This window comes from Streptacidiphilus sp. PAMC 29251 (genome assembly GCF_054208735.2).
Genome location: NZ_CM135725.2, coordinates 561,989 through 619,659 on the forward strand (window position 1 = coordinate 561,989; position 57,671 = coordinate 619,659).

Below are 57,671 nucleotides of genomic sequence, written 5' to 3' on the forward strand. Positions count from 1 at the left end.
GGACTACGACTCCAACGGCAACCTGTACGGCGAGCACCTGCCCGGCGGCATCAGCCTGTTCGTCGCCCGCGACTCAGCCGGGCAGGTCACCGGACGCAGGTACACCCGCGACAGTGACGGCACCGAAGTCGCCTCCGACCAGGCAGACTTCAACATCGCCAACCGGGAGCACGACCACGACGGCAATGCCGGGACCAGCTCCCACCAGGTCTTCGGCTATGACGCCGCAGGCCGGCTGACCAGCGTCGCCGACACTCAGGGCGGCACCACCAACCGCCGTGGCTACGCCTTCGACGCCAACACGAACCGCACCGGCCTGACCACCAGCACCGACAACCCGGACGGCACGGCCGGTACCCCGGCCACCACCGTCAACACCTACGACAGCGCGGACCGCATCCAGACCGTCGCGGGCGCCACCGGCACCACGTACGACGCCTTCGGCCGCACCACCGCCCAGGCCGACGGCACCACCCTGGCCTACAACGCCAACGACCTCGCCAACCAGGAGACCAGCGGCGCCCAACGCCAGACCTGGACCCGCGACCCCGAGGGTCGGGTCAGCGGCATCCAGACGAGCAACTACGCCAACAGCGTCTGGACTGCCACCGGCACCGTCACCGACCACTACGCGAACGGCGCCGACGCCCCCGGCTGGAGCACCGACAGCGCCACCGGCGCGGTCACGCGCAGCGTTCAGGGCATCGACGGCGACCTCGCCGCGACCACCACCGCCTCCGGCGGCGTCGTGCTCCAACTCGGAAACATGCACGGCGATGTGACGGTCCAGTACCCGGTGGACGCGGGCCAGGCGCCGACCGTCCAGAACTACGACGAGTACGGTAGGCCCATCAGCACCGCGGGCACCACCTACGGCTGGCTCGGCAACCTGCACAAGAGCAGCGACTCCCCGAGCGGCCTCACCCTGATGGGAGCCCGCCTCTACAACCCCGTCACCGGGCGGTTCCTCCAGGTCGACCCCGTCCCCGGCGGCAGTGCGAACGCCTACGACTACGCCTTCGGCGAGCCGGTCAACCGGCTCGACCTGGACGGTCGGTCAAGCAAGACGATCGCCGAGGCCCGGGCGTGCTGGAGCGTGGGATACTCGGGCTGTGTCCTGGTCATGGCTCTCTCCGCCATCCTGTCCTGGAACATCGTCGGGAACCACGGCCGGAACAACGCCCTGCGGCACTTCATCTGGCAGGCGACCCTCACCTATGTCCTCGGCGCCGCCGCGGCCAAGCGGCTCGGAGACGCCCACGAGGTCGGCGAGCACTGCCGCGGTGCTCGGAACCGGAGCTGCGACACCGTGAGGGACCAGCACAACAACTCGGTGGCGCGGACCTTCGTGCACAGCTCGTGGAACCGCAGCCAGATGTACAAGTACCGGAACAACCTCTGGTGGTACCTCGCCACCGTGGGCAACTACCTGTTCAACGTGGGCGTCCTGTGGTGAGCGGAATGCGGGCCCCGACCCGGGTGCTGATCCCGGCGGTCCTCGCCCTCGCACTGTGCGCTGCCGGGCTCACCGGCTGCTCGGTGCTGCCGGGGGGCGGGGGCTGCGAAGGGACGGCGCCGCGGCTGGAACAACTGGCCGCGCTGCCGGTGCTCACGGCACGGCCGCCGACAGCCCTGCCGCATGACGGGGCCGCCGCGAACAGCTGGTGCGACCCGGCGGACTCCTCGAGCGGGGTCCGGGACGGCGCCTGGCTCAACGCGAGCCGGACCTACGACTTCCCGGGGAACAATGCCGCACTGCTCGACTTCTACCGCGCCGCGGCCATCCGCGAAGGCTGGATCCTCCAGGCAGATCTGCCACGGGGCCTGTGCTACTTCGGCGGCTCGGAAAACGACGGCCTGGTTCTGACGGTGGAGCCGTGGGCAACGGGAGCGACACCGCACACCGGCGGCGAGTACGCGGTCACCGTCGCCACGTCAGCGGACGGAGGTGCGCCGACCTGCTGAACGAAGTGCCTTGTCCGACTCCGCGGTGAGGCCCTGACACGCCACCTGCCGGCCGACTCGACAACACCGACAGAGGCGGCGCCCACGTGCCGGGCGGACTGCTCATCGCAGTCCGCCCGGCGGGGGTGTCAGTAGCCGTAGACCAGGTCGTAGGCCAGCTGCGGGTCGAAGGCGCCGGCGGGGTCGGTACTGGTGCCGCAGTCGCCGTCGGACTCGCCGGGGGTCTTGATCCAGAGCAGCGCCTCGGCGCCGCCGCCCAGCTGGTCGGTGGCGCCGAGCTTGCGGCCCTGGGGGTTGCACCAGTTCCCGTTGGAGCCGTTGGCGTCGCGGCTGGTGTCCACGACGTAGGGCTTGGTGTAGCCGTAGGAGGCTTTGAGGTCGGCGTTGATCTGGTTCCCGTAGGCGGTGTTCTGGGCCACGGTGTAGAAGCTGGAGACGTTGATGGAGAAGCCGTGGGCGTGGCTCAGTCCGGCGGCGTTGAGCTCGGCGGCCATGGTGGCCGCGGATATCCAGCCGGGGTTGCCCGCGTCCAGGTAGACGTAGGTGTTCGGGGACTGGTTGGTGAACTGGGTGATGGCGTTGTTCAGCAGGCCGTCCCGGTCGGAGATCTGGGACGCCGTCATGCAGCTCTCGTCGGCCAGCGCGTCGGGCTCCAGGATCACCAGCGCGGGGCGGGAGGCGATGCCGCCGGCGAAGCCGCCGATCCAGGTGTTGTAGGCAGCATCGGAGGACGCCCCGCCGCTGGACTGCCCCGCGCACACGTCACGCCCGGGGATGTCGTAGGCGACCAGCACCGGAAGCTTGTCGGAGTAGGCCGCGGCGCCCACGTACGCGCCGGTCGAGGTGCCGATGGCGCTCTCGCCTCCGGTGAACCAGACGGCGTCCGGCTTGGTGGCGATGGCGGACTGGATCGCCGGCTCCCGTCCGTCGGTGGGATGGGCGGCAGCCCAGAGGGCGGCACTGTTGTTGGGGTTGACGTAGAAGCCGTTGGTCGAGGTGAGCGGGTTGCCGGCGGCGTGGGCGGCCGGGGCGGCGAGCAGGGTGACGGCGGCGGCCAGGGCGGCGGAACCGATCAGGGCGGGGGTACGCAGGCGACGACGCATGCGGGATCACTTCCTTCGGCACGGGTGGGTGCACTGGTGCACTGACAGAACAGGGATGGGAGCGCTCCCAAATGGAAGCGCTTCCAGTTCTTTTCGACATCGCAGATGCTGATCTCACCGCGATCGTGTGTCAAGGGGATACACAGAACCCGTGATGAGACTGGAAGCGCTTCCAGAGGCAGGTCCGCGGGCCCCGGGCGCCTCGACCGCCTCGGGGAGTTCCCGAGGCGGCGCGCGTGGTCAGGCTTGGCGCAGGCAGAGGGTGCCCCAGTGGAAAGCCGGCGCCGATGGCGGACATGACGAAGGTGTCTCCTGGCCGCAGTCGGCCGGTGGAGACGGTCTGGTGCAGGGCGGTGAAGACGCCGGCGGCGCCGGTGTTGCCGAGTCGGTCCAGGGTGACGGGGACGCGGTCGGCGGCGATGCCGAGCCGCTCGCGTGCTGCGTCCAGGATGTTGATGTTGGCCTGGTGCAGGAAGTAGTGGTCGATGTCTCCGGGTGTGAGGCCCGCGTGGCGGGTGGCGTTGGTGATGCTTTCCGGCAGGCGGGTGGTGGCGGTGTCCCAGACGGCTGGGCCGTCCATGCTGACGTAGTGGGTTCCGCTGGCGAGCGTCTCGGGACTGGTGGGCAGCCGGGAGCCGCCCGCCGGGATCTGCACGGCGTAGGAGAGCTGCGAGCCGATGTCGTAGGAGAGCAGTCCCGCCCCCTGGGTCCGGGTACGGCTCAGGACCACGGCGGCGGCCGCGTCGCCGAAGAAGACTCCGGCGGTGCGGTCACCGGGCCGGGTGACACGGGAGGCGCAGTCGGCACCGATGACCAGGATGGTGCTGATGGAGGGGTTCTGCAGCAGGTGGGCGGCCAGGAGTACGGCGTGGACCCCGGAGGCGCAGGCGGCCTGGGTCACGTCGAGGGCCATGGCCCGGCGCATTCCCAGCGCGTCCTTGACGATCAGTGAGGTCGAGGGCATGGGCTGGTCCTGGGTGTAACTGGCCACGATGACGGCGTCCAGGTCCGACGCGGTGACCTGGGCCGCTTCCATGGCGGGACGGGCGGCGGCCACGCACATGTCGGAGGTGGCCAGGTCGGGTGCCAGTCGGCGGCGTTCATGGATGCCGGTGCGTGCGGTGATCCAGTCGCCGCTCCTGTGGGTGGTGCGGGTCAGGTCCTCGTTCGTGACGACCTCGGCCGGGATGTGGATGCCGGTGCCGGTGATCGTGAAGGGCACCGCCAGGCCGTCTCCGGTGTGGGAGGCAGCAGTCCGTTCGTGGGCGGCCACGGTCATGCCAGGGTGCTCCGGTCCGCGGAGGTGAGGGATTCGAGATCGGCGTAGAAGCGGCCCGAGGGGCGGGGCAGCCCCAGGAGAATGCGGCGGGCAGCCTCGGCGGTGAGCGCGCCGCCCAGGGCGACCCCGGAGGCCAGCTGCGGCCAACTGCTCAAGGTGGTACCGATTCTGGGAATCGCGGCAGCCATATCGGCACTGATCGTGTCCCGGCCGACCATGGCCAGAATGGCGTCCACCATCTCCTCGTGCGTCAGGACCGCGAGGTCGCGCGCGGTGGTCTCACCCAGGAGCCCGTGCAGCAGCGGCCGGTCCGGTTCGAGGTCGAACCGCTCGACGTCCAGCAGGCCCCGGTCGTTGGCGTCCATGACGACCGGGATGCGCAGCGCGCGGGCACGCTCACGGGCGGCGAACTTCACGTACGGGGTGTCGCACTCCTCGACCAGCAGGTCGATCGGTCCGGCGCCGCCGGTGAAGAACTCTTCCATCTCGTCATCGGTCAGGCCGCGGGGGTAGATCTCGATGTCCAGCCAGGGGTCGATCTCCGCCATCTGCCGGGCGGCGATCACGCACTTGTTCAGCCCGAGGTGATGGACACCGGCCCGCAGCCGGTTCAGGTTGGACAGGCTGAGGGTGTCGAAGTCGGCCAGTTTGAACGCCCCGGCGATGCCTTCCATCGCGAACGTCAGGGCGGCGCTGCTGCCGACCGACAGGCCGATGATGCCGACCCGGCGTTCCAGCAGCCGACGCTGCTGCGGGCGTTCGATCCGGCCCCGGTTCCGGTCGGTGCGCACCAGGCGGAACTCCTGCCGGGGCAGCAGGTGCACCACCCGGCCCGACCACGGGTACCAGACCCAGGTCCCGTACTCCCGCAGCCCGCAGCCCGCCAACTGCTCCGCGACAGCGTGCTCGACGGCCTCGGCGGAACGCCGCAGCCCGGGGTCGCGGCTGGTGACCAGCTCCCTCAGCTGCTCCTCGATCGTGTCCAGCACCTCGCGGACCTGCCCCGATCCGAGCAACACCTCAAAGGCCAGCGCGTCCTGCTCGTCCCCGAGATCGAAGAGCACCGGCTGCCAGCAATCGACACCTTCTGGGCGCGCACTGCCGGTCGCGGCCGCGGGACGCGGCAAGGCGACCCGCATCGGCTCCGCAGCGGCCACGAAGGCGGGGAACTCCTCCTCCAGGTGCTCGACCAGGCCGCTGTACTCCCCGGCCGGCTCCGCTGTCCGGTAGAGCATCGCCACCACGTCCTCGGTGTACCGCTCGACGTACCGGCGTGTTCCCGGCACCGGACGAAACCCGAAGCGTTCATGGAACAGGTCCTGGCCGTCGGCCGTGCCCGAGGTCCCGATCATCGCCTTGGCACCCAAATGCCGCGCGGCCGCGACGGCGACCGCGTTCAGGTGGACCCCCAGACCCAGCTTGCGGGCATGGTGCTCGACGACCAGACGGCTGTGCTCAAACGTTTCCGCAGCGCCCAGGCCGTGCTCGCGCAACGCCTCCTCGAAGCGGTCGGACCCCAGGTACACCCTGCTCTGGAACAGCTCGCTCGTTTCCGGCGTCGAGAGCCGCACATACCCCAGGGGGCGGTCTCCTTCCCGGCGCCTGGCGAAGAAATGCCAGGCCCCGAAATCCAGCTCCTGATCATCCGTGTACGCGCCGGAAGACGTACGGAAGTCGGGCCGACGCCCACGGTCGAACAGAATGCGTGCCCTCAACTCCCGCGTCTCCCGCACCCGCGCGTCGTCCGCCGGGGTGTCCTGCGCGATGTGGAACGCGGAAATCTGCCACGTGCCCTCAGGCGACGCGTATTCAGCCAGCACGGCCGTTCCTTTCTTTGACATCAGCACGTGCCGTCCGGCCGTGCCACCAGGTGCGTTCCCGTCACTTCGCCGCCACCGCCGCCGCACGCCTGGCCGTGAGCACCGCGGTGAGCTCGCCCACGGTGGTGTCCCCGGCCGTCTCGTGCTCCTCGACCGGGACGTCGAGATCGTCCTGCAGGATCAGCGCGAGCTCGGCCAGCGAGAGCGAGTCCAGGCCCAAACTCTCCAGGCTGGCCCCGGGGACGATCGCGGACTCCGGAACCTCGAATTTGGCGGTCAGAGCGGAATGGAGGGAGGTCTGGACAGGAGACATGGCTGTGCCCTTTCAGTGGTGGACGACCGCTCAGAGCGAGCGGGCCGTGGGAGAACCGGTGTCGTGCACCGGCGCGATACGGGAAAGCCCGGGCCACAGCACCGCGGCCGAGCCCCAGGTCAGTCCGGCGCCGAAGGCGGTGAGCAGCACCTTCTGCCCGGTATGCAGGTCCTCGCGGGCGGCGGCGTCGGCCAGCGCCAGCGGGATCGAGGCGGCGCCGGTGTTGCCGACCTTCTCGATATGGCGGATGCACCGGTCCGCGGGGATGTCCAGGCGTTCGCCCACCGCGCTCAGGATGCGGGCGTTGGCCTGGTGCGCGACCAGCCGGTCGACGTCCGCCGCGGTCCAGCCGACGTTCTTCAGCAGCAGTCGCGAGGACTCGGTCATCCGGGTCACGGCGTGCTGGAAGACCTCGCGACCCTCCATCCGGAAGTAGCGGTCGGACGGTCGGTAGGCCTCCGGCGTGGCCCGCTCCAGTGCCCCGCCGCCGGGTACCTCGATCAGGCGGTGGCCGGACCCGTCGCTGCCCAGGTCGAAGCCCAGCACGCTGCCGGGCTCCCCGACCGCGCCGCGGCGCAGCACCACGGCCCCGGCGCCGTCCGCGAACACCACTCCGGCGCCGCGGTCGTCCGGGGCGATCAGTGTGGAGTAGACGTCTGCGGCCACCAGCAGGACTCGTTCGGCGATGCCGGCGCAGATCACGCCCGCCGCGGCGGCCAGCCCGTAGACGAACCCGCTGCACGCCGCCGAGACGTCCCAGGCCGCGGCACCGTCCAGCCCCAGCCGGGCCGCGAGTTGCGGCGCCATGGCGGGCATCGGGCGGTCCGGGGTGGAGGTGGCCACGATGACCGCGTCCACCCGGGGCGTACCGACGGTCGCCATCGCCCGTCGGGCGGCGTGCTCGGCCGCGTCCCCGGTGGAGATGCCGGCGCCCACCCAGTGCCGGGTGGCGATGCCGGTACGCCGCCGCACCCAGGCATCGTCGACACCCCAGGAGGCGGGCAACTCCGCATTGGCCACCGACCGCGGCGGCACCCACCCGCCCAGCCCCTCCAACACCGCTGCCGCGGAGCCGAGTTCGTTCGACACTCGTAACCTCACCAAGATCAAGCCCCAGGGAACGGGCTCGACTGTAGGCAAGGAAAGATCTTGAATCATCTCGCGCTGATACCCAGCAGCCGGGCAGCATCAGGCAACTGGAAAGGTTTGCGCAGATCAGAGCGGTGGCGGCCAGGAAACATAGTGGACGTTATGCAATGCGACAATCACTCCGACGGGTGAACAGCGGGCTGCACCGCTGCTCACCCGGCTTCAGCGAGGCTCGCTCAGTCGAGATTGTCCTCCAGGCGGGTGCCCTTGGTCTCCTTCACGAGCTTGAGCACGAAGGGGATCGAAAGCGCGGCGAAGACGGTGTAGATGACATAGGTCATGGTGAGGTTCCAGTCGGCCAGGCTGGGGAAGCTCGCCGTGATGGCCCAGTTGGCGATCCAGTTGGCGGCGGCGCCGACACCGAGCGCCGCGGCGCGCAGGCGGTTGGGGAACATCTCGCCGAGCATGACCCAGACCACGACGCCCCAGGACATGGCGAAGAAGAAGACGAAGATGTGGGCGGCGACCAGGGCGACCATGCCCTGCGCGTGCGGAAGGGTCGCGCCTGCCTTGGAGGCGAAGGCCCATGCCTCGGCAGCCAGGGCCACCGTCATGCCGCAGGAGCCGATCAGGACCAGGGCCCGACGGCCGATGCGGTCCACCAGGACCATCGCGACCACGGTGCCGATGATGTTCACGATGGAGGTGGTGAACGAGTAGAGGAAGGACGAGCTGGGATCGATGCCGACCGACTGCCACAGGGTGTTGGAGTAGTAGAAGGCGACGTTGATGCCGACCAGCTGCTGGAACACGGCGAGGCCGATGCCGACCCAGATGATGGGCTTGAAGCCGAAGCGGGCGCCGAGCAGGTCCTTGAAGGTGGACTTGTGCTCCGAGTTCATGCCGGCCTGGATCTCGGAGACCCTGGCGTCCAGGTCGGGAGTGGAGGGCTCGACCTCGGCGATGACGGCCTTGGCGCGATCGATCCGCCCCACCGAGATCAGGAATCGCGGGGACTCCGGGATCACGAAGGAGAGCAGCCCGTAGATCACGGCCGGGATGACCATGACGCCCAGCATGACCTGCCAGGCCTCCAGGCCGAGCAGGTGGCCTCGGTCCTTGCCGCCCGCGGCGTTGAGGATGCCCCAGTTGACGAGCTGGGACAGCGCGATGCCGATCACGATCGCGGCCTGCTGGAAGGAGGCGAGCCGGCCCCGATAGGCGGGCGGTGCCACCTCGGCGATGTAGGCGGGGCCGATGACCGAGGCCATGCCGATGCCGAAGCCGCCGAGGACGCGCCACAGCGCGAGGTCCCAGACCGCGAAGGAGAGGGCCGAGCCGACCGCGCTGACGGTGAAGAGGACGGCGGCGATCTGCATCACCCGGATGCGGCCGATCCGGTCGGCTATGCGTCCGGCGACGGCGGCGCCGAAGGCGCAGCCGATCAGCGCGACGGCGACGACCTGGGCCAGCTCGGCCGAGCCGATGCCGTACTTGCTCTGGATCGCTCCGGTCGCTCCGTTGATCACGGAGCTGTCGTAGCCGAAGAGGAAGCCGCCCATGGCGGCGGCGGCTGTGATGAAGACGACGTGTGCGAGGCCGTCGCCCGAGCTCGGGGACCGGGACGACGAGGTGGACACGGAGTGGGTTGTGCTGGTCACGACGACTCTCCTGGCATCCGGCATCCTTACCGGACTTGAACTGTAGAGGTAGCTTTCGAAGGTTATGCCTTCAACTTACTAGACCAAAACACCTAGATTTGGCCTTTGTCGCGTACATTTAACATCATTACTTGAACACATTCCCCGTCGAGTCGGGCTACTCGATCCCGTCTCTCCTGCCTGAGCCAGGTCAAACCGCGCAAGCTCGGGACCCCGCCATCGGCCGGGTCCCGAGCTGCCGAGCGGCTGGCATCAGCCGCCTGTGACGGTCCAGCCGAAGGAGGTGCTGCCGGTGGCCTTGGTGTCGTCGGTCGCGGTGACCGTGACTGCAGACTGGCCGCCGCACCGACCGACCCGGTCTGGTTGCCGGGTGCGGTCACCGGTGTCGTGGTCACGGTCTGGTCGACGGCGGTGACGGTGACGCAGGTGGTGCCGGAGGGCGCGCCGTTCTTGCACACCTTCTCCCCGACGGTGGCCGTGCCGACCCGCGTGAACGTGGTGGTCTCGGGCGGGAGCGCACTGGTGACCGGGCTGGCATCGGTGCCGATGGGGCCGACCTTGACGGTGGTGCCGATGAACTGGCCGTCCGGGGTCTGCCAGCCGTTGGCGGCCTTGCAGTGCCCGGCGGCGTCCCGGCGTGACGGGCCGTCACCGCGAAACGTCGCGGTGCGGCCCACCGGGCGCATGACGGACGAGGGCACGGGCGCTCGAAGGCTGTCGGTCGACGTCCACGCCCCGACAGTAGGGCGCACCCCGCGCACCGGACAAAGCAGCCGCGGGGGCATGGGCGAGGGGAACCTCTGATGCTCGGCTCCGGCATCAGCACGTGCCGACCCTGGTGGTCGGCTGGGTGAGTGCGGTGTAGAGCTCGGGGCGCCGGGTGTCGAGCAGGCCGAACTGGGCCCAGTCATGGCACTGGTTGAGGTCCAGGTCGGCGACCAGGACGGCTTCGCGGTCGCGGGGTGCGCGGAGCATGATCCGGCCATAGGGGTCGGAGATGAACGAGGAGCCGTAGAAGTGGCCGGCGCCCTCGGCTCCGACGCGGTTGGGGACCACCATGAACATGGCGTTGGCCAGGCCGTTGGCGCTGATCGCGTGCTCCCACATGGGACGGGTGTCGAAGTCGGGAAGATCCGTCTCGGAGCCGATGGCGGTGGGGTGCACCAGCACCTGTGTGCCCTGCAGGCCGTAGGCGCGGGCCAGTTCGGGGAACCACTCGTCCCAACAGGTCGGGAAGCCGAACCGGGCGCCGGCCACCTCCGCGACCGGGAAGCCGGTATCGCCGGGACGGAAGCAGAGGTCCTCGTGGTAGCCGGGGAACTGCGGGATGTGCAGCTTGCGGGTGCGCGCGAGCAGTGCGCCGTCGGGGGCCACGCAGATCGCGGTGTTGTAGCCCAACCCGCCGTCGGGAGCCCGCTCGTAGAGCGAGGCGTGGACCAGGACGCCCAGCTCGGCGGCGAGTTCGGCGGCCAGCGCGGTGGTGCGGCCCTGGGGCAGGTCCTCCTGGTGGCGCTTGGCATCGCCGGCCAGTTCCCTGTCGGCGGCGAAGTAGCGGCTGAGGGTGAGTTCGGGCAGGCAGACGATCTGTGCGCCCTGCCCGGCGGCCAGTCGCACCCCTTCGCGCAGGGCCCGCTCGTGCGCGGTCGGGTCGGGGTGCCAGCGCATCTGCACCAGACCCACCCGCAGCAGGTCCACGGCGGACTGGTCCACCCGGCCCGGGGAGCCCAGCGGCGAGCCCAGCGAGGTGAGCAGGACGTGACTCATCCGCGGACCTCCGTCACCGCGGCCGGAATCTGCTGGGTGATGCAGTGGATGCCGCCACCGCCGTAGGCGACCGCGGGGGTGGGGACGCCGACGACCTTGCGGTCGGGGAAGGCGCGGGTGAGCACCTCCAGGGCTGCGGCGTCCTCGGCGGTGCCGGCCACCGGGACGACGACGCCGCCGTTGACGAGGTAGAAGTTGAGGTAGGACACCTCGGTCTCCTCGCCGTCGACCAGGGTGAACGTGGTCTGCGGCAGTTCGACCAGTTCCAGGCTGCGGCCCAGGGCGTCGGTGGCCGCCGCCAGCACGTCGCGGTTCTCCCGCATCCGGTGGTAGTCGGGGTGCGCATGGTCGTCGGGCACCGAGATCAGCACCCTGGCCGGGCCCACGAACGCGCACACACCGTCGACATGGCCGTCGGTCTCGGTGTCATCGAGCCCCCCGTATGGCAGCCAGATCACCTTGGTGACACCCAGCCGTGCCTTCAGTTCGGCCTCGATCTGGGCCTTGGTCAGGGTGGGGTTGCGGTTGGGGTGCAGCAGGCACTGCTCGGTGGTGATCAACGTGCCCTCCCCGTCGACGGTGATCGCCCCACCCTCCAGGATCATCTGCGAGGCGATCCGTTCCACGCCCAGCCGCTCCAGCAGCAGGGCGCTGATCCGGTCGTCCGCGTCGAAGGGGTGGTGCTTCCGGCCCCAGGAGTTGAAGCGGAAGTCCACCGCCGCCCGCTCCCCGGCGGGCCCGGTCACAAAGATCGGACCCGAGTCGCGGAACCAGGAGTCGTCGATCGGCAGCTCCACCACCTCCACCCCGGCCCCGCACAACTCGCGTGCCCCCGCGCCCTGCCCGGGCACCGCGACCATGGTCACCGGCTCGAACTCCGCGATCGCGTTCGCCACCGCCGCGTACTCGGCACGCACCTGCTGCAGCACGTTCCCCCACAACTGCGCCCGGGTCGGCCACGCCATCAGCGTGCCCTCGTGCTCGACCCACTCGGCGGGCATCCGGAAATTCGTCATGGCGCGCTCCTTGCGTTCTGTGCCGTCTTCGGTCGGCATGACTCTGGCACTAACTGAAATTTCAGTCAATCCTTTGGGCAGACGGATCCGACTGACAGGTCGGGTCCGTCCGGTCAGCCGGCCAACGCGGCCAGCTCGATCTCGATCGCCCGGGCCAGGTACTCGCGTGCCTTCGCCAGCGGCAGGCAGCCGCTGAGCCAGCGCATGCTCAGCCCCTCGGTCAGCGCGGTCAGCCGCTCCGCGGCTCCGGCCTGGGCCGCCGCGCCGCCCCCGGGTTCGATCCGTACCAGCAGGTCGACGATCTCCTGGACCCACTCCGCGGTCGCCTTGGCAAGGTCCTCGCGCAGGTCGGGCTCGAAGACGGCGCTGGCCCGCAGTTCGCCCCAGGCGATGCTGTTCTCCCGGACCGCCGGCGTGTCCTGCAGTTCGAGCAGCAGTGACTGCCGCAGCTCCTCCCGCGGCTCCAGCGGCTCCGTCTGCGAGCCACGCTCATGGGTGTAGCGCTCGGCGCGCTCATTGATGTGCTCCAGCGTCCTGCGCAGAATCCCCGCGCGATCGGTGAAGTGGTAGTAGAGCAACGAGGTCGAGACCCCTGCTTCGGCCGCCACCTCCTCGACCCGTAGGCCACGCACACCACGGCGCGCGATAACCCGCGTCGCCGCTTGAAGGATGGTTGTTCGACGGTCTGCCACAGCGGAACCATACCGTTTCGGTCCGCCCGGCAACGGCCGGCACTACTCTTGACTGAAAGTTCAGTTAGGAGCAGGATGCGGGAACCGCCCGCCACCCACTCTCTTCAACACCAGTGCGTTAAGCCTGTGACCTGCGGCGCAACCCCGGCGTGAACGTCGAACGGGACTCCTGATAGATCATCTTGCTGCCAAGCTCGGATGATCATCGGGAGTCCCGTTGCGCGATCAGTCTGCCACCACGCCCGCCATGCAGGTGATCCCGGGGGTCTACGCGCCGGGCCACTTGGGCGAGTTGACCCAGATCGTGGATTTTGCCCTGGTGGACGCCGTGCTGGAGGAGACCGGGGCGCGGGAGAAGCGGCTGCGGCTGCTGCCCGCCCGCGTGATGGTGTACTTCGTCCTGGCTCTCGCGCTGTTCGAGCACGCCTCGTACCGGGCGGTGTGGGGAAAGCTGACCGCGCACCTGCCCGCGGCCGTGATCGTCCGGCCAGCCGTCTCCTCGCTCGCCCGGGCGAGGCGCCGCCTGGGTGCCCGCCCCCTCAAGGTGCTGTTCGAGACGCTGGCGGGTCCTGTCGGCGAGCGCCACCGCCCCGGCTCCTTCTACCGGGGGCTGCGCACAGTGGCCGTCGACGGCACCAGTCTGCACGTGCCCGAAGACGCGCAGGTCACCTGGCTCTATCCCAAACGGGTCGGCGAGAAGAGGGAGTTCGGCTACCCGCTGCTACGCCTGCTGGTGATCGTCGAGTGCGGCACCCGGGCTCTGCTGGGCGCGGCCTTCGGCCCCGAGGCAACCGGTGAACTACCCTACGCCACACGCCTGTTGCACGTGCTAGACGCGTCGATGCTGCTGCTGGCCGACGCGGGCTTCGACGCCGTGCACTTCCTGGCCGACACCGCCGCGACCGGCGCCCACTTCCTGGTGCGCTCGGGCGCCAGCCGCTGCCCCACCGCCCTTCAACACCTCGCAGACGGCTCCTACCTGGCCCGCCTGCGCGCCCCCTACCGGGCCGGCCTGGGCTACTCGCCCCTGCCGGTGCGCGTGATCGAGGCCGAGGTCACCGTGACTCTGTCCGACGGCACCGTACGCACCGAGCAGTGGCGCCTGCTCACCAGCCTCCTCGACCACACCACCCACCCCGCAAGCGAACTCCTGCACCTCTACCACGAGCGATGGCAGGCGGAGACCGCCTATTTTTCGATCAAGGCCAGCATCCTGGACGGCCGCGTCCTACGCTCGCGCAGCATCGACGGCCTCGACCAGGAGGTCTGGGCACTGCTGACCGCCTACCAGGTGCTGATTCGCGCCGCTGCCGACGCGATCACCGACCAGCCCGCCCTGGATATGGACCGCCTCAGCTTCACCGTGCTGCTGCAGGCCGCCGCAGACACCGTCCTGACCGCCGCCGGCACCACGATCCAGGACAAGGCCGACCTGGTGGGAAGGATCGGCGCAGCGATCCTCGCCGACCTGTGGCCCGCGCACCGCCGACAGCGCGTCAAGGCCCGCAGCAAGAAGAACACCACCAGCAAATACGCCCCGAACGCGGGCAAGCACCCCCAGAGCGCACCCACCTACACCTTCAGCGCCAAGATCGGAATGCTGGAGAACGGACTCACTGCCCGCCCACGACGCTGACAGCCACGCAGGCCACGGTTGCACCGCAGGTCAACGCCCTAACGCACTGGTGTTGCCACTCTCTTCCAGGGAGAATCATGGACAGGCTCCACACGTCCCGCAGAAGGCTCCTCCAGGGCACTGCCGCCCTGCTTCCCGCACTGGCCCTGGGCGCACTGACGCCGGGCCGGGCCGGGGCAGCCACTGCCACAACCGCGACCGCAACCGCGCTGACCCTCCCGGCTGAGACCGGGGCGCACACCCGCACCTTCATGGCCTGGCCGGCGCTGTCCTCGATCTGGGGCAGGCAACTGGCCGGGGTGCGCAACGATGTGGCGACCATCGCCCGGGCGATCGCCGAGCACGAGCCGGTGGTCCTGCTCGCGCGTCCGGCCCAGGTCGCGGCGGCGCAGGCCGCCTGCGGCTCCGGCGTCCAGGTGATCCCGGTCCCGGTCGACGACCTGTGGGCACGGGATTTCGGCCCCACCTTCGTGGTCGGACCCGGCGCCCTCGCCGCGGTCGACACCAACTTCAACGGCTGGGGCGACAAGCAGAACCCCCACGACGAGGACGCCGCCGCCACCGCCGCGCTGTGCTCCCGCTACGGATTCACCCGCGTCGACGCACCCCTGGTGACCGAGGGCGGCGCGCTGGAGTGCGACGGGCAGGGCACCCTGATGGCGACGGTCAGCTCGATCGTCAACGCCAACCGCAACCCGGGCAGGACCCAGGCCCAGATCGAGCAGTCGCTGAAGAGCACCTTCGGGCTGCAGAAGGTGATCTGGTTCGCCGGGGTGGCAGGCCAGGACATCACCGACGACCATGTCGACGCCACCGCGCGGTTCAGCTCGCCGGGCCACGTCATCCTCGACAACCCCGGCCCCAGCACCCCGACCAGCAGTGTCTGGTACCAGGCCTACGCCCAGGCCAAGCAGGTCCTGGCCAGTGCGACCGACGCCCGCGGCCGCCGGCTGACGGTGGTGGAGCTCCCCGAGCCGGACTACTCCAAGATCCGGGGCAAGGGCGCCGACTTCCTGGCCAGCTACACCAACTTCTACACCGCGGGCGACGCCGTCTTCGTCCCCAGTTCGGGGACGCCCACGCGGACGCCGCAGCCGTCGCGATCCTGGCGGGCCAGTTCCCCGGCCGCCAGGTGGTCGCGCTGAACATCGACACGCTGGCCGGCGGCGGCGGCGGGATCCACTGCGCCACCCAGTCCCAGCCGGTCGTCCCACCCGTGAGCTGAGCTCCGCTCCCGCCGCCACCACCGCCCGACCCCGTAGCCACCGCCCGCACCCCCAGAGTGGAACAGGGAGACCCCCCGCCATGCCGCACCAACACACAGCACACCCCCGCAGATTCACCGGCGCCGCAGCGTCCCTCGCCGCCCTCGCCCTGGTGGCCGCCTGTGCCGGCCCTCCGCGCGCCTCCTCCGTCCACGCGGCTGCCTACACGCTCTCGCCCAGTACCCCGACGGCCGCCGGGGCCCTCGACTCCTTCACCTGGGCCCTGTACGCCGAACCGCCGACCCTGGACTACATCTCGGCCTTCGACTACGAGCAGAACATGGTGCTCTCCAACGTCTGCGAGAGCCTGATGCGCTGGACCCCCCAGCTCACCGAGGAGCCGGGGCTGGCGGAGAAGGTGGAGCAGCCGAACGCCACGACCTTCGTCTACGACCTGCGTTCCGGGGTGAAGTTCCAGGACGGCGGGGTGATGACCGCCGCCGACGCCGTCTACAGCCTGAACCGGCAACTCGATCCCAGCCTGGGCTCCTCCTGGGCCCAGGTGTTCGACAACGTCAGCTCCATCAAGGCCACCGGGCCGCTCCAGGTCACCGTCAAGCTGAAGCAGCCGGACTCGCAGTTCCCCCAGTACATGGCGACCGCGGCCGGGGTGGTGGCGAGCGAGAAGGGCATCAAGGCAGCGGGCAAGGACTACGGGACCAGCGGCAGCCTGGACTGCACCGGCCCCTTCACCCTCGGTCACTGGACCAAGGGGCAGTCGCTGGAACTGGACCGCTTCGCGGGCTACTGGGGCGACCCGGCCAAGTCGGCCAAGGCTGTCTTCGAGTTCATCACCGACCCCTCGGCCCTGACCAACGCCCTGCTCACCGGGCAGGCCGACGGCAGCTACCTGGTCCCCACCCCAGCTACGGCCAACTGCGGTCCAGCGGCATGGGCACCCTGTACTTCGGCAAGAGTCTGACCACGGTCAACGTCAACGTCACCAATCTGAAGGGGCCGCTGGGCGACGTCCGGGTCCGCCGCGCCCTGTCGATGGCACTGGACCGCAGCGGCTTCGTCGCCACCGGCCTGAGCGGCGTGGGCAGCCCCAGCACCTCGCTGTCACCGCGCGACGCCTGGTCCGCCGCCGCCCCCGGTGTGGCCGCCGCCGCCTTCAACGGGCTGCCGCCGACCTCGAAGGACCTGGCCGCGAACATCGCCACGGCCAGGGAGCTGGTCAAGCAGGCCGGGGCGGTGGGCAGGACCGTCACCATCGCCACCAGCTCCATCGGACAGGACGTCTCGCTGCTCGCCACCGCCGTCCAGGCGGCCGGCACCCAGATCGGCCTCAAGGTCAAGCTCAAGACGGTCTCGCCCGACGCCTACACCGCGCTGTTCACCGACCCGCAGGCCAGGGCCGGGCTGGACATGTTCCCCGAGACCTACTACCTGTCCATCACCGACCCGATGGACGTGCTGACCAACTTCCAGACCGGCGGCTACGAGAACTACGGGAACTTCAGCGACCCCGCCTACGACAAGCTGCTCGCGCAGGCCACCTCGGTCTACAAATCGGCCGACCGGCTGAGGATCGAAGCACAGATCCAGCGGACCGCGGCCGACCAGGTGCTGTGGATCCCGGTTGCGGAATGGCCCACCTCGGTCTTCCTCAACAAGCGCATCACCGGTGCGCCGACGTCCATCGCCTACATGTACTACCCGTGGGCCGCCGACGTGGGGGCCACCCGGTGAACTACCTGAGATTCATCCTCCGCCGCCTGGCGGAACTGGCCGCCACCCTGCTCGCCGCCTCGTTCGTGATCTTCGGCGCCATGTACCTGGCGCCGGGGAACCCGGCCGCCTTCCTGCTGTCAGGACGCGCGGCCACCCCGCAGGCCCTCCAGGCCATCGACGCGCAGTACCACCTGGACGACCCCTTCGTCGAGCAGTACCTGCGCTGGCTCGGCCAGGTGCTGCGAGGGGACTTCGGGCGCTCCATCGAGTACCGCACCCCGGTCTCGCACCTGCTCGCGGCCCGGCTGCCCAGCACCCTGCTGCTGGTGGCGATGGCACTGGTCCTCGTGGTGGTCTTCGGCCTGGTCCTCGGCTGGATCGCGGCGGTGCGCGGAGGTGCGGTGGACTCCACCATCCTGATCGGCACCACCTTCGCGGTCGGGACACCCTCCTTCGTCGCCGCGATCCTGCTCCAGGGGCTGTTCTCGGTCAGACTCCACTGGTTCCCCAGCGGGGGCAGCGGATCGGGTCTTCCCCAGGAGCTTTGGCACCTGACCCTGCCCGCCGTGGCACTGGCGCTGTACCTGATCGGGCTGCTGGCCCGGGTCACCCGCAGCAGCATGCTCGAAGTCCTGCAGGAGGAGCACGTCGCCGCGGCCCGCAGCCGCGGCGTCCCCGAACTCAAGGTGGTGTGGCGCCATGTGTTCCGCAACTCGCTGGGCACCCTGCTCACCATGGGCGGACTCATCGTCTCCACGCTGGTGATCTGCACCGTCCTGGTGGAGTCGGCGTTCAGCGTCAACGGCGTGGGCCAACTGCTCGACCTGTCCACCACCACCAAGGACTTCCCCGTGGTCCAGGCGATCTCCCTGGTCATCGTCGGACTGTTCATGGCCGTGAACCTCGTCGTCGACCTGCTCCACCCGCTGGTCGACCCCAGGGTCACCTTCGGCACCAGGAGTTCCAGCGCATGACCCCATCGAGCCCCACCACCACGCACCCGGCCGACGAGGCCACCGCCCTACCGGGCGCCGCTCCCCCACTGCTGCGCCGTCCCGGCCTGGCCCGTCTCCGCACCGGCAGCTCGCCGCTGCACGCGTTGTGCCTGGCCTTCGTCGCCCTGATCACCCTGCTGGCCCTGCTCGCCCCCTGGCTGGCCCCGCACGACCCCAACAGCGTCGACCTGAGCAGCGCCCTGGCCGGCCCCTCCGGGGCACACCCGCTCGGGGTCGACGCCTCCGGCCGGGACACCCTGTCCCGGCTGCTGCTCGGCGCCCGCACCTCGCTGCTCGGCCCGCTGGGCGTGGTCCTGCTCTCCACCGTCACCGGCATCGCCGTCGGCGCGGCCGCCGCCTGGCGCGGTGGCTGGCTGGACTCGGTGCTGTCCCGCAGCACCGAAGTCGTCTTCGCCTTCCCCGGCCTGCTGCTCGCCCTGCTGATCGTCTCCATCTACGGCGAGGGCCTGGTCGCCCCGGTCATCGCCCTGGGGATCGCCTACCTGCCCTACGTCAGCCGGCTGACCCGCTCCCTGGTCCTGGCCGAACGCCGGCGCCCCTACGTCGAGGCCTACCAGGTGCAGGGACACTCCGGGCTGCAGATCTGCCTGCGCCATGTCATCCCCAACATCGCCCCGGTGGTCCTGGCCCAGTCCACCATCAACTTCGGCTACGCCCTGATCGACCTGGCCGGCCTGTCCTTCCTGGGCCTGGGCGTCCCCGGGCTGACCCCGGACTGGGGACGCATGGTCTTCGACGGCGAAACCGCCATCCAGCAGGGCTATCCGCTGTCCGCCGTGCTGCCCTGCGCCGCCATCGTGCTGACCGTGGTCGCCTTCAATGTCGTCGGCGAGCGCTGGGCCGACCGAGTCGCCAAGAGGGAATGACAAGGATGAGAACACTCGACATCCAGGGGCTCCGGCTCACCCTGCCGCACACCGCCAGGCCGGTCCTGGACGGTGTCGACCTGACCGTCGACGCCCGCGAGACGGTCGCCCTGGTCGGCGAATCCGGCTCGGGCAAGAGCATCACCGCCCGCTCGGTCCTCGGCCTGCTGCCGAGTGGTTCGGTGACCGCGGGAGAGGTCCTGGTCGACGACCAGAACGTGCTCGCGATGACCTCGCAGCAGCTCCGCCGGCTGCGCTCGGGCACCGCGGCCATGATCTTCCAGGACCCCCGGGCAGCCATCAACCCGCTGCGCCGCGTCGGCGACTTCCTGACCGAGGGCGTGGTCCTCGGCGCGGGCACCGGCAAGGAGGAGGCCAGGGCACGCGCGAGCGAACTCCTGGCCGCGGTGGGGCTGACCGACGCGGTGCTGCGCAGCCATCCCGGACAGCTGTCCGGCGGCATGCTGCAACGTGTCATGATCGCAGGGGCGTTGATGGGCGGCCCCAGACTGCTGCTGGCGGACGAGCCCACCACCGCGCTCGACGTCACCACCCAGGCCGAGGTGATCGCCCTGCTGCAGGAGGTGCGCGACCGCTTCGCCACCGGCCTGCTGTTCGTCACCCACGACCTGGGCCTGGCCGCGGCCATCAGCGACCGGGTCTATGTGATGTACGCGGGACGCATCGTGGAGACCGGCACCGCCGACGAGATCTTCGCCCGGCCCAGCCACCCCTACACCGCCGCCCTGCTCGCCGCCACCCCGGGGCTGGAGGCAGACAGCGTCCGGCTTGCCGCGATCGAGGGCCAACCACCGGACCTGCGAACGACATTGACCGGTTGTGCGTTCGCCCCCCGCTGCCGCTACGCGACCGAGGTGTGCCGGACCACCACGCCGGCCGGACTCCCGGTGTCCGGTGCCATGCCCCGCGCCACCGAGCACCTCGCCGCCTGCCACCACAGCGGCCACCTGGAAGCGGGTACCGTCCATGCCTGAACTCCTGCCCCCCGTAACGCCCGAGTCAATGGCCCCGGTGCCGGCGGCCCTTGAGGTGGAGGGTCTCAGCAAAGTGTTCCGCGGCGTCCCGGCCGTGGACGACGTGTCCTTCCGGCTCCCGATCGGCGGCTCGCTGGGCATCGTCGGCGAGTCCGGCTCCGGCAAGACCACCACCGCGCGGATCGTGGTGGGCCTGCAACGACCTGACCACGGCCGGGTGCGGGTCCAGGGCCAGGACCGGAGCGATCGCGTCCACCGCGGCCGGGCGCACCGGCTCAGCCGGGCCCGCCAGGTCCAGATGGTCTTTCAGGACCCCTTCCTCTCCCTGGATCCGCGGATCTCCGTCTTCGACGCGCTGGCGGAGGCCCTGCGGCTGCACTTCCCGGACCGTGACCACGACCAGCGGGTGGCCCAACTGCTCGACCAGGTCGGACTGGGCTCCCGACTGGCCCACGCCAGGCCGCGGCAGCTCTCCGGCGGCCAGCGCCAGCGGGTCGCCATCGCCCGTGCGCTCGCGGTCGAACCGTCCGTCCTGGTGCTGGACGAGGCGGTCGCGGCCCTGGACGTGTCAGTCCAGGCGCAGATCCTCAACCTCCTCGCCGACATCCGCGAACAGACCGCTGTCAGCTACCTCTTCATCACCCACGACCTCGGTGTCGTGCGCTGCGTGACCGACGAGGTGGTCGTCATGCGACGGGGCCGCATCGTCGAATCAGGCCCCACCCGACAGATCCTGACCAGTCCCCAGCACCCCTACACCCGCCTGCTGCTGGAATCCGTCCCGCGCCCCGGATGGAACCCCTCCCGCATCGCCGCGGCCAGAGCCGCCGCAGACTGAGGATCCGTTGGGGCCGGTGCGTGACCGGGCGGCGTCAGTGGTCCAGTGAGTCCGCTCCGCGGTATCCCTGCGGGACTCCGTTGACCAGGACGACGTCGCCATCGATGTGGTCGGTGCGCAGCTTCGCGATCGCCCGGTAGGCCGGGGAGGAGTACCACCCGTGCGCGTGGTCCCGGTCGGGAAACTCAATGACGATCACGGCGGGCCCCCAACTGCCCTCGAGGACCTCGAAGTCGTCGCCGTGGGCGCGGAACCGGCCCTGGAACGGGTCGAGGGTGGCGTCGATGCGCTGCAGGTACTCGGCGATCTGCGGGCTGGGACGGACCGAGCGGACATGCATGATGGCGTAGGCGGTCATCGGAACTCTCCCGGTGCAGGGGCGAACATGCTGACGAGACAAACCTAGGCACCACGACCCGACAGCGAATCCGTCACGCATAGGTAGGACGATGACCGGATCCCCGCCGGGCTTCGGCTGGTGCACGGCTCCGCGCAACTGCTGGGCGGCGGTGTGGTGGGGTGCCCGATGGTGCTGCCCAGGCAGCGTGCCCGTCCGGGTGCCCCAGGGCACCCGGAGCGGGCACTGGCCGAGTCGGCGGTCACCTCGGCCAGGGTGCGTCCGCAGTCGAACGCGGGAGCACGCGGCAGCGCCTTGTCACTCCACGTTGACCCTCGGGGTGCTCGATCGATTCCTCAGGGCGCCCATGGCCCGAGCATGTCCTTCATCGCATCCGTCAGCGCGAGCTGCAGCAGCGGGCCGTAGGTGATCCGGCCGACGCCGAGGCGGCGGAAGCGCTCAAGATCGTGCTTGACGGGATGGGCTGTGGAGTTCACGGGAATGGTGACAGCGGCGACCACCGCAGCGAGCAGGTCGTCGTCGTCCTGGATGCGCACCGGGTAGACACTGTCGGCGCCGGCCTGCTCCAGGGCCCGCAGTCGGCCGATCGCTTCGTCGAGGACGCTGGAGGCGTCCTCCGTGTGCAGGAAGAGGTCGGTGCGCCCGTTGACCCAGACCGGGATCCCCGCGTCGTCGGCCGCCGCGCGCAGGCTGGCGATGTAGCTCGCGTGCTCCTGCGTGCTGCGCACGCGTCCGCCGTCCGAATGGACGGTGTCCTCGAGGTTGAGACCGACGCCGCCGATTTCGGTGAGCCCGGCGATCAGATCCGCGGGCTCCTGTCCGTATCCGGCCTCCAGGTCCACGGACACCGGGATGTCGACCGCGGCGATGATCGGCCTGACGGCGGCGAGCACCTCCTCGAAGGTCTGCCCCTCGTGGTCCTCGGCCCCCCGGGAGGTGGCGAGCGGATGGCTGCCGACCGTCAGCGCCAGGAACCCGGCGTCGGCTGCCGTCCGCGCGGACCAGACGTCCCAGACGGTCGGCAGCACGAGCGGCTGGTACTCGGCGTGCAGCTGCTTGAGGCGTTGAGCACGCTGAACAGTGGTACGAAAGTCCATGGGGAGGACGCTACCCCCTGATCCCCGCGAACAACGTGCCGACGGGGCGACGGGGCGACGATCAGCGATGAGGGAGGACCTGGTCGGGGTAGCGGAAGGCACAGACCCCGATCGAACTCCCTTGGCCCCGCTGCACGTTCGCCGGCCTGGGGGTCCCTGCCGCGGTCGTTTCAGGTAACCGTTCGGCAACACTCGTCACATTGTATTCACAACTCTGGAACGCTGAGCAACCCAGCGACCACCCAGGGAGATCAGCGCCATGCCAAGACCAGCCCGACCAACACCCTGGCAGCCACCACCGCCGAGGCAGGTGTCCGGCCGGCGGAAACTGAAGATCGCCGGGATCGGTTGCGGCGGGCTGTTCCTGCTGTTCGTCGTGATCGGCATCATCGGCGCGATCGTCAGCCCCGCGAAGACGCCCGCGACCCAATCCGCCGCCGCGACGAGCCCCAGTCCGAGGCCGACGGCAACGTCCGCCAGCGCCAGCCCGACGCCCACACCGACGCCCACCGCGACGCCGAAGGTGGTCCCGGATCTGACCGGCGTCACCCTCGACATCGCCTCCGTGACCGCGACCCAGCAGGGCTATACGACCCACGTCACTCTGCGCAGCGGTGCCGAACTGCCCGCAGCGAGCCCATCGGCCTTCCTCGTGTGCACCCAGTCGCCGGACAGCGGCACCGCCGAGGACGGCGGGACGATTGCCTTGACCGTCGCCGAAACCGCCAAGGGCCAGGCGTGCACCGGCCCAACAAGCACGCCGACGCACACGGCAAAGCCCACACCCAAGCCGCAGCCGAAGCCCACCCGCACGCACTCCAGTACCACCGGCGGGTCGAGCGGCGGGTCGTCAGGCGGCTCCAGTGGCGGCAGCCCTGGTAACGGCGCCACCGCCCTGTGCAACGACGGCACCTATTCCTACGCCGCCCACCACCAAGGAGCCTGCTCCCACCACGGCGGCGTAGCTGTCTTCTACCACTAGGAGCTGTTCGAGGTTCGGATCACCGGGTTGAGGTGAGGGGCACCCCGGGCCCCTGATCTTCTCCGGCAGGGCCTGGAACTGCGGGCAGTCGCCCGCCTGACCGGGGGTCAGGACGAAGGCCGGCGGCAGCCCATGACGGCACCGAGTGAGTCCCCCGCTCTCACCAACCGCGGGACAATTGGGCGTCAGGCCGCCGTGCGGCGGGCGTACTCGGGGTCAGCGGGGCACGCCGCCCAGGGTGCGGCGCCAGCGGGCCTCGGCGAAGGAGAACAACCCGAACGCGATCAGACCCAGCGCCACCAGGATCAGCACCAGCGGACCGAAGGAGGTCCGGGCGAAGGAGCGCAGGGTGGCGTCCAGGCCCTTGGCCTTGCCCGGTGTGTCCGACAGGGCGGCTTTGAGGGCGAAGAAGCCGACAGCGGCGACGATCACACCGCGGGCGATGTGACCGGCCTGGCCCAGGCGCAGCACAAGGTTCCGGGTGCGGTAGGTCATCCATCCGGTGCGCAGCCGTTCGGCGAAGCGCTTGCTGACGGCGTGGGCGACGATGGCGATGCCGACGACGATGGCGATCAGTGACAGGACGACCATCAGGACGCGTCCGTCGTCGGACCGCAACAGACGGGCGCTGACGTCGTAGGCGCTGTCGTCGGAGCTGGTGGGGGTGCGGCCGTGGGCGAGGAACTGGTAGATGCCCCAGGCGCCGATGGCGTAGATGACGGCGCGGGCCGCGTCCAGGAGATGGTGGCCACCGCTCTCGGCGGAACTGGCGGCACGCACCGCGCGCCACAGGGCCAGGCCGACGAAGCCGATGACCAGAAGCCAGAGCAACAGGACCCCGAAGGGCTCGCCGGCGATCGCAACCAGGGCTCCCCCACGGTCCAGGTCATGGCGTCCGTAGCCGAGCCCGACCAGGAGCGCCAGAATGCCGATGACGAGGTAGACCACGCCGCGGGCTATGAACCCAGCTCGCGCCAGACCGCTGATCGCCCCCGCCCCCGCCACCCGCCGGGCGCCCCAACTGCCGCTCGTCCTGGTGCGGGTGGAGCGCTCACGAGAGCTACTGCGCCGCGAGTACCGGGAGTTGCCGGTGCGGCGGGTACGGGTACGACGTCTGCCGGACAGTGTCCAGTCCATGGGTGCCTCCTGTCACCCCGGCTGCCCCGACCCGCCTTCCGAAAACAGATCCACGCCTCGAACATGACGCTGGGGGATGGCCGCCGGCTCTGCGGAAAGGTCGATGGTGAACGCCACCCGGTCGAGTCCCGGGCCGTCGTAGTCCGGCTTCACGGCTGAGGCGGTGAAGCCGAGGCGGGTGTGAAATGCCCGCGACGCCGTGTTCTCCGGGCTGGTGATGCAGTGCACGTAACGGCGCCCGTGTGACCGGGCGAGCGTGAAGAAGGCCCGGTAGAGGGCACGCCCCACACCCTGCCCGTGCAGCACCGGGTCGACGCCGACGAAGTGCACATAGGCGGCTTCGGGCTCTGTCTGCGACAGGAAACCGACCAGGAAGGCGGCGACTTCTCCACTTCCGCGTTCGACCAGAAAACTGGTGGTGGTGAAGTGCTGGAAGAACAACCGGGGCAGCAGCAGCGCCCGTTCCGTCGCCCCTGCCTCACCCTTCAGACCACCCCACCACGGGTCCAGTACGGCGAGCACGCGGAGGTGGTCTTCGTCGGTAGGGCGTCGGGCCCTCAGGCCGGCAGGAAGGTCGTCGATCATCCGTGCAGTCTGTCAGCCGCGCGAGGCGCACCGCGAACCTGAGCGACGCTGGGCGCTGCTGGGCGCCGCTCCGGGGGTGGTTTCCGGTGGGGTGTGGCGGGCGGGGGTCGGGTCGGATCAGCTGCGCGGGCCGGTCAGCCTCCCGGCGAACTGGGCGATCGGGTGGGAGGGGTCGGCGAAGCTGCGACCGGTGAGCTTCTTCCGCATCCGCTTGAGGATGATGCCGTCGACGAAGGAACGCGGCGCGTAGCGGCACAGGGCGTTGTTCATCCTGCCGCTGCTGGTGGTGGTGATGTCGCGGACGGGCCGGCTGCCCAGGGCGGCGCGGACGAAGGCGGCGACCGCCGACTCGAGGCTCTCCTCCGGTGAGGTGCCGGACAGGGAGAGGCCGAAGTCGATCGAGTCCTGCTGGATCGGGGTGCGGATGTAGCCGGGGTAGACGGTGGTGACGGTGATGGCGTCGCCGTGCTCCATCCGCAGCGCCCGCGAGTAGGCGGTGATGCCGTGCTTGCTCATCGCATAGGCGGGGGCGAAGGGCAGGGCGACGTAGGCCATGCCTGAGGCGACATTGACGACCCGGCCGCGGGCTTCCCGCAGGGCGGGCAGCGCCGCGCTGGTCACCCGCCAGGGGCCGATCAGGTTGACGTCGATGACGGCCAGCGCCCGCGCGTCCGGCGGAAGTCCGGCGCTCTGGGGGGTGGCCAGGCCGGCGCAGTTGATGAGGACGTCTACCCCGCCGCCCAGGCGCTCGACGGCGACGCCGACGGCCTTGTCCACGGAGTCCTGGTCGCGGACGTCGCAGCCCACGATGTCCGGCTGGTCCGTGGTGCGGTCGAGGCCGACGACCCGGGCGCCGAGGCGGGTCAATTCGGCGGCGGTGGCGGCGCCGATGCCGCTGGCCGCGCCGGTGATGATGATGCGCTTGCTGCTCATGCGGTCACCTTGCTTGCTGGGTCGGTGGGGACGGTTCGGTGGAGAGCAGGGAACCGGGGGCGGCCTTCCTGTTCATCTGGTACACGTTCGTTCCGGTCTTCTTGGCGAGTCGGCGGAAGCGCCAGGTCCAGTCCGGCCACAGGGTGGCGTTACGGCCGGTGGCGTCCTGGTAGAAACTGGTGCAGCCGCCGGTCTCCCAGACGGTTCCGCGCAGCTTCCGGTCGATGCTGTCGTTGTAGCTCGCGACCAGCGCGGGGGTGACCTCGGCGGTGGCGGCCCCGCACTGCCGCATAGCGCGCACGGTCCGCAGGACGTGCTCCACCTGCGATTCGATCATGTAGACCATGGAGCTGTGGCCCAAGCCGGTATTGGGCCCCAGCAGGAGGAAGAAGTTGGGGAAGCCGGGCACGGCGGTGCCCAGGTAGGCGCGCGGGCTGCCGCCGAACCGGTCCGACATGAGCTCGCCGCCGCGTCCGCGGATCAGCCGGGACACCGGCATGTCGGCGACCTGGAAGCCGGTGCCGTAGATGATCGCGTCGACCTCGTGCTCCACGCCGTCCGCGTCCACCACCGAGTGCTCGCGCACCTCCTGGACGGACCCGTCCACGAGGGTGACATTGTCCTTGGCCAGCGCCGCGTACCAGCGGTTGGACGGCAGCAGCCGCTTGCAGCCCAGGGTGTAGCGGGGGGTGACCCGCTCCAGCAGTTCGGGGTCCTGGATGAAGCGGCGCATATGGGCCCGCGACACCTCCTCCAGCTTCGCCATCAGCTTGGGCCGCTTGGCGAAGGGGATGAGCAGCAGTTCCTGTTCCAGGTAGACGCGGGCGCGGGCGAGCCGCTGGGCCGGCGGGAAGCGCCGGTGCCGACTGCGCTCCTTCTCGGCGACGGGGTGGTTGCGGTGCGGCACCACCCACGGGGCCGTGCGCTGGAACACGTACAGCTGCTCCACCTGGCGCTGGATCTCCGGGACGTACTGGATGGCGGAGGCGCCGGTGCCGATGGAGGCGACCCTCTTCCCGGTCAGGTCGTAGTCGTGGTCCCAGCGGGCCGAGTGCATGGTCTTACCGCGGAAGCGCTCGATGCCGGGAAGTTGCGGGACCTTGGGCTCGTCCAGGGGTCCGACTCCGCAGACGACCACGTCGGCGATGACCGGACCGACCGCGGTGTCCAGCTCCCACCGGCAGTCGGCCTCGTTCCAGGCCGCGCCGTGCATCCCGGCACCGGTCCGCAGATGGGGGCCCAGGTCGAAGCGGTGTACGCAGGCGCGCAGGTAGTCCAGGATCTCCGGCTGGGACGAGTACGCCTGGGTCCACTCCGGATTGGGGGCGAAGGAGTAGGAGTAGAGGTGGGAGGGGATGTCGCAGCGGCAGCCCGGATAGGTGTTGTGGTACCAGGCGCCGCCGATGTCCTCGGCCTTCTCCAGGATCACGAAGTCGTGGTCCCCGGACTGCTTGAGGCGGATCGCCATGGCGATGCCGGAGAAGCCCGCGCCGATGATGGCGGTCCTCGTGTGTGCAGGCGTCACTGCCGCCACCTTCCGCGCTCAATCAGGAACGTTGTTGTTCCCGATTGAGCGCGGACGTTACCACTCGGGGGCGCGCCTGCCCAGGGGTTGGACCGACCAGTCGACGGGGCCGGGCTACTCCTTGCCGTCGCCGAGGATCGCCAGGCACAGGCCGGTCAGGTGGTCGGCCAACTCCTGCGGGGAGTCGGTCATCCCGCGCTGCAGCCAGTCGATGACCACCTCGGTGATCCCTGCCGTCAGCGCCAGCAGCATGCGATCGTGCCGGATCCGGTCGCGCGGCTTGTCCAGTGACCTGCGGGCCAGTCGTCCGAACAGCTCGGCGTCCTTGCGCAGCAGGCCGCGCCGCCGCAGCTCCATCCGGGGGGCGTTGATGTAGATCACCCGGGCCCGTTCGGGATGCTCGAAGAGCATCCGCACCAGGGCCTCCATCATCGCCGACAGCAGCTGCCGCAAGTCCGCCGGCTGCTTGGGGGCGGCGGCGGTGATCCCGTCGAGCAGCCAGTCGTTCAGCTCCCGGTGCACGGTGAGCAGCAGTTCCAGGCGGTCGGAGAACACCTCGTAGAAGTAGCGCTTGGAGAGCTTGGCCCGCACGCACACGTCCGCGACAGTGACGTCGTCGTAGTCGCGGGCGGCGAAGAGCTGCACTGCGGCCTCCGTGATCCGGGCCCGGCGTTCGGCCTCACGCTCGTGCCGTGACTGGCCGGCGTACGTCTCGCCCCGGACCGGGATCGCGTGCCCCTGCTCGCTCACTCGCGCACCTCTTCCGCCTCGTGCCTGCCGGCTCCGGCCTTCCGGTTGCTCCCTCGCGGGAGGCCGGCCGCCCAGGATATCGCCGTCACGGCTCGGCGGCGGCAACGGCGTCAATCAAGAACGGATGCGTTCCAGACTCTTGTGCGGCAGTGGGGCGGCTCGCATACTGCTTGCCAGTACCGCACCGGGACGGCGCCGCCGGGCGGACTCCGCCTCCCTCTCCCCATCTGGAAACGGATCGCCATGTCCTCCAGCTCCATGACCGACTCGGCCGCGCCGCCACTCGACAGCAGGGGCGGGATCTGGGGCCGCAAGCTCAACCGCTACCCCTCGAACGGACTCCGGGCACTCCTGCTGCTGATCGTCGTCCTGGCGACGATCACTCCCTACTACGAGCTCTACATCGCCGGCTCGGTGGCGACGAAGATCGCAGCCGATCTGGGCATGACGCTCACGTACCTCATCTCCATCTCCATCGTCGGCAACGCCCTGGGGGCGCTGGCCTCGGTGGCCGCGGGCCTGGCGGACCGCTGGGGCCGGGCGAACCTCGTCGTCTACGGCCTGGCCGTGACCGGGGCGCTCACCTACGCCATCTCCTACGCGCACGGCAAGACCACCTACCTCGTCCTGTTCTCGCTGGTCAGCCTGGTCGAGGGCATGATCCTGGTGGCGACCCCGGCCCTGGTCCGGGACTTCTCCCCGCAACTGGGCCGCGCCTCGGCGATGGGCTTCTGGACGCTGGGCCCGGTCGTCGGCAGCCTGATCGTCACCGAGGTCTCCAGCCACACCCTGCCCTCGCACCCGGACTGGCAGTACCAGTTCCGGCTCTGCGGCATCGTGGGACTGGTCGTCTTCGCAATCGCGTTCGTCGGCCTGCGCGAACTCGCGCCCCGGCTGCGCGACCAGCTGATGGTCAGTCTGCAGGACCGGGCCCTGGTGGAGGCCAGAGCACGCGGGGTCGACCCCGAGGCGGCGCTGGAGGGCCACTGGAAGCAGATGCTGCGCCTGGACGTCGTCGGCCCGGCCTTCGCGATCAGCGCGTTCCTGATGTTCTACTACATCGCGGTCGGCCTGTTCGTGGTCTTCTTCGCGACGAACTTCGGCTACACCGAGGCGCGGGCCAACTCGCTGGCGAACTGGTACTGGGGCTACCAGGCCCTGGCGCTGGTCCTGGCCGGCGCCCTGTCGGACCGGTTGAAGGTGCGCAAGCCCTTCATGGTGGTCGGTGCTGTCGTCAGTGCGGTCGGCGTCGCCCTGTTCGCCGTCGCCACCACGCACGCCGACACCTCCTACTACCACTTCGTCTGGATCATCCTGCTGATCTCCATCGGCGGTGGGACGACGTTCGCCGCCTGGATGGCGGCCTTCACCGAGACCGTCGAGAAGCACAACCCGGCCGCCACCGCGACCGGCCTGGCCGTGTGGGGCGCGACGCTGCGGACCTTCGTGGTGGTCATCCTGTTCGGGCTGATCGCGGCGGTCCCGGCGGCCGGCACCCTGGTCGACCACGCTCCGACGGTCCAGGCCTCGGCGGCGGGACAGGACCCCGCGCTCTCCGCCTCCCAGAACGCCGTGGTCAAGGCGGTGGCCGCCGATCCCACCCTGGTGCCCAGAGTGCAGTCGTTGGCGGCGAAGTACCAGGCCGAGCTCGCCACCGCGGCCAAGCTCACGCCGGCCACCCAGGCCGCGCTGACCGCGACTCCGACCGACCCGGCCGTCCAGGTCCAGGCGCTCAGCGAGATCTCCGGGATTCCAGCCGCCACCGTCGCCCAGGTGGCCCAGCTCGCCGCCGCCGACAAGGCCCAGCTCACCACCCTGGCCGCGATCGACCCGGCGACCCAGGCCGCACTGAACGCCAACCCGGCCGACACCGTCGCCCAGGGCAGGGCCGTGGCCGACATCATGGCCACCCTGCACGTCACCCAGGCCGCTGCGGTCGCCGACCTGACCGCGCTCAGCCGGGTTCCCAAGGCCGACCTGGCCTTCCTCAACGCCAACGGCGCCCTGGTCCAGGCCGCCTCCACGCAGCTGACGGCCCTCGGCGCCGTCCCGGCCGCCGACCTGGCCACGCTGAAGACCTACGGCCCCGGCCTCAAGGACCCCAAGGTCGTCGCCTCGCTCACCTACCTGCAGAAGGAGGCGCCGGTGGTCCAGGCAGCGGCCAAGGCGTCGCCGTCGCAGTGGCAGACCTGGTGGTGGATCTGCCTCGCCGGCCAGCTCGTGTTCCTGCCCTTCATCTGGCTGATGACCGGACGCTGGAGCCCGAGGAAGGCGCGGGAGGACGCACAGCAGCACGAGGAGGCCGTTCAGCGGGAGCTCGCAGCGCTCAGCAGCGCCGCCTGAGCCGGTCCGAGCCACGGCGGACGGAGGCTGCGAGGGGTCACCCTCCAGCTACCTCCACATGCGGGTACCCGCCCCCATGACGCAGACGTTGCCTGCCTCCCGGCAGTCGGCGGCCAGCAACCCGCACCACAGACTTGAGTTTCGTCCAGCGGCGGTGCAACGGTTCGCGGCCCCATCGGCGTCCTTCAAGGAGACCGGGACGGGCGATCGTGCACACACAGCGGATTCGACAGGGGCGGCACAGTGGGACTGCTCAGGAACGGCGTCATCGCACTCGGCCTGGCGGGCGTGGTGCTCGCCGGGGCGAGCGGCTGCAAGGACAGCGCAGGCAGCGGATCAGCCGCAGGGAAGCCGTCCTCGGCCGCGAGCAGCGGGCCGGCGGCCGGGGCGGGCGGCAGCGCCGGCGGCAGCCCGACCCCGACCCGTCCGGCGGGGCCGCCGCTGCAGTTGGACTCGATCGCCCCGGCGGCCGGCAGCACTGTCGGAGTGGCGATGCCGGTATCGATCGTCTTCACCAAGCCGGTCGCCTCCTCCGCCCGCGCCGCGGTGGAGCAGCACCTGAAGGTGAGCGCCTCGGTCCCGGTGGTGGGGGCCTGGCACTGGTTCAGCAGCCGCCGGGTCGACTGGCGGCCGCAGACGTTCTGGTCGCCGGGCACCAAGGTGACCGTGGTCGCAGGGCTGACCGGGGTCGGTGACGGCAACGGCCGCTTCGGGACCCGCGACTACACCCATGCCTTCACCGTCGGCGCCGACCTGGAGACCAGGATCGATGTGCCGACCCACAGCATGAAGGTCTACAGCAACGGCGTGCTCAAGCACTCCTATCCGATCGACGCGGGCAACCCGAAGTTCCCCACCTGGGACGGCACCATGGCGGTCACCGACAAGGCCCCCGAGGTCCACATGACCTCCTGCAGCGTCCACATCACCTGCGACCCGGCCAACCCGCAGTTCTACGACCTGACCCTGCCCTGGGACGTGCACCTGACCTTCTCCGGCACCTACGTCCACTACTCCACCGGCGACCCCGTCCCCGGCCACGGCTACGGCTCGCACGGCTGCGTGCACCTCTCACTGGCCAACGCCAAGGCCTACTACAACCTGGTCGAGCAGGGCGACCCGGTGACCATCACCGGTTCCCCGCGCGGCAAGGCCGACGGCGACAACGGCTACGCGGCGTTCAACCTCACCTGGTCCCAGTGGCTCGCCGCGAGCGCCACCGGCTCCCAGACCACGACCCAGCTCGCGGTGTGACGTCCACCGGTCGGCGTCGGCAGGTGATCCCTGCCGGACCCGGACCCGGACGCGGCCACGGTGCTCCGGTGGGCGGAGCGCCGTGGCCGCGTCGTGTGAACGGTCAGGTCAGGTCACATCACTGCACCACGGACCACACGAAGGTGGCCGTGCCGGAGACCTGGGCCTGGTCGGTTGCGGTCACCGTCACCGTGTAGGTGCCCAGCGTGCTGCTGGAGCCCGAGACGGTGCCGTTGGAGGCGATCGTGATGCCGGGCGGCAGCCCGGTCGCGGTGAAGGTGAGGGTGGCCCCGGTCTTGGAGTCCACGGCCTGGACCGGGAAGGAGACCGCCGCGCCCTTCGGGCTGCTGTAGCCGAAGGGGTTGACCACGCCGACCGTCTCCGCGCCCGGCACGCCCGAGTTCGGCGTGACGTTCGCACTGACCGCGGTGTTGGCCAGGGAGACGCCGGAGGCCGAGGTGCCGGCGGCGACCTGCCCGGTCAGGGTCTGGGCCAGGGCGGTGGAGCCGGTCAGCGGCAGGTTGTTGGACGCGTCCCCGACCTTGATCGAGTACGTGCCGGCCGGAGCCTCCCACTGGTTGTCCGTCGCTGACCAGGAGGCCAGGTCGTGGACGGTCAGCGGGAAGCTGACGGTGCTGCTCTGGCCGGGGGTGAGCGTGACCCGCTGGAAGCCCGCCAGCTGCTCCGGCGGGTCCTGGCCGGCGGCCGGGTCGCCGACGTACAGCTGCGCCACGTCCGCGCCCGCCACGGTCCCGGAGTTGGTGACCGTCGCGGTGGCCGTCGCCGTTCCGTTGGCGTTGAAGGCGCCGACGTTGAGGTTGGAGAAGGAGAACTTCGTGTAGGAGAGCCCGAACCCGAACGGGAAGGCGGGGGTGATGTTCTGGGACTGGTACCAGCGGTAGCCGATGTTCACGCCCTCGCTGAAGTTCACGCCGGTCGAGGTGCCCGGCCACTGTGCGGTGGTCTGCGCCGGAACCTGGCTCAGGGAGGCGGGGAGGGTGACCGGCAGCTTGCCGGAGGGGTTGGCGGTGCCGAAGATCAGCGCGGCCGTCGCGGCGCCGGTCTCCTGTCCGCCGTACCAGTTCTCGAAGACCCCGGCGACCGAGTTGAGCCACGGCATGACCACCGGCGATCCGCTGTTGATCACCACGATGGTGTGCGGGTTCGCCGCGGCCACGTCCGCGATCAACGTCTCGTCGGTGCTGGACAGATCGAGCGTGGTCAGGTCGCTCTCCTCGCCCTCCGGCGCGTTGACGTAGACGATGGCGTCGGTGGCGGCCTGGGCGGCGGCCACGGCCTGCGGGATGTTCGCGGTGCCGTTGTCGTTGCCCTGGGTGTAGGTGACCTTGACGTTCGGGCCCGCCGCGTTCTGGATGCCGGTGATCGGCCAGATCGTGTTGGAGCTGGTGACCGTGCCGCTGCCGCCCCCGGCGAGTTCCACGCCCGCGCCGCCGTCGGTGCCGATCACCGCGATCGACTCGCTGCCGTTCGGGTTGAGCGGCAGGGTGCCGTTGTTCTTCAGCAGCACCGTGCCCTCCTCGCTCAGTTGCAGGGCGGTCTGCTGGTGCGCCGCGGTGGAGACGCTGGTGGAGAGGGAGCCGCTCTGCGGGTTGTCGAACATCCCGAAGGCGAACATCTGGGTGAGGATCCGGGCGACGTTGGCGTTCAGCGTCGCCTGGCTCAGCGTGCCGCCCGTCAGTGCGGCGGACAGGGCGTCGGCGTCGGAGAACGGCATCGCCACATCCATGCCGGCCTCGGTGGAGGGGACGCTGGAGTAGTCGGCGCCCCAGTCCGAGGTGATGTAGCCGCCGAAGTTCGCCTCCCCGTCGAGCCCCTTCTGCTGGATGTCGGCGTTCTGGCAGGAGGCTGCGCCGTTGACCACGGCGTAGGAGCACATCATCGCGGCCGGTGCGGACGTCTCGATGGACGACTCGAACGGTGCCAGGTAGAGCTCCTCCAGGGCCTTCTGACTGACCGTCTCCTTGTTGCTGCCGTTGGGGTACTGCTCCTGGTCGTAGGCGGCGGTGTGCTTCACCATCGCCATCACGCCCTGGCTCTGCAGCCCCCTGACCTCGGCCGAGGTGATCCGGCCCGCCAGGTACGGGTCCTCGCCGTAGGTCTCGTAGGTGCGCCCCCAGCGCGGGTCGCGGACCAGGTTGGTGGTCGGGCCGAGGGAGACGTTCACGCCCTTGCCGGCGAACTCGTTGCCGATCGCCGTGCCCTCCTGCTGGATCAGTGCCGGGTCCCAGGTCGCGGCGGCGCTCTCGCCGTCCGGGAAGGCCGTCACCCCGCCGGTGCCGTCGCCGACCCCGTTGGGGCCGTCCTGCATGTTGGTGGGAGCGATGCACAGGTTGGGGATGCCGGGGATGTGGCCGATGTAGGACGAGGTGCCGTCACCGGCGACCAGGCTGAGCTCCTCGGACTGGTCCATGGTGTTCAGCACCTGCTGGACCCGTTGGGCGACCGGCGCCGTGGAGCCGACCCAGGAGCAGGTGCCGTTGCCGCCGTTGCCGTTGCCGCCGGTGACCGGGGCGACCGTGGTCAGGCCGTAGGCGTCGAACTCGAAGACCGAGTAGCCGAACTGGGTGGCCCGTGCGGTGCCGTTCATGCGGAGGTAGCGGTCCGTCACGGAGACCGGGATCGTCTCCTTGCCGCCGGTCGCGGTCGTGGTGGAGTAGATCGTGGTCCAGGTCGCGTTGTCGTTGGATACCTGGATCTGGAACGCCGTGGCGTAGGCGTCCTCCCAGACCAGGCCCACGCTGCAGATCTGCTGCGGGGACCCGAGGTCGACCTCCAGCCACTGCGGGTCGGCGGCCGCGCTGGACCAGCGGGTGCCGGGGTCGCCGTCGGTGGCGTCGGGGGCGGGGTAGTCGGCGGCGTCCTGGGTCGAGGAGGCCGTGGTGGGCTGGTCGAGGGCGAGGTCCTGGGTGCCGCAGTACTCGGTCGGACCGGTGCCGCCGCCTCCACCTCCACCGCCTCCGCCCGTGCCCTGGGTGAGGGCCAGGTAGTGGGCGTTCCAGCCGGCTGCGTCCTCGTCGAGGGTGAGCGTCTGCTGGCCGGCCGGCAGGGTGGCGCTGGCGGTGACGGTGCTCCAGGTCTGGTAGCCGCCGGTGGCGGGGACGGCCACGGGGCCGGTGAGATTGGTGCCCGAGGCGTTGGCGAGGTGCAGGGCGTCCGCGACCGCCTGCGGCGCGGAGACCCGGAAGGTGACCGTGTAGATCCCGGCCGTGGCGACGTTGACGGTGTACTTGAACCACTGTCCCGCCGCGGTCCAGCCGAGGTTGTAGCCGCCTCCGGCCGCGCTGGTGTCCTGGGTGTCGGCGGTGGCCTCCAGGTCGATGCCGTCGGTGCGGTAGGCGTTGGCGCTGCCGTTGCCCGCCGTGGCGTTGTAGCCGACGCCTTGGCCGCCGGTGTCGTAGTTGGCCGTCTGGACCGTGCCCGGCACCGGGGCCGGTGTGCCGCCGAACGGCTGGTCGCCGCTCGTTCCGCCGCCTCCACCGCCGCCTGTGCCCAGGGTGAAGCTCAGGAAGTGGAAGTTCCAGCCGTTGGAGTCCTGGTCGAGGGTGAGCGTCTGCCGCCCCGCCGGGAGGGTGACGCTCGCGGTGACCGTGGTCCAGGTCTCGTAGCCGCCGGTGTTGGGGACGGCGACCGGGCCGCTGAGGTTGGCGCCGGAGGAGTTGGCGAGGTGCAGCGCGTCGGTGATCCCGTACGGCGAGGCCACCCGGAAGGCGACGCTGTAGGTTCCGGCGGTGGCGACATTGACGGTGTACGTGAACCACTGTCCCGCCGCGGTCCAGCCGAGGTCGTCCGCGCCGCCGGCCGGGCCGGTGTCCTGGGTGTCGGCGGTGGCCTCCAGGTCGATGCCGTCGGTGCGGTAGCTGTTGGCGCTGCCGTTGCCCGCAGCGGTGTTGTAGGCGACGCCCTGGCCGCCGGTGTCGTAGTTCGCGGCCTGGACGGTGCCCGGCACGGGGGCCGCGGTGCCGCCGAAGGGCGCGCTCCCGGCCGCGTAGGCCGAGCTGTGCGCACCGGCGAGGGACAGGGTGAGCAGGGCCACCACCGTCAGCAGTGCGCGGAACGCGGGCCTGCGGCGGGGTGCTCGTCCTCTGCTTCGCCTCGGCGACAGCGGGTGGGGAAGAAGCCTCATGCCTATCCGTACCTTCCGGGGTGGGGGGATGGTGGGACGACGATGAACGGGACAGAGCTCTGACCCCGACCGTGAGAGCGCTCTCCGGAGAGGTCTAAGGCAATCGCGGGGACATGTCAATCGGTCGGACGTGAATTCACACGCTTCCGCTGCCGAGTGCAGCCACTGCACACGCAAGTGCCGCTGCCAGTACCGTTGTTGTCATGACAAACAGCAACGGGGACACCCCGGACAAGACCGACGTCAAGGTCAGCATCCTCGGGGGCCACCGCCTGAACGGAGCCACCCTCCACGAACGCACCGTCACCGCCTCACTCATCGGCGGCGCCAACATCGACCTCACCGACGTCGACCTCACCGACGACGTGCAGCTGCGCATCACCAAACTGAGCCTGATCGGCGGCGTCACGCTCAAGGTCCGCCCCGAGGTCCGGGTGGAGGTCCACGGAATTCGTCTGGGCGGCGTCAAGGACGACGGCCCCAGCCGACCGGGCGGACCCACCGTGCGCATCGACGCCTGGGGCCTGCTCGGCGGCGTCAGCGTCCACCGCGACTCTGGATCCCACCAGGGGACGTCCTGACCGGGCCGCCGTCGGAGGGACTGCGCGGCCCGGTCAGGAAGGCACCGGGGGTCAGGCCGGAGCGGGGTCGAGCAGGGCCACGGTTCCGTTGCTCAGTCCCGCCGCCAGCGACCGCCCTCCCCCGGTGAAGACCAGACCCGCGACCTTGTCGGCGGTGCTCCAGCTCCGCAGCGGACGGCCGCCGGAGAGCTGGTAGGTCTGAACACCGGTGTCGCTTCCGACCGCGAGCGTGTGACCGTCGGGGCTGACCGCGACGGCGGCGGCAAGACCCCCTGCGACCGTGGGCGAGGTCAGCCGGGCGTTGCCGACCACGTCCCAGACCTCCACGACCGCGCCCTGCAGGGAACCGGTGGCTCCACCGGTCACCAGCGTGGTTCCGTCCGGTCCCAGACCCAGGACCGCGGCCGGGGCGGCCGGCAGTACCCGGCTCGCCCCGGTGACCGTGTCCCACAGGCACACCCCGGACCCGCCGCAGGCCGCCGCCACGAGCCGGCCGCCGTCGGCGAACAGGACCGCCGAAACACCCGCCGGGGCCCGCAGCGGCGACCGCCGCTCCTTCCTGGACGCCAGGTCCCACAGGTGCAGGGTCCCGCCCTGTCCGCCCGCCACCAGCAGTTTTCCGTCGTGGCTGAACGCCACACAGCCGTCAGCGCCGGGAGCGCTCATCGGCAGGCTGTACCGCGGTGCCAGAGTGGCGCCGTCCAGCACCAGCAGTTCGCTCGACGCGGCGGCGATCGCGCCGTCGGCGCTGAAGGCCACCGACGAGACGGGAACGCCGTCGGTCTGGTGCTGCCGGAGGAGTCTCCGGCCCTCCAGATCCCACAGCCGAATCCCGTCGTCGCCGTTTCCGTACCCGCTACCGGTCGCCAGCCGCCGACCGTCGGGGCTGACCGCGACGGAGGTGATCTCCCCCGAGTCGTCGTGCAGCACCAGCGGGGCGGTCGAACCGCCGGTGCCGCCCTTCTGCTGACCGCTGCTCCCCTGCTCCGCGGTGGGCGCGGCACAGCCTGCCAGCACGACTGCGGCGGTCGAGGCCAGCCCTGCGATCAGCGCCCGTCTGTCGATCATTCGCCTGACGTTCTGAGGGAGGGATCCCCGCGGATCGGCTCAGAACAGCCAGTTCCAGGTTGATTCGCGGGTGACCGGAAATAGCTCGTTCAGTTGGGCGGCGGTGAGGGGATGCGCGGATTCGAGCGCCGTGCGGGCATAGGTGTCCGCGTCGGCGCCCTTGGGGATCGCCTGATCGGCGCCCTGCCCCTGGAGGTACTGGGCCCCGCCGACGGAGAGCTCCAGGGTGGCGCCCTGACGGTGCGCCACATATCCGAGCACGGAGCCTGGATCGCCTCGGCGCCATAGGTCGGGAGCCACCTGGGTGCAACTCGGCTGTGCCGTACGGATTCCCTCTCCGTTTCCGTACGCCATCGGCCCGCAGGGGTCCTGGATGCCGGGGACCGCCACCTCCACGGCATCGACCGTGGTGAAATCCGTCCCGGGGCCCTCCGCGAACCCGTACGTGGCGGTCAGTTGACGGCCGTTCCAGGAAAGATCGCCCAGGTGCATGTTCGAGATGTCCACCACCTGGAGCACTCCCTGCGGCGGAAGCGAGCCGCCGGCCTTCTGGTCGACGACGTCGAGGCTGCGCCGCAGCGACGCCTCCGCGCTGCCCGCGGCGCAGAGGAGTACCGCGAGAACCAGTCCGCCGAGCACGAGCCTGCGAGAGGGGCGCAGGCCGACGACGCAGACCGTCAGCGCCTGGAGCAGGAACATCATCACGACGACGACCGCGAACCGGAACGGAACGAACCAGTCGAGTGCGACCAGCGAGGCGACCGCGGCGCAGAGCACCAGCGCCAACCTGCCGGGGCCGATCCTGCGGTCGGCGAGGAGCTTGGCGCCGACCGCCACGGTCGCCGCCAGCACCGCGGCGGAGAGGAAGGCCAGAAATACCAGGGCAGCGGCCTTCAGGGCCCCGACCGGACCCCCCCGGCCCAGCGCCACCGCCGAGAGGGGGAGGATCCCGCAGAGCAGCGCCCCCGACCAGACCACTGCCAGTTCGAGGAACGCCACTCCACGCAGGTGCTTCAAGTCCCGATCCTTCATCTGGTTCATTTCCTGGACGATCCTAGAACCCGTCACCGATCGGCTGGAACCCGGTGATCCAGTCCTTCCCGGCAGGCGGCGCGGTGAGGGACGACGGGAACGGCTGGACCTCTGAGTACTTCGAGAGGTTGGGCAGCATCTTCGAGATCTCCCGGTCGATGTCCTCCGGAGTCAGCTGATCCGGTTTCCGGTCCTCGTAAAGGGGGTCATCAAAGTTGATGGGTCGTCAGCTTTCCGCGTGCCCTTCGGGTGGTTGCGCAGTGTGATCGCAGGCGTTGGCTCCGGCGGTTTCGGAAGCCGTAGGCCTTGCGGGCTTCGAGCTTGATCACGCGGTTGTTGCCTTCGGATGCGGCGTTCGTTATGCCGGTTTTGATGTAGTTCTCGATGCCGTGCCACCACTGGTCGACGGTTTCGGCGAGGGTGACCAGTTCGACCAGGTAGGGGCGGTCGGCACAGAAGGCCTGGAAGCGGTAGCGGGCGGCGGAGACCGCGGAGCGGTCGGGAAGGACGTGGGCGTGCTTGGCGGTGAGCCGCAGCAGGTCGCGCAGGAGCTCCTTGGCACGCCAGCCGTCGAGGATCTGCTTGCCGTAGGTACCCATATCGGTCAACTCGTCGGCAAGCGTGGCCAGTTCTGTGGTGGTGAGGTCTTCCTTGTTGCGGCGCAGGAGCTTGCGGACGCTCCAGACGGGGTCGCCCTTGCGGGCGCGGCGGCCGTGGTGCCTCCAGGTGAGGCGGCGGCGCAGGTCGGCCAGGTGGCGCTGGGCGAGCTGGACGACGTGGAAGCAGTCCACGACGATTCGGGCGTGGGGCAGGGCGGTGCGCACGGCGGCGCGGAAGGTGGCGCACAGGTCGATGGCCACGTACCTGACCCGCTGTTTCCAGGTCTCGGGCTGGAGGGTGAGCCAGGCGGCGACGGAGGCGGCGTTGCGGCCCTCGACCTGCCCGAGCAGGCCCTGGCCGCCGACCGCGTCGACGAAGCCGATATGCCAGGCGTCGGCGACCAGTTCCCATGTGCCCGTTTCGGGGTTCTCCCGCCAGACCGGCTTGCCCCTGCGGGTCTCGTCGATGCCGACGGCCTCGGTCACGGGCGGCTGATCAGGCAGGACGAGCTCGGCGTACTGTTCGAAGGCAGCTTGGGCAGTGGGCCAGGAGATGCCCAGGTCACGGCCGGCCTGTACGACCGTGCGGCCGTCGTCGGCCACCACGCGTCCGGCCTCGCGCCGCAGCGCGCGGGTCAGCCGGGCCCCCGCTGGCACCTCGCGGACCTGCTCGGTGAACGAGCCGCGCGGGCACAGCGGTTCCGCGCAGAACCAACGGGACTTGTGCCAGTGCAGATCCACACGTCGTCCACCGTAAGGAAGTTGGCGGGGGCGGGTGAGACGTGGGCCCTTCCTCGTCGTGGAGAGCACTCCGCACTCCGGGCATGCCCGCGCACCCTCGTCCACCGTCGCCACGTGCACGACGAGAGCCGGCCCGACCTCCTCCACCTTGATCACCCCCAGCCCCTCCAGGCCCAGCAGCAGTGTCGCGTCCGTATCGGCACAGGTATCGTTGATGTTCGAGCCCGCAGGTGTTCGTGATCGGTTTCTCTAGACAAGAACCATGATCACCAATCCCTGCGGGCTCCTTGCATCCGGGGCACACCACACCCGGCATCGTCACCCAACGTGACAGTCAATTGGCTCAAGCCGCTGACGGCCCATCAAGTTTGAAGACCCCGTAAAGGTCGATGCCGGCTTGTCTGCCGTAGTAGTTCCCCATCGTGTTCGTACCTGATCTCTCGGCATTGACCTCCGCGCCGACCTGGAGGGTCAGGGCACTGAAGCCCTCCGCCCGGCCGACATATCCATAGGATATGTTCGCCCAGATATTGAAATATATCTGCACCCTTGGATCGCCGGCGAATCTGGTGTAGCCGGGGATTCCACCGGTGGGAATCGGCATGGTGCTCAGCAGATCGGTGACCTGCTTCTTGAAGTCCCAAGGCTTGTTGTTCCCGATGATCGCCGCGAAATTCTTCAGAGCAGTGACCTGCATGGCGCCCTGTTGTGCGAAGACCCAGTCGAGGACCGAGGGGTTGTCCAGGTGGTGGATCTCGGCGAACTGCGGGCTGGCCAGCATCTGGACGATCTGCTGGTAGATGAAGTTCCGTGCTGCCACGTAGCGCGTTACGTCCCCGCCGCCACCCTGGAAGCAGGCGCCGCCCGGTTCGTAGGCATCGGCAGCTGAGCACGGATCAGCCGTCGGCGTGGGCGGCGGCTTGCAGTATCCGTTGGGGCAGTTCGACGGGCAGGCCGCATCCTCGCCGGGGCCGCAGGCGAGTCGAAGTCCGGTGGGGTCGCTGCTGGTGACCGGGTTGTCCCCGGAATAGGTGTAGCCGCCGATCTGCTGGGGGCTCGTCGCCTCGAAGACCGGGTCGACACTGATGAACAGGCCGAAGACCGGGTCGTACTTGCGGGCCCCGATGTCGGTGTAGCCGGTGACGGCGTCCTGGGCCTTGCCGAGGTACGAGTGCGTGGGATCCGGCCATGCCGTGCTGTCGGCGCTGGCGCGCAGCTCGCCGTAGGGGGTGTACTGCTGCCGGGAGACCTGCTGGGTCGTGGTGTCCATGGCCAGGGTGGCGGTGCCGTGGGGGTCGCTCAGGAGGTACTCGACCCCTCCGCCGGGCAGGCTCGACCTGATCGCGATCGCGGTCCCGGATCCACCGATGGAGTAGGTGCGGATCGCCCCGAGCAGGGTGTGCGGGGTGCTGCTGGTGCCGACGACGATTTCCGTGTCGCCTGCGAAGAAGACGGTCTGGGTGGGATCACGGCGAAGGAGCTGGTTGCCGTCCGCGTCGTAGAGGTACTGGGTGGTGCTGGGGTTGGAGCCGGTGGTGGTGACCTGCTGGAGATTGCCCTCGTCGTCCCAGACCAGGCTCTGTCCGGTACCGGTACCCGCGGTGGGGCCGCGGGTGAGCAGGTTGCCGTCGGCGTCGTAGGTCAGCGTGGTGGGGTTGGCACCCGTGGTGGCGGTGAGGGTGTGCGGCTGGGGGCCGTTGACACAGGTACCGGTGCATCCGTCGTGGTACACCGTGGTGGCGTCGGCACCGGTGCCGGTGGCGTGGTCGACGCTCTGGCTGCGGTCACCCACCGCGTCGTAGCTGAAGGACTGCCAGTACGAGCCGGCCGTGGTCGACGTGGTGCCGGCGGCCGGCGCCGCCGCACCCGCGGGGCAGGCGCTGCTGCTGGTGGTCCAGGCATTGGCGAGACGGTCCAGGCTGTCGTAGCTGTAGCACTGGCGGTCGGTGGCGGTGTTGCCGGTCTCCGACTGGAGACTGCTGGTGGAGGTCGGGTTGCCGGACGCGTCGTAGGTGTACTGGGTGTCATCCACCAGGGGGCCGGGCGCCTGGGTACGTGACACCTGGCGGTCGGTCAGCCGACGGGTCTGGTCGTCGTAGGAGTAGGTCTCCCACGCCTGGTTGGTGGACGGGCCCAGAACGATCCGCGCGGGCTCACCGTAGTCGGTGTAGGTGGTGCCCCCGACATAGGTCGCGGTACTGGTGCCCGTCGTCGTGGGATTACCGAGGGGGTCGTGGTTGTAGACCAGATTGTCCGCCGCCATCGAGCCCACCCGCGGGTCGCTCTCGGACGACATGAGCTGGTCGTTGATGCTGTATGCGTAGGTGGTGGTCCACGTCGTCGGCAGCGGTGCCTCCGACGCGGGGAGAGTGATCTTGGATCCGGTGGCCTTGCCCAGGGTGGTGTATCCCAAGGTGGCCACCGTGTACCCGCCGGTGGTGCCCTGGACATAGCGGGTCGAGGAGGTCGGCTGACCGATCCGCAGGGTGTCGTACAGCCAGCTGGCGAATTCGAAGCCGCTCTTGGACTTGTCGGTGGCGGTCAGCTTGCGACCCGTCAGGTCGAAGGTGTAGTCGAGCTCGACTTGGCGGGCGTCGGTGGTCGAGACCAGGTTTCCCGCGTCGTCGTAGCCGTAGCCGCTGCTCCCGGCGTCCGGGTCCTTCTCGGAGTACTTGCGGCCCAGCAGGTCGTAGCTGAACAGCCAGGTCGTCGAGTCGGACGCGGTGACCTGCTTCTCCTGCCCGGCGGCCGTGTAGGAGTAGTGCGTGGCCGTGCTGGTGCCATTGCTCACGGTGAATCCGTCCGCGGCGTCGCCGGACAGGGTCGGGGCCGCGGTGTACTGGTCCAACTCGGTCTTCTGCCCACGGGCGTCGGTCACCGTGGTGGTGGCCACGCCCCCCGCAGGAGGCACCACCGTGGTCCGGTCACCCGCATAGGCGGTGCTGCTGACCGAGGTGACGGCATTGTCGTGCTCCTCGGTGGTCCGGGTGGCCCGTCCCGTCCCGTCGTGGTCGGTGACGGTGGTGTCGGGGATCGAGACCAGGGAGATCTTGGCCAGACTGTTCGAAGGGCTGCCGGCAATGCTGTACGAGTTGTTGGTGACCACGGTCCACCCGTGGCTGTCGTACTGCGTGTCAGTGACGGTCGTGCTGCTGTTCTCCGAGGTGGCCTGGGTCTCGCGGACCCGGAGCATGGCGTCGTACAGGGTCTCGCTGGTGCTGTAGGTGCCGTTGTCGAGCAGAGTGCCAGTGGTGACCACCGTGGGTGCGGTGGTGGAGAGCGCATAGCTGAAGGTGGTGTTCGCCGGGGCCCCGGCGGCCTGGTTCTCGTTCGGCAGCCATACCGCGACCGTGCGCCCCAGGGCGTCATAGGTCACCGTGGTGGTGAGCTTGCCGACATCGGTCCTGCTGATGGGGAGGGCTCTGGCGGGATCCAGGATCGCGCTCTCGACCTGGCAGTCCTTGGAGTCCACGCTCGCGGTGGTGCAGCTGAAGCCGGGGGTGACCTGAGTGGCCGTCACCGTGGCCGTGGGCAGTGCGCCGGTCGCGGGGGTGAACCCGGTGGAGACCGTCTGGGCCAGGCTGGTCCCGTTCGGTGCCGAGGAGTCAGGTGTCCGGGTCACCGACGTGGTGCGCCCGTAGCTGTCGTAGCTGGTGGCAGCCTTCACCAGGTAGGCGGTGGCGGTGGGACCGGTGGCCGCCGAGGCCAGGCTCACCTGGGTGATGTCACCCTTGGTGGGGGCGGTGCCCGCAGGTGAGGCGCCGTCATAGGTGAAGGCATGGCCGTCGTAGGCGGTGAGGGTGTCGGAGATCAGGGCGCCGCTGCGGGTGGCGTTGGCGCTGGTGCAGTCCTGGGCCGTGGTCGTGGTCTCGGCCGTCAACGCGAGCAGGTCGCCGGCGTCGGTGACATAGCGGGTGTAGGTGCACTTCTCGACGTTGCTGCTGTCCGCTGTCTCACCCCGGTCGTCCACCTGCACCGGCATACCCGTGGTCAGCTGGCCCAGGGCCGTGTTGTAGAAGGTGTCCGTCTCGGTCTTGCGCCACCCGTAGGAGACGGCCTCGCGGTTCAACGTCTTCGTGGTGCGGACCATCTGCGCCGTCAACGCAGGCAGCCCTGTCCTGGCCCGTGAGGCCGTGGGCCCGATGATGCCGGGAACCGTGACCGCGGCCTTGACGAGCGAGCCGGAGGCACTCGAGTAGCTGTCGGTCTCGAAGACCTCGCCGGCCAGGGCGTTGTCGTCCGGCACCGTGGCCGTGGTTCCGTCCTGGCTGACCAGGGGTGGCACGGTGCGGGTGCCGGAGGGCAGCGTGTCACCGTTCATGCCGAGGAAGTAGTAGGTCTTGGTGAGGGTCTTCTGGTCGTGGACGGCGACGCCGTTGGTGTAGTGGAAGACGTTGGGGTCGCCGGTGGTGGTGTCGACCTCGGGGTAGCCGCGAAACTGGCCCCAGGTGCGGTTCTTCGCCTTGACCGTCTCGTTGTCGTCGTAGTGCCAGCCGGGGTCGCCCTTGTACGCGTACTCGGTGACCAGTTCCGGCTGGGTGCCGTCGGCATAGGAGTTGTGCGGGTCGGTGGTGGTGACCGAGGCGACGGTGTGCAGGTAGAACCAGTCCAGCATCGGATTGGGCTGACCGTCCGGGGTCCAGTAGACCGGGAAGCAGGACAGCTTGTTCGTGGAGGCGAAGGTCTTGGCGGCGGCGTCGGTGGGGTCGTTGGGGTCGCTGGCCGGGGCGGTGGAGCAGTCCGGGGTGTTGTAGACCACGGTGGTCTGGGCGCCGGTCTCGGTGGTGAGGGTCTGGATCCGGTCGTGGTACATGGCCGGCATCTGCGGGATGGTGCCGACCCGGTTGGCCAGTTGCAGCGGGGGGTCGAAGCTGATCGGCTGGGTGCTGGCACTGGCGGTGGCGCCGCCGCTGGTGTCCAGGCCGATGTGCTGGATGGAGTCCAGCCACAGGGTCGGCGCGTGGTCCCCGCCGTCGGGGAAGGACTGCACCAGTTTGTACTGGTCCACCTGCTGGGTGGCGCCGGCGATCTGCACCTGGGTGGTGATCGAGGTCAGCCGCTTGCGGGACCAGAAGCTGGGCCCGTGGTTGGTGCAGTCGGTGGCGCCCTTGGCGCAATTCTGGTCGATCGGCACGTCGGGCCAGTAGGAGGCGTTGGCGACGGTGAACTGCGAGTCCGCGCAGGTGTTGGCGGCCACCGGGCTGCCGGCGATGCAGCGCTCGGCGCTGGCGTCGAAGACGATCTGCTCGGGAGCGGTGGCGGAGTACACGGTCGAGGCCGTCATGCCGTAGTCGATCCGGGCCAGGGTGCCGCCGCGGGTGTACGCCACGGCGGTGTTCTTCATGTCCGCGCCGTAGTAGCCCGTTTCCGGGTTGTAGTAGTACGCGGTGGCGTTGTTGTGCAGGTCCACCGAGTAGTCCAGGTTGAACCGGTACCCCAGCGTGCACGCGGTGTCCGCGAACGAACCGCTCGGGCAGGCCGCCACCCCGCCGTGCGCGTTGTACACCGGCTCCGACCAGGCCGAACCCGTCTCGGCTTTCCCACTGGCCCACCCCGGCAGGTGGTTCAGGCCGAAGAAGTACTGCACGCCGTCCTCGGTGACCTTGAAGTACTCACCGTTGGTGGTGCCGTTGGTCGCACCGGTCAGGTCCTCGATCTTCGTGGTGCCGTCGTCCTCCACCGGATGGAAGCTGTGGTTGACGTCGTCGTAGACGATCGGGGTGGACTTGCCGCCCAGCGACAAGGTCAGGATCTGTCCGTCCCAGCACTCGTCGCCGTCGTTGGCGGGTGCCCCGGTCGCCTTGATGTCGGTGCAGGAGCGGTAGGTGCGCTCCACGTAGCTCTCGGTGGACGACCACCCGTCGCCCACCCAGGAGGACTGGTTGTTGGTCCCGGCCGTCAGCGCGTCCTGACTGGAGGAGTCGTAGGACAGCGAGACGGTCGGGGATGCCCCGCCGATCGCAGCCGGAACGGTGATCGGGTAGTTGTAGCTGAACGACCCGGTGTTGCCCGCGGTCGACCAGGTCCCGCCGGACGCCAGCTTCGTGGCCGAGTAGTCGCCCGAGGAACCACTGGTTCCCGCCGTCGCGGCCAGCACCATCGCACCGGAGGTCGCCGGCAGGCTGATCCGGGCCGACAGCGGCGCCCCGGCCGTGCCGCCCAGTGCGGTCTGCGTCTGGCACTTCGGCGACTGCGGTGTGGTGAGCGCGCACCCGGGCAACTGGACCAGGTGCAGTCGCGAGGCGTAGTCGCCGCCGTAGGCGTAGCGGAAGGTGGAGTCGTCCACACTCAGCCCCACCGGGCCGGTCGCCCCGGACGTCCGCCGCACCGTGAAGAGCACGCCGTGGACACCGGCCGACTGCGCGGTCTTCTGCGCGACGACCTGCACCCGGATCCGGGCCGCCCCTGCGGACGCCGAGGGCAGCACGCCTGCTGCCGCAACGGGCGCGAGCAGCACCGGAAGGGATCCTGCTCGTACCGGCACCGACGTCCGGGCAGGGGTGGCGGCCAGGACCGCATTCCGGTCCTTGCTGGAAACGGCAGCGGGAGCGGCAGGCAGCGTAACGGTCGCAGCACCGGCCCCGGGCAGGGTGCTCTGCCCCGCGGGGTCGAAGCGCTTGAACGCTTTGACCGCCGGCGTCTTGGCGGGGACGGCAGGGACGGAGGGGACCGTCCGGTCACGCGGCACCGCCGGCGCGGTTACGTGCCGCACTGTCTGATCCTGCGTCAGAGCCTGCGCCTGACCGGTCGACAGCAGGCCGCCGGCGAGGACCGTGGTCACCGTGAGCACAGCCACCCGGCGTCTGAGCGAACTCACCTGACGGTGAGACAGTCCAACGATTCGCACCATGGTGCGCGATCCCCTCCCCCGCGTTCACACCCCGAACGGATGGGAACGTGCCCCAGCCCTGGGCGTACAGAAGCCGGGTGGTGGATGATCCACAACCCTGCAGTGGCACACCCTAGGACCCAGGCGAGTCGGGCCGCATCCATTAATGATTACAGTTGGATAACGGGAGGGAAATGGGATACAAATGCGGATTTTCACTCCCGGTGCACGCGAATGGAGCTCCGAAGGTAAGAGGTGTTCATGAATTGATTTACATATCGCCCAGGACGGCCATAAAAAGGACACACCCGGTCGTCGGGAAGATCAAAACGCGTGGACCTGGGTCTATTTCGCAGCTGAGAATGCTCAGCGGTATGGGCCCATGGGGGCCGATCGTTCTCGGAAGGCCGCTATCACGATGTCCACGTCCCGATTCGCCGCGACCAGGCCGGGGCGTTCGACGTCCCGGCTCCTGGCTGTGGCCGTCACCGCCGCGGTGGCCGCCACCTCGCTCGCCACCGGTGGCATCGCCCACGCGGCCGAGCCCGCGAAGGCACCGCAGCGCTCCGGCGCGAGCAAGCCGAAGAGTGCGGCGCACGGCCTCGACCCCCTGGAGTCCGCGTCGGCGGTGGCCAGGAAGACCGGCAAGCCGGTGACGGTCGACCAACTGACCGACAGTGGCACCCTGGTGGTCGCGAACCCGGACGGCACCTACACCCAGACCTCGTCCTCGGTGCCGCAGCGGGTGAAGCAGGGTAAAAGCTGGGTGTCCATCGACACCTCGCTGGTGCGGCACAGCGACGGGACCTGGGGCCCCAAGGCCGCCGTGACCGGCCTGTCCTTCTCCGGCGGCGGCTCGAACACCCTGGTGTCCATGGCGACCGGCACGGACTCACTGGGCTTCTCCTGGCCCACCGCGCTGCCCAAGCCGGTGATCTCCGGCGACACCGCGACGTACCCCGACGTCCTGCCCGACGTCGACCTCCAGCTGACGGCGGACGCCTCCGGCTACTCCTCCGTGCTGGTGCTCAAGTCGGCCGCGGCGGCGAACGACCCGGGGCTGGCGAATCTCGCCCTCGGCACCACCAGCGGCAATGTGACGCTCAGCCAGACCAGCGACGGCGGCGCCCAGGCAGTCGACCGGCGTACTGGCGAGACCGTGTTCCACAGCGACACCGCCCTGATGTGGGACAGCAGCGGCGCCCCGGTCGACGCCTCGTCGAGCGCCCCGGCCACCACGCCCTCCGCCGCGCACGCCGAGCACCTGCGGTCCGACCAGGTCGGCGCCCACCGGGCCCAGGTCCAGGTCAAGCTCTCGCGCGGAAAGCAGCAACTCGGCCTGGACAAGGCGCTGCTGACCGCGCCCGGCGTCACCTACCCGGTCTTCGTCGACCCGGAGTGGTCGGGCCCCAAGACCCAGCTCAAGTGGGCCCGGATCTCCGACAACGGCTGGAACGTCTACAACTCGACCTCGACCACGGGGGCGACCAACGCCCGCGAGGGCTGGGACAACAACTCCCCGGGGAACGGCGAACGCGCCCGCACCTACTACCAGATGGACACCAGCGGCATCAAGGGCGCCGAGGTCTCCGAGGCCTACCTGGAGGTCAAGCAGCTCTCCGCCGCCTCCTGCGCGGACACCCCGGCCGCCGCCTACGGCACCGACACCCCGGCCGGCTGGAGCTCCTCCACCCTGTACTGGGGACACGAGCCCACGGTGCGCACCGGCGCCCTCGGCCCCAGTAATCCGCAGAGCCACGAGGCCGGCGTCTGCCCGGTCACCAACGGGACCGGTTCCTATGTGAGTCCGCCTGAGCTGAAGTTCGACGTCACCTCACGGGCCCAGACGACCGCCGCGGCCAAGAGCGGCACCATGACGCTGATGGTGCAGTCGCCGAACATGAACGACGCGACCCAGTGGAAGCAGTTCGCCTACGGCGGCGGCGCGACCCTGTCGGTCACCTACAGCTTCCGGCCCAAGCTCAAGGACGGCACCGGCGACCCCGCGGTCAAGCCGTCCATCACCAACACCGGCAAGATCTTCACCACCACCCACACCCCGACGCTGTCGGCCCGGGCCATCGACCCGGACCTCACGCCGCACGCGAGCGAACTGGTGCGCATCGGGTACCAGGTCTACAACTCCGCGGGCACCGAGGTGGCCACCGGTTTCGGACCCAACCTCAACGCCAAGGGCAAACCGCAGTACAACACCAACGGCAGTGACTGGACCACGCCCCACCTCGCCGACGGCACCTACACCTGGAAGGCCACCGCACAGAACGCGGCCGGCTACTGGGTCGGACCCGGCGCGGGCATCTGGACGAAGACCCAGACCTTCACCATCGACACGACCGCCCCGCCGGCGCCGACCGTCAGCTCCACCCAGTTCCCACCGAAGCAGATCGGCGGCGCGTTCTCGGACCTGGGCACCTTCGTGCTCAACAACAACCACACCAACAACATCACCGGCTACCTGGTGTCCCTCGACGCCACGCTGGGCAGCACCGTCTACACCACCAGCACGCCGCACTGGGTGGCGGGCGCCGCCATCGTGCCCGGCAAGGTCTACTACGCCACCGCCGACAACGGCCCCGGCACCGGGACCTCCGTCATCAACGGCAGCGCGGCACCGGTGTTCGCTCCGGGTACCACCGGTCCGCACACCCTCTTCGCCAAATCCGTGGACCAGGCCGGTTCCACCTCGATCCAGCAGACCCCGTACCTGTTCAGCGCGGGGACCAGTACGCCGGTGTTCACCTACGGTGACAAGCTGATCAGCGGCTACACCGCGACCAACACCGACAGCACCACCACCGTGGTGCCCAAGGCCACCACCACCAGCACCGGTGGCCAGCTGGTCAGCCAGGGCAACACCTCCGGCACCCACTACGCCGACGGCTTCCAGGCGATGCTCGGCAACAAGAGCAGCACGGTCAAGGTCGCCGCAGGCGACCGGGCGGTGTTCAGCTTCGACATCCCCAAGGACGCCGCCTGGGACCTCGGCGCCGACCTGACCACGGCGAAGGACTACGGCCTCTACAGCCTGACCCTGGACAAGGGCCAGCCCACCGAGTCCGTGCTCATCGGCGGCTTCGACGCCTACAGCTCGTTCACCACGACGAAGTACCTCGACTTCGGCATCCCGAAGAGCAGCAAGGACGGGTCACTGCTCACCCTGAAGAAGGGTGTGCACACGCTCACCCTCGCGCTGCTCAGCAAGAACCCCAGTTCCGCGGGTTTCCAGGCCGGCATCGACGTGCTCCGGATCGCACCCACGCTGAGCTGCTCGATCATCGCCACCAGCGGTTGCCTCAACAACACGGCGACCAGCACCTTCACGGCCTCACCCGCGGCCACCAGCACCGCTGACGCGGACGGTTCCGGCACCAGCATCAACGCACCGGACCTGACCTCGACGCTGGGCTGGCAGAGCGGCAAGACGGTCACCGTGGACGGCGCCACCATCACCCTCCCCAGCTTCGGCACCGGCAACGCCGACAACATGCTGGGGTCGGGACAGATCGTCACGGTGCCCACCACCACGCAGAACAACGGCAGTGCGCTGGTCTTCCTGGCCTTCGCCACCGGAGGCGGCGCCAAGACCGCGACCGGAACCGTCACCTACGCGCCGGGCAACTGCCTGCCCGGCGGAACCAAGGCGGTCGACCAGGGCTACACCCTGGACACCGTGCCCGACTGGGTGGCCGGCCCCGCCGACTCCGCCGTCGCCACCCTGGTCCACGAGAACCACAGCAACAACACCCAGACCAGCCCCAGCCCCGCGCCGAAGATCTACGCCGTCAGCGTGCCGCTGAGCTGCCCCGGCGCGAAGATCACCAGTGTCTCGCTGCCGCTGTTCAGCAATGGCGTGAAGGCCGGGCAGTCCTCGATCCACATCCTCGGTCTCGGCATCCGCCCGACCAGCATCACCAACGCCGGCGCCACCCACTGGGTGGGCAGCTGGGCCGACGCGCAGGACACCGCCAAGGTGCAGAACCAGGCCGGGGCCACGGTCGCCCTCACCGGTCAGACCCTGCGGATTCCGGCCCACCTCAGCATCGGCACCAGCAACGACAGTGGCACGGACACCGGCAACGCCGTCCGGATCCACCTCTCCAACGCCACCGGCACCAGCCCGGTCACCTTCGACGCCGCGTCGCTCGCGCTCCAGGACAGCACGGCCGGGGGCGCGACCGCGGCCGCGGCACCGATCGCGTTGACCTTCGGCGGCCACGCCTCGGTCGCCATCCCCGCCGGTGGCGACGCCACCAGCGACCCGGTGCCGATCTCCGCGGACACCCAGGACACGGTGCTGGTCAGCCTGCACCTGAGCGCCAACGCGAGCGCCCTGCCCGGGCACGCCTCGGCCCAGACCCCGGTCTGGATCAGCGACGCCGCGAACCGGACCGCCGACACCGCGGCGACCAACTACACGGCGACCACCTACACCGGTCTGCCCTACCTGTCCGGCATCGACGTCACCACCCCGGTCTCCGCGCCCACCGGCTCGCTGGTGCTCTTCGGCGACCAGACGGTCAACGCCGACTCCGGCCAGGGGGACGGCCAGCACCACCTCAGCGACGCCATCACCGGCGCCCTGGTCAACGACCCGAACGGCCCCGGCGACGGCTCCGTCCCCTACGGCGTGCTCAACGAGGGAACCAACAGCTGGAGCCTGAACAACAACCACCTGCCGCAGATCACCAACGCGCCGCAGCCGTTGAACGCACTGGGGCCGGTGGACCGCAGCGTCCTGGCCCAGGGCAACGTCCGCACGGTGCTGCTCTCCACCGGTACCAGCGACCTGCTGAACTGCACCGGCACCGCCAACACCTGTGCCACCAACGTGGAGAGCGGGCTCATCGCACTGGTCAGCCAGATCCGCGCCTACAACACCGACGACGGGCTGTCCACCGGACCCGACGGGGCCTATCTGAGCCAGAACTCCTACATCACCACCTATGTGGCCACCATCCCGCCGTTCACCCACACCGCGACGGCCGCACAGGAATCGGCCCGTCAGCTGGTGAACAGCTATCTCACCAGCGGCTCCAACTTCAGCGACGGGATCGTCGACTTCGCCGCGGCGGTCTCCTCCGACGGCACGGACACCTCCGCCACCGTCAAGGCCGCCGACCTGAACGCCGGCAACCCCGACAACGCGTACTACAGCGACCTGGCGGCCGGGTACCTCAGCGCTGTGCAGAGCACGGTCGTCGTGGCCCCCGACGTCGCGGTGGCGTTGGCGCCCGACGACGACACGCCTGAGAACGAGTGGCAGCTGTCCGCCGACGGCAGCGACAGCGACGGCTCGAACCCGCTCACCCCGGTCGGCGGAGTGACCTTCGGCTCCGACGCCCCGGACAGTCTGAACGCCGGCACCGGCTCGGCGTCCTTCGACGGCAGCACCGGATTCCTGGAGAGCGACCACGCGGCCGTCGACTCCACCGCCGACTACAGCATCTCCGCCTGGGTGAAGATCAACTCGGACACCACCGCCACGGCCTTCTGCCAGGGCACCAGCGCCTACCAAGCCTTCTCCATCGGCTACGACAGCACCAACAAGGGGTGGATGTTCCAGACCACCACCAGCGACGACGACACCGCCCAGTGGCCCACCGCGGAGGGCGGACCCAACACCGCCGCCATCGGCACCTGGACCCACCTGGTGGTCACCTACACCGCCCCGGTGGACGGGGACACCAGCACCGGGCTGATGTCGATCTACCAGAACGGCACCCTGATGGGGACCGCGACCAACGCCACCCCCCAGTACGACTCGTCCCTGCCGCTGACCATCGGCGGCTGTGTCAACAGCGGCACCGCCACGACCCCGGACAGCGGTGCCTTCCCCGGCTCCGTGGCCGACGTCCACGTCTACCCCACCGCGCTGGAGTCGGCCCAGGCCGACACCGCCAGCCTGATCGTTCCGCAGGGCTGGGCCAACGGAATGCCCGAGGACGAGTGGAAGCTCGCCAGTGACGGCACCGACACCGGCGCGCTGAACGGGTTCACCCCGGTCGGCGGCGCGACCTACAGCACCGACCACCCGAACGCCCTCAACGGCGGCTCGGGCTCGGTGGCCTTCGACGGCAGCACCGGCTTCCTGCGGAGCAGGCAGAGCGCGGTCGACACCGCGGGCGACTACAGCGTCTCGGCCTGGGTGAAGATCAACTCAGCCACCGGCTCCACCGCCGTCTGCCAGGGCACCAGCGAACACCAGGCCTTCTACATCGGCTACGACAGCGGCAACAAGGGCTGGATGTTCCAGACCACCACCGCGAACGCGGGAACAGCGGATTCGCCGACCGCCGAGGGCGGGCCGAACACGGCCGTCGTCGGCGCCTGGACCCATCTGGTGGTCACCTACACCGCCCCGGTGGACGGAAACGCGAGCACCGGTCTGATGTCGATCTACCAGAACGGCACGCTGATGGGCACCGCGACCAACATCACGCCCCAGTACGACTCCTCGATGCCGCTGACCATCGGCGGCTGCGTCAACAGCGACAGCGGTGCGGCCCCCTACAGCACCTTCCCCGGCTCCGTGGCCGACGTCCACGTCTACCCCACCGCGCTGGCACCGGCCCTGGCCGACACCGCCAGCCTGATCGTCCCGCAGGGCTGGACCAACGGAATGCCCGAGGACGAGTGGAAGCTCGCCACCGACGGCACCGACACCGGCGCGCTGAACCCGTTCACCGTGACCGGCGGCGCGACCTACGGCACCGACCACCCGACCAGCACCAGCGCGGGGACCGGTTCGGTGGCCTTCGACGGCACCACCGGAATGCTGCAGAGCAAGCAGAACGCGATCAACACCGCGGGCGACTACAGCGTCTCGGCCTGGGTGAAGATCGGCTCGAACACCTCGTCCACCGCCGTCTGCCAGAGCACCAGCGAACACCAGGCCTTCTACATCGGCTACGACAGCGTCAACAAGGGCTGGGAGTTCCAGACCACCACCAGCAACGACGACAACGCCCAGTGGCCCACCGCCGAAGGGGGACCCAACACCGCCGTCCTCGGCACCTGGACCCATCTCGTCGTCACCTTCAAGGCAAGCACCGGAGTCATGTCGATCTACCAGAACGGCACCCTGACCGGAACGGCGACCAACCCGACCCCCCAGTACGACTCCTCGGCACCGCTCACCGTCGGCGGCTGCGTCAACAGCAGCAACCCCGCCCCGTACGCGACCTTCCCGGGCTCGGTGGCAGACCTGCACACCTACCCGCAGACGCTGTCCGCGAGCCAGGTGAGCGCGCTGAGCTGAGTCCGCCCCGGCAGTACCTCACCGGAACCCCCGCTTCGACCCGGTCGAAGCGGGGGTTCCCGCGTTCGGACCCCGTGGGTGCGGGTCACGCACCGTCCTCGGCCGGGTCCGGTTGGGCCAGTTGGGTGTCCATGGCCGAGCACAGGCGGCCCACCAGCGCCTCGAACTGCTGGAGCAGCTCCGGCGGGTATCGGACATCAGCGCGTCCAGGCGTCCGGCGAGCGGCCGGAAGAAGGCGTCGGCGCGCTGCGGCTACGCTGTGGCTGGTCCGACTCCCCTGCCGAAACGGGTTCGCCTCGTGAAAAGTCGTCTTCACCAGCAGCGTGATCGAATGGCGTGGGCCCGCTCCGTTCTACTTCGCCGCCGTGCCGACGGAGCAGTGCGCCGACATCCGTGAGGTGGCCGCGATGGCCACGTACGGATGGGGCGTGATTCCGGTCGAGGCCCGGATCGGTGACACCACCTTCACGACGTCGCTCTTCCCGAAGGACGGCGGCTATCTGCTGCCGCTCAAGAACGCGGTGCGCAAGCCGCAGGGCCTTGAGGCGGGCGCCGTTGTGAGCGTGGAGATGACTGTTCGGCTGTAACGCTCCCGGAGACGGCCGGCTTGGCGATGCGCCGCCATGCGGGACGCGGTCTCATGGAACCATGCAGCCGGATCCCGTCCTCGCCCACACCGACGAACTGCTGAACCTGGCAGATCACCTCGACCGCCACACAGCCGCCGCCTTCATCCAGCGCGTCTTCGACGCCGGCGCCGCCCAAGGCGCCCACATCGCCATCGCCAACACCGCCGAAGAGGTCACCGCCCGCGACGCCCAGGTCCACCGACTCGCCGCACACCTGCAGACCCTCGGCGAAGACCCCCTCACCATCACTCAAATCATCAGCGGACACCGCCGATAGGCTCAACACGCCCACCTTCGGCCGACTGGCCGGGTACGGGCTTCTGCTTCGCCGATCCTTGGGCCGGAAGCAGTGGTACCGACCCAGAGGGGCCGAGCAGTGGCGGCAGGACACGGCGCAGGTCCGGTACGAAGAGGAGCGGTGGCGCTGCTGGCCGCCCTGGCCGTCGCGACCTCGGTGGCCGCCGCGGCGCCCGTCCACCCGTCCCCGTCACCACACCGCAGCCTGCGGCGGGAGGCCGTCCGGGTTGCCGAGCCTCCCACCGGCGGCACCTCGATCGTGGACGAGGCCTTCAGCGGCGACTCCGTGCCGGACGCCGCCTGGGAGCCGCTGGGCAACACCTGTCTCACCGGCGCCGCCGCGGGCAGTAGCCCGCCGAGCGGGGCCGCGCCCATCCCCGCCTGTCCGGTCAACGGCTCGGGGCCGCCGCCCACCCCGGGGGTGACTCCGGGATACCTCCAGCTCAACGACGCCAGCGGCTTCGTCAGGGGCTCGCTGCTGTACCGCCGGCCGATCCCGGCCTCCGCCGGCCTGTCCGTCACCTTCGACCAGTACCAGTACGCGGGCAACGCGGCACCGGGCGACGGCATCGGCTTCTACCTGGTCGACGGCTCCACCGCGCTGGACGCCGAGGGCGCGGACGGCGGCAGCCTCGGCTACGCGCAGCGCCACCTCACCCCCGGCGTGGTGGGCGGGTACCTCGGCATCGGCCTGGACGCCTACGGCAACTTCTTCAACGACGGCGAACTGCGCGGCAACAACTGCCCCGCGAACGAGCACTCGCCGGTCCTGGTGGACGGCCCGGTCGCCCCGAACGCGATCACCATGCGCGGCCCCGGGGCGGGCGACGACGGCTACTGCTACATCGATTCGACCACCACCCCGACCGCCGACCCGGAGCGCTACGCCTCGACCCTGCCCGGCACCTTGAGCACGGCTTTCGGCAACACCGACCCGACGGTCGCCAAGCGCCGGGTGAATGTGGAGATCACCCCGACCCGCACGCCCGAGGTCATCGTCCGGATCGACTTCGAGGACGGCAAGGGCTGGCAGCAGGTGCTGGACGAGCCGGCCCCGGCCGGCCTGCCCGCCAGCTACAAGTTCGGCTTCAGCGCGTCCACCGGCGGCAGCACGGACGTTCACCTGATCGGCGGTGTCACCGCTGACACCGTGCTTCCGCTGGCCAGGCTGTCCCTGGTCAAGCAGGTCGACCGGACCGGTGCCGCACTGCCTGCGCAGATCACCGCCGGCACGGTCATCCCCTACCAGTACGTGGTGACCAACGCCGGCCTGGTCGGGGTGGACGACCTGACGGTGGCCGACGACCGGCTGTCGGGGATCAGCTGTCCGAGCGGCTCGGTGCCGCCGTCTCCGGCCGTGGGGTCCACCGTGACCTGCACCGGCGACTACACCGTCACCGCGGACGACGTCGCCGCCGGGCAGGTGGTGAACCAGGCCGTCGCCTCGGCCGCCGCCGACGGCGGGGGCCGCGTGCAGTCCGGTCCGGCGACCGTGACCGTGCCGCTGACCTCGGCGCTGACCCTGACCAAGACCGTCACCACGCCCGCCCCGCACACGGTCGGGCAGGACGTCCACTACGCCTTCGAGGTGACCAACAGCGGCGGCTCGACCGTGCACACGCTGGTGGTGCAGGACCCGGTGCTCAACCCGCCCGGCTCGGTCGGCACCGTCGCGTGCCCGGTGTCGGTGCTCGCCCCCGGCGAGAGCACCACCTGCACCGGCGACCATCTGCTCACCGCCGCCGACCTGTCCACCGGTCGCTTCACCAATACCGCGACCGCCGACGGCATGACCGGGATCGGTCAGGTCGTCACCTCGCCGCCGTCCAGTGCCGTGGTCGGCGCCACCGCCGACGTGGCGGTCCAGGTCACCGGTACGCCGAGAGCGCCCGTGGTCGGCCGGAACGCCGTCTTCACGGTGACCGCCACCGACAACGGGCCGGAGGACGCCTCCGCCGTGCTGCTGTCCAATCCGATCCCCCCGGGCACCACCCTGGCCTCCGCCGTCGCGGCGGACGGGGCCGCGTTCGACCCGTCCACCGGGGACTGGACCGTCCCCCTGCTGCGCAAGGGGACCAGCACCCGGCTGCTGCTCACGGTGCGGGTGGACCAGGACGTGCCGATCACCGACACGGTGCGGGTGGTGTCCGGCGCGCAGACCGACCCGGTCACCGGGAACAACACCGCCTCCGACACCCTCGATCCGGTGCTGCCCACCGATATCGCCGTGGGCAAGACCGTCGACCGGCCCGACCCGGCGCTCGGCGGGACGGTGGTCTTCACCGTGACCGCGCACTGCGCCGGCCCGGCCCCGTCCACCGGAGTGACCCTGGTGGACCGCCTGCCGACCGGTCTCTCCTTCGTCTCCGCCGCTCCGTCGGCCGACTACGACCCGGCCACCGGCCTGTGGACGGTCGGCAGCCTGGCTGTGGGCGAGACCCGCACGCTCACCCTGACCGCCACGGCGGAGTCCGTCGGCCGGCTGACCAACACCGCCGACCTGGCCTCGGTCGACC

General features: G+C 69.9%; 39 protein-coding genes and 1 pseudogene (2 of these 40 running past the window's edge). 19 read left to right on the plus strand and 21 right to left on the minus strand.

Translation table 11 applies throughout. From position 1 onward, the window contains the following. Positions 1–1,456: the final stretch of an RHS repeat domain-containing protein gene (locus tag ACXKR8_RS02850; protein ID WP_458271304.1), read on the plus strand. The gene continues 4,850 nt to the left of window position 1, outside the view; only the last 1,456 of its 6,306 coding nucleotides appear in the window; the start codon falls outside the window, past its left edge; its stop codon occupies positions 1,454–1,456. Positions 1,457–1,461: 5 nt separating this feature from the next. Beyond that, on the plus strand, positions 1,462–1,965 hold the full coding sequence (locus ACXKR8_RS02855) for a hypothetical protein (protein WP_458271305.1): 504 nt from the start codon (positions 1,462–1,464) through the stop codon (positions 1,963–1,965). Between the two features lie 128 nt (positions 1,966–2,093). Here ACXKR8_RS02855 and ACXKR8_RS02860 read toward each other — a convergent pair whose 3' ends face one another. The 6 genes from ACXKR8_RS02860 to ACXKR8_RS02885 form a co-directional block, all read right to left on the minus strand. Continuing rightward, positions 2,094–3,068 (minus strand): glycoside hydrolase family 6 protein, encoded by a 975-nt coding sequence (locus tag ACXKR8_RS02860; protein WP_458271306.1) that lies wholly within the window; start codon positions 3,066–3,068, stop codon positions 2,094–2,096. Between the two features lie 130 nt (positions 3,069–3,198). Further along, positions 3,199–4,347 carry a 3-oxoacyl-ACP synthase III family protein gene (locus ACXKR8_RS02865; RefSeq protein ID WP_462100283.1) on the minus strand — a complete coding sequence of 383 codons (1,149 nt, stop codon included), beginning with the start codon at positions 4,345–4,347 and terminating at the stop codon, positions 3,199–3,201. Further along, positions 4,344–6,167, minus strand: a complete 1,824-nt coding sequence (locus ACXKR8_RS02870; protein ID WP_458271308.1) for a ThiF family adenylyltransferase — start codon at positions 6,165–6,167, stop codon at positions 4,344–4,346. Before ACXKR8_RS02870 ends, ACXKR8_RS02865 begins: the two co-directional genes overlap by 4 nt. 61 nt (positions 6,168–6,228) lie before the next feature. After that, positions 6,229–6,480: an acyl carrier protein gene (locus ACXKR8_RS02875; RefSeq protein ID WP_458271309.1), complete on the minus strand. Its 252-nt coding sequence runs from the start codon at positions 6,478–6,480 to the stop codon at positions 6,229–6,231. Positions 6,481–6,510: 30 nt separating this feature from the next. Further along, positions 6,511–7,569 (minus strand): beta-ketoacyl-ACP synthase III, encoded by a 1,059-nt coding sequence (locus tag ACXKR8_RS02880; protein ID WP_458271310.1) that lies wholly within the window; start codon positions 7,567–7,569, stop codon positions 6,511–6,513. A gap of 236 nt (positions 7,570–7,805) precedes the next feature. After that, on the minus strand, positions 7,806–9,209 hold the full coding sequence (locus ACXKR8_RS02885; RefSeq protein WP_458275282.1) for a sugar porter family MFS transporter: 1,404 nt from the start codon (positions 9,207–9,209) through the stop codon (positions 7,806–7,808). 408 nt (positions 9,210–9,617) lie between these two features. Here ACXKR8_RS02885 and ACXKR8_RS02890 point away from each other — a divergent pair, with 408 nt between their 5' ends. Further along, positions 9,618–10,034, plus strand: coding sequence for a hypothetical protein (locus ACXKR8_RS02890; RefSeq protein ID WP_458271311.1), 417 nt, complete (start codon positions 9,618–9,620; stop codon positions 10,032–10,034). A 15-nt stretch (positions 10,035–10,049) separates the two neighbouring features. Here ACXKR8_RS02890 and ACXKR8_RS02895 read toward each other — a convergent pair whose 3' ends face one another. The 3 genes from ACXKR8_RS02895 to ACXKR8_RS02905 form a co-directional block, all read right to left on the minus strand. Next, complete coding sequence (locus tag ACXKR8_RS02895) at positions 10,050–10,994, minus strand: nitrilase-related carbon-nitrogen hydrolase (RefSeq protein ID WP_458271312.1); 945 nt, start codon at positions 10,992–10,994, stop codon at positions 10,050–10,052. Continuing rightward, positions 10,991–12,010 (minus strand): agmatine deiminase family protein, encoded by a 1,020-nt coding sequence (locus ACXKR8_RS02900; RefSeq protein ID WP_458271313.1) that lies wholly within the window; start codon positions 12,008–12,010, stop codon positions 10,991–10,993. Before ACXKR8_RS02900 ends, ACXKR8_RS02895 begins: the two co-directional genes overlap by 4 nt. 113 nt (positions 12,011–12,123) lie before the next feature. After that, positions 12,124–12,702: a TetR/AcrR family transcriptional regulator gene (locus ACXKR8_RS02905; RefSeq protein ID WP_458271314.1), complete on the minus strand. Its 579-nt coding sequence runs from the start codon at positions 12,700–12,702 to the stop codon at positions 12,124–12,126. Positions 12,703–12,919: 217 nt separating this feature from the next. Between ACXKR8_RS02905 and ACXKR8_RS02910 the strand changes: the two genes are divergently transcribed. From ACXKR8_RS02910 to ACXKR8_RS02945, 8 genes and pseudogenes are all read left to right on the plus strand, one after another. Further along, positions 12,920–14,338 carry an IS4 family transposase gene (locus ACXKR8_RS02910; protein WP_458267007.1) on the plus strand — a complete coding sequence of 473 codons (1,419 nt, stop codon included), beginning with the start codon at positions 12,920–12,922 and terminating at the stop codon, positions 14,336–14,338. 251 nt (positions 14,339–14,589) lie between these two features. Then, a pseudogene (locus ACXKR8_RS02915) lies at positions 14,590–15,563 on the plus strand (agmatine deiminase family protein). Between the two features lie 80 nt (positions 15,564–15,643). Next, the gene (locus ACXKR8_RS02920; RefSeq protein ID WP_462100284.1) at positions 15,644–16,525 is read left to right on the plus strand and encodes an ABC transporter substrate-binding protein; all 882 of its coding nucleotides are present in this window, start codon (positions 15,644–15,646) and stop codon (positions 16,523–16,525) included. Beyond that, a complete protein-coding gene (locus ACXKR8_RS02925; RefSeq protein ID WP_462100285.1) occupies positions 16,495–17,295 on the plus strand; it encodes an ABC transporter substrate-binding protein in 801 nt (266 codons plus the stop codon). Before ACXKR8_RS02920 ends, ACXKR8_RS02925 begins: the two co-directional genes overlap by 31 nt. Continuing rightward, entirely contained in the window at positions 17,292–18,251 is a 960-nt protein-coding gene (locus tag ACXKR8_RS02930; RefSeq protein WP_458271317.1) for an ABC transporter permease, read from the plus strand. Before ACXKR8_RS02925 ends, ACXKR8_RS02930 begins: the two co-directional genes overlap by 4 nt. After that, positions 18,248–19,159 (plus strand): ABC transporter permease, encoded by a 912-nt coding sequence (locus ACXKR8_RS02935; RefSeq protein ID WP_458271318.1) that lies wholly within the window; start codon positions 18,248–18,250, stop codon positions 19,157–19,159. The genes ACXKR8_RS02930 and ACXKR8_RS02935 overlap by 4 nt, the downstream gene beginning before the upstream one ends. A gap of 5 nt (positions 19,160–19,164) precedes the next feature. Further along, positions 19,165–20,154, plus strand: coding sequence for an ABC transporter ATP-binding protein (locus tag ACXKR8_RS02940; protein WP_458271319.1), 990 nt, complete (start codon positions 19,165–19,167; stop codon positions 20,152–20,154). Between the two features lie 28 nt (positions 20,155–20,182). Then, positions 20,183–20,992, plus strand: a complete 810-nt coding sequence (locus tag ACXKR8_RS02945; protein WP_458271320.1) for an ABC transporter ATP-binding protein — start codon at positions 20,183–20,185, stop codon at positions 20,990–20,992. A 34-nt stretch (positions 20,993–21,026) separates the two neighbouring features. Here ACXKR8_RS02945 and ACXKR8_RS02950 read toward each other — a convergent pair whose 3' ends face one another. Together ACXKR8_RS02950 and ACXKR8_RS02955 are read right to left on the minus strand one after the other, a co-directional pair. Further along, a complete protein-coding gene (locus tag ACXKR8_RS02950) occupies positions 21,027–21,350 on the minus strand; it encodes a DUF1330 domain-containing protein (RefSeq protein ID WP_458270841.1) in 324 nt (107 codons plus the stop codon). Between the two features lie 335 nt (positions 21,351–21,685). Further along, on the minus strand, positions 21,686–22,447 hold the full coding sequence (locus ACXKR8_RS02955) for an isocitrate lyase/PEP mutase family protein (protein ID WP_458271321.1): 762 nt from the start codon (positions 22,445–22,447) through the stop codon (positions 21,686–21,688). Between the two features lie 259 nt (positions 22,448–22,706). Between ACXKR8_RS02955 and ACXKR8_RS02960 the strand changes: the two genes are divergently transcribed. Further along, positions 22,707–23,429, plus strand: coding sequence for a DUF3761 domain-containing protein (locus ACXKR8_RS02960; RefSeq protein WP_458271322.1), 723 nt, complete (start codon positions 22,707–22,709; stop codon positions 23,427–23,429). Positions 23,430–23,645: 216 nt separating this feature from the next. On the opposite strand, the gene ACXKR8_RS02965 is transcribed toward ACXKR8_RS02960, so the two are convergent. The 5 genes from ACXKR8_RS02965 to ACXKR8_RS02985 all read right to left on the minus strand — a co-directional run bounded on the left by ACXKR8_RS02965 (position 23,646) and on the right by ACXKR8_RS02985 (position 28,359). After that, the gene (locus ACXKR8_RS02965; RefSeq protein WP_458271323.1) at positions 23,646–24,566 is read right to left on the minus strand and encodes a DUF1206 domain-containing protein; all 921 of its coding nucleotides are present in this window, start codon (positions 24,564–24,566) and stop codon (positions 23,646–23,648) included. 12 nt (positions 24,567–24,578) lie between these two features. Beyond that, positions 24,579–25,151, minus strand: coding sequence for a GNAT family N-acetyltransferase (locus tag ACXKR8_RS02970; protein ID WP_458271324.1), 573 nt, complete (start codon positions 25,149–25,151; stop codon positions 24,579–24,581). Positions 25,152–25,268: 117 nt separating this feature from the next. Continuing rightward, a complete protein-coding gene (locus ACXKR8_RS02975; protein ID WP_458271325.1) occupies positions 25,269–26,084 on the minus strand; it encodes an SDR family NAD(P)-dependent oxidoreductase in 816 nt (271 codons plus the stop codon). A 4-nt stretch (positions 26,085–26,088) separates the two neighbouring features. After that, positions 26,089–27,609, minus strand: coding sequence for a flavin-containing monooxygenase (locus ACXKR8_RS02980; RefSeq protein ID WP_458271326.1), 1,521 nt, complete (start codon positions 27,607–27,609; stop codon positions 26,089–26,091). Between the two features lie 114 nt (positions 27,610–27,723). Next, positions 27,724–28,359 (minus strand): TetR/AcrR family transcriptional regulator, encoded by a 636-nt coding sequence (locus ACXKR8_RS02985; protein ID WP_458271327.1) that lies wholly within the window; start codon positions 28,357–28,359, stop codon positions 27,724–27,726. Positions 28,360–28,602: 243 nt separating this feature from the next. Between ACXKR8_RS02985 and ACXKR8_RS02990 the strand changes: the two genes are divergently transcribed. Both ACXKR8_RS02990 and ACXKR8_RS02995 read left to right on the plus strand, forming a co-directional pair. Further along, positions 28,603–30,702 carry an MFS transporter gene (locus tag ACXKR8_RS02990; RefSeq protein WP_458271328.1) on the plus strand — a complete coding sequence of 700 codons (2,100 nt, stop codon included), beginning with the start codon at positions 28,603–28,605 and terminating at the stop codon, positions 30,700–30,702. 243 nt (positions 30,703–30,945) lie between these two features. Continuing rightward, entirely contained in the window at positions 30,946–31,956 is a 1,011-nt protein-coding gene (locus ACXKR8_RS02995; RefSeq protein WP_458271329.1) for a L,D-transpeptidase, read from the plus strand. Between the two features lie 118 nt (positions 31,957–32,074). On the opposite strand, the gene ACXKR8_RS03000 is transcribed toward ACXKR8_RS02995, so the two are convergent. Continuing rightward, complete coding sequence (locus ACXKR8_RS03000; protein WP_458271330.1) at positions 32,075–36,100, minus strand: glycoside hydrolase family 3 C-terminal domain-containing protein; 4,026 nt, start codon at positions 36,098–36,100, stop codon at positions 32,075–32,077. 203 nt (positions 36,101–36,303) lie between these two features. On the opposite strand from ACXKR8_RS03000, the gene ACXKR8_RS03005 reads away from it, so the two are divergent. Further along, positions 36,304–36,681: a hypothetical protein gene (locus tag ACXKR8_RS03005; RefSeq protein ID WP_458271331.1), complete on the plus strand. Its 378-nt coding sequence runs from the start codon at positions 36,304–36,306 to the stop codon at positions 36,679–36,681. Between the two features lie 51 nt (positions 36,682–36,732). On the opposite strand, the gene ACXKR8_RS03010 is transcribed toward ACXKR8_RS03005, so the two are convergent. The 4 genes from ACXKR8_RS03010 to ACXKR8_RS03025 all read right to left on the minus strand — a co-directional run bounded on the left by ACXKR8_RS03010 (position 36,733) and on the right by ACXKR8_RS03025 (position 46,578). Continuing rightward, positions 36,733–37,749: a WD40 repeat domain-containing protein gene (locus ACXKR8_RS03010; protein ID WP_458271332.1), complete on the minus strand. Its 1,017-nt coding sequence runs from the start codon at positions 37,747–37,749 to the stop codon at positions 36,733–36,735. A 39-nt stretch (positions 37,750–37,788) separates the two neighbouring features. Then, on the minus strand, positions 37,789–38,766 hold the full coding sequence (locus ACXKR8_RS03015) for a hypothetical protein (protein WP_458271333.1): 978 nt from the start codon (positions 38,764–38,766) through the stop codon (positions 37,789–37,791). Between the two features lie 224 nt (positions 38,767–38,990). After that, positions 38,991–40,277, minus strand: a complete 1,287-nt coding sequence (locus tag ACXKR8_RS03020; RefSeq protein WP_458267408.1) for an ISL3 family transposase — start codon at positions 40,275–40,277, stop codon at positions 38,991–38,993. 187 nt (positions 40,278–40,464) lie between these two features. After that, complete coding sequence (locus ACXKR8_RS03025) at positions 40,465–46,578, minus strand: RHS repeat-associated core domain-containing protein (protein WP_458271334.1); 6,114 nt, start codon at positions 46,576–46,578, stop codon at positions 40,465–40,467. Between the two features lie 790 nt (positions 46,579–47,368). Here ACXKR8_RS03025 and ACXKR8_RS03030 point away from each other — a divergent pair. The 4 genes from ACXKR8_RS03030 to ACXKR8_RS03045 form a co-directional block, all read left to right on the plus strand. Then, the gene (locus ACXKR8_RS03030) at positions 47,369–54,229 is read left to right on the plus strand and encodes a LamG-like jellyroll fold domain-containing protein (RefSeq protein WP_458271335.1); all 6,861 of its coding nucleotides are present in this window, start codon (positions 47,369–47,371) and stop codon (positions 54,227–54,229) included. Positions 54,230–54,552: 323 nt separating this feature from the next. Continuing rightward, positions 54,553–54,816 (plus strand): DUF1905 domain-containing protein, encoded by a 264-nt coding sequence (locus ACXKR8_RS03035; RefSeq protein WP_462100286.1) that lies wholly within the window; start codon positions 54,553–54,555, stop codon positions 54,814–54,816. Positions 54,817–54,877: 61 nt separating this feature from the next. Next, positions 54,878–55,135, plus strand: a complete 258-nt coding sequence (locus ACXKR8_RS03040; protein ID WP_458271336.1) for a hypothetical protein — start codon at positions 54,878–54,880, stop codon at positions 55,133–55,135. Positions 55,136–55,276: 141 nt separating this feature from the next. Next, positions 55,277–57,671, plus strand: partial view of a DUF7507 domain-containing protein gene (locus ACXKR8_RS03045; RefSeq protein ID WP_458271337.1) — the 5' portion only. 290 nt of this gene lie beyond the right edge of the window; only the first 2,395 of its 2,685 coding nucleotides appear in the window; its start codon is at positions 55,277–55,279; its stop codon lies beyond the right edge, outside the window.

Bases quoted from the DNA above. Each gene is read 5' to 3' on its own strand.
- ACXKR8_RS02855 (WP_458271305.1), top strand. From the start codon at position 1,462: ATGCGGGCCCCGACCCGGGTGCTGATCCCGGCGGTCCTCGCCCTCGCA.
- ACXKR8_RS02860 (WP_458271306.1), bottom strand. From the start codon at position 3,068: ATGCGTCGTCGCCTGCGTACCCCCGCCCTGATCGGTTCCGCCGCCCTG.
- ACXKR8_RS02865 (WP_462100283.1), bottom strand. From the start codon at position 4,347: ATGACCGTGGCCGCCCACGAACGGACTGCTGCCTCCCACACCGGAGAC.
- ACXKR8_RS02875 (WP_458271309.1), bottom strand. From the start codon at position 6,480: ATGTCTCCTGTCCAGACCTCCCTCCATTCCGCTCTGACCGCCAAATTC.
- ACXKR8_RS02895 (WP_458271312.1), bottom strand. From the start codon at position 10,994: ATGAGTCACGTCCTGCTCACCTCGCTGGGCTCGCCGCTGGGCTCCCCG.
- ACXKR8_RS02900 (WP_458271313.1), bottom strand. From the start codon at position 12,010: ATGACGAATTTCCGGATGCCCGCCGAGTGGGTCGAGCACGAGGGCACG.
- ACXKR8_RS02920 (WP_462100284.1), top strand. From the start codon at position 15,644: ATGCCGCACCAACACACAGCACACCCCCGCAGATTCACCGGCGCCGCA.
- ACXKR8_RS02925 (WP_462100285.1), top strand. From the start codon at position 16,495: ATGGGCACCCTGTACTTCGGCAAGAGTCTGACCACGGTCAACGTCAAC.
- ACXKR8_RS02935 (WP_458271318.1), top strand. From the start codon at position 18,248: ATGACCCCATCGAGCCCCACCACCACGCACCCGGCCGACGAGGCCACC.
- ACXKR8_RS02940 (WP_458271319.1), top strand. From the start codon at position 19,165: ATGAGAACACTCGACATCCAGGGGCTCCGGCTCACCCTGCCGCACACC.
- ACXKR8_RS02945 (WP_458271320.1), top strand. From the start codon at position 20,183: ATGGCCCCGGTGCCGGCGGCCCTTGAGGTGGAGGGTCTCAGCAAAGTG.
- ACXKR8_RS02950 (WP_458270841.1), bottom strand. From the start codon at position 21,350: ATGACCGCCTACGCCATCATGCATGTCCGCTCGGTCCGTCCCAGCCCG.
- ACXKR8_RS02955 (WP_458271321.1), bottom strand. From the start codon at position 22,447: ATGGACTTTCGTACCACTGTTCAGCGTGCTCAACGCCTCAAGCAGCTG.
- ACXKR8_RS02960 (WP_458271322.1), top strand. From the start codon at position 22,707: ATGCCAAGACCAGCCCGACCAACACCCTGGCAGCCACCACCGCCGAGG.
- ACXKR8_RS02965 (WP_458271323.1), bottom strand. From the start codon at position 24,566: ATGGACTGGACACTGTCCGGCAGACGTCGTACCCGTACCCGCCGCACC.
- ACXKR8_RS02970 (WP_458271324.1), bottom strand. From the start codon at position 25,151: ATGATCGACGACCTTCCTGCCGGCCTGAGGGCCCGACGCCCTACCGAC.
- ACXKR8_RS02975 (WP_458271325.1), bottom strand. From the start codon at position 26,084: ATGAGCAGCAAGCGCATCATCATCACCGGCGCGGCCAGCGGCATCGGC.
- ACXKR8_RS02990 (WP_458271328.1), top strand. From the start codon at position 28,603: ATGTCCTCCAGCTCCATGACCGACTCGGCCGCGCCGCCACTCGACAGC.
- ACXKR8_RS03000 (WP_458271330.1), bottom strand. From the start codon at position 36,100: ATGAGGCTTCTTCCCCACCCGCTGTCGCCGAGGCGAAGCAGAGGACGA.
- ACXKR8_RS03005 (WP_458271331.1), top strand. From the start codon at position 36,304: ATGACAAACAGCAACGGGGACACCCCGGACAAGACCGACGTCAAGGTC.
- ACXKR8_RS03010 (WP_458271332.1), bottom strand. From the start codon at position 37,749: ATGATCGACAGACGGGCGCTGATCGCAGGGCTGGCCTCGACCGCCGCA.
- ACXKR8_RS03030 (WP_458271335.1), top strand. From the start codon at position 47,369: ATGTCCACGTCCCGATTCGCCGCGACCAGGCCGGGGCGTTCGACGTCC.
- ACXKR8_RS03040 (WP_458271336.1), top strand. From the start codon at position 54,878: ATGCAGCCGGATCCCGTCCTCGCCCACACCGACGAACTGCTGAACCTG.